The sequence below is a fragment of the Algoriphagus alkaliphilus genome (assembly GCF_900103735.1).
GTDB classification, from domain to species: Bacteria; Bacteroidota; Bacteroidia; order Cytophagales; family Cyclobacteriaceae; genus Algoriphagus; species Algoriphagus alkaliphilus.
Genome location: NZ_FMXE01000012.1, coordinates 55,556 through 113,226, shown reverse-complemented (window position 1 = coordinate 113,226; position 57,671 = coordinate 55,556). Strand labels below are relative to the sequence as shown.

Annotated in this window: 55 protein-coding genes and 1 riboswitch (1 of these 56 cut by a window edge); of the genes, 37 read left to right on the top strand and 18 right to left on the bottom strand. The window is 41.8% G+C overall.

The features are described from left to right. Nucleotides 1–43: 43 nt before the first annotated feature. The 3 genes from BLQ81_RS10320 to BLQ81_RS10310 all read left to right on the top strand — a co-directional run bounded on the left by BLQ81_RS10320 (nucleotide 44) and on the right by BLQ81_RS10310 (nucleotide 1,850). Nucleotides 44–469 (top strand): CHY zinc finger protein, encoded by a 426-nt coding sequence (locus tag BLQ81_RS10320; RefSeq protein WP_092729873.1) that lies wholly within the window; start codon nucleotides 44–46, stop codon nucleotides 467–469. A gap of 102 nt (nucleotides 470–571) precedes the next feature. Further along, nucleotides 572–1,153, top strand: coding sequence for a DUF2911 domain-containing protein (locus tag BLQ81_RS10315; protein WP_092729872.1), 582 nt, complete (start codon nucleotides 572–574; stop codon nucleotides 1,151–1,153). 1 nt (nucleotide 1,154) lies between these two features. Then, nucleotides 1,155–1,850: a PepSY domain-containing protein gene (locus tag BLQ81_RS10310; RefSeq protein WP_092729871.1), complete on the top strand. Its 696-nt coding sequence runs from the start codon at nucleotides 1,155–1,157 to the stop codon at nucleotides 1,848–1,850. Nucleotides 1,851–1,951: 101 nt separating this feature from the next. Here the strand turns inward: BLQ81_RS10310 and arfB are convergent, their stop codons facing one another. Next, nucleotides 1,952–2,368, bottom strand: coding sequence for an alternative ribosome rescue aminoacyl-tRNA hydrolase ArfB (gene arfB / locus BLQ81_RS10305; protein ID WP_092729870.1), 417 nt, complete (start codon nucleotides 2,366–2,368; stop codon nucleotides 1,952–1,954). A gap of 200 nt (nucleotides 2,369–2,568) precedes the next feature. Here arfB and mnmA point away from each other — a divergent pair, with 200 nt between their 5' ends. The 3 genes from mnmA to BLQ81_RS10290 all read left to right on the top strand — a co-directional run bounded on the left by mnmA (nucleotide 2,569) and on the right by BLQ81_RS10290 (nucleotide 6,158). Continuing rightward, nucleotides 2,569–3,780: a tRNA 2-thiouridine(34) synthase MnmA gene (gene mnmA, locus BLQ81_RS10300; RefSeq protein WP_092729869.1), complete on the top strand. Its 1,212-nt coding sequence runs from the start codon at nucleotides 2,569–2,571 to the stop codon at nucleotides 3,778–3,780. 154 nt (nucleotides 3,781–3,934) lie between these two features. Continuing rightward, on the top strand, nucleotides 3,935–4,651 hold the full coding sequence (locus tag BLQ81_RS10295; RefSeq protein ID WP_092729868.1) for a pseudouridine synthase: 717 nt from the start codon (nucleotides 3,935–3,937) through the stop codon (nucleotides 4,649–4,651). A gap of 43 nt (nucleotides 4,652–4,694) precedes the next feature. Beyond that, nucleotides 4,695–6,158 (top strand): M28 family peptidase, encoded by a 1,464-nt coding sequence (locus BLQ81_RS10290; protein ID WP_092729897.1) that lies wholly within the window; start codon nucleotides 4,695–4,697, stop codon nucleotides 6,156–6,158. Nucleotides 6,159–6,287: 129 nt separating this feature from the next. On the opposite strand, the gene BLQ81_RS10285 is transcribed toward BLQ81_RS10290, so the two are convergent. After that, a complete protein-coding gene (locus tag BLQ81_RS10285; protein ID WP_092729867.1) occupies nucleotides 6,288–7,202 on the bottom strand; it encodes a helix-turn-helix transcriptional regulator in 915 nt (304 codons plus the stop codon). Nucleotides 7,203–7,409: 207 nt separating this feature from the next. On the opposite strand from BLQ81_RS10285, the gene hrpB reads away from it, so the two are divergent. After that, a complete protein-coding gene (gene hrpB, locus BLQ81_RS10280; protein WP_092729866.1) occupies nucleotides 7,410–9,896 on the top strand; it encodes an ATP-dependent helicase HrpB in 2,487 nt (828 codons plus the stop codon). A 96-nt stretch (nucleotides 9,897–9,992) separates the two neighbouring features. Here the strand turns inward: hrpB and BLQ81_RS10275 are convergent, their stop codons facing one another. Both BLQ81_RS10275 and BLQ81_RS10270 read right to left on the bottom strand, forming a co-directional pair. Then, the gene (locus BLQ81_RS10275) at nucleotides 9,993–10,616 is read right to left on the bottom strand and encodes a hypothetical protein (protein WP_092729865.1); all 624 of its coding nucleotides are present in this window, start codon (nucleotides 10,614–10,616) and stop codon (nucleotides 9,993–9,995) included. A 39-nt stretch (nucleotides 10,617–10,655) separates the two neighbouring features. Then, nucleotides 10,656–11,177, bottom strand: coding sequence for a HEAT repeat domain-containing protein (locus BLQ81_RS10270; RefSeq protein WP_092729864.1), 522 nt, complete (start codon nucleotides 11,175–11,177; stop codon nucleotides 10,656–10,658). A gap of 48 nt (nucleotides 11,178–11,225) precedes the next feature. Here BLQ81_RS10270 and BLQ81_RS10265 point away from each other — a divergent pair, with 48 nt between their 5' ends. After that, complete coding sequence (locus BLQ81_RS10265; protein ID WP_092729863.1) at nucleotides 11,226–11,933, top strand: hypothetical protein; 708 nt, start codon at nucleotides 11,226–11,228, stop codon at nucleotides 11,931–11,933. A gap of 70 nt (nucleotides 11,934–12,003) precedes the next feature. Here the strand turns inward: BLQ81_RS10265 and BLQ81_RS10260 are convergent, their stop codons facing one another. The 3 genes from BLQ81_RS10260 to BLQ81_RS10250 all read right to left on the bottom strand — a co-directional run bounded on the left by BLQ81_RS10260 (nucleotide 12,004) and on the right by BLQ81_RS10250 (nucleotide 13,870). Beyond that, nucleotides 12,004–12,381: a TM2 domain-containing protein gene (locus BLQ81_RS10260; RefSeq protein WP_092729862.1), complete on the bottom strand. Its 378-nt coding sequence runs from the start codon at nucleotides 12,379–12,381 to the stop codon at nucleotides 12,004–12,006. After that, entirely contained in the window at nucleotides 12,353–12,508 is a 156-nt protein-coding gene (locus BLQ81_RS22710; RefSeq protein ID WP_245693237.1) for a DUF2752 domain-containing protein, read from the bottom strand. The genes BLQ81_RS10260 and BLQ81_RS22710 overlap by 29 nt, the downstream gene beginning before the upstream one ends. 279 nt (nucleotides 12,509–12,787) lie before the next feature. Further along, nucleotides 12,788–13,870 carry an oxygenase MpaB family protein gene (locus BLQ81_RS10250; protein ID WP_175454209.1) on the bottom strand — a complete coding sequence of 361 codons (1,083 nt, stop codon included), beginning with the start codon at nucleotides 13,868–13,870 and terminating at the stop codon, nucleotides 12,788–12,790. 49 nt (nucleotides 13,871–13,919) lie between these two features. On the opposite strand from BLQ81_RS10250, the gene BLQ81_RS10245 reads away from it, so the two are divergent. Both BLQ81_RS10245 and BLQ81_RS10240 read left to right on the top strand, forming a co-directional pair. Beyond that, nucleotides 13,920–14,813 carry a TolB-like translocation protein gene (locus tag BLQ81_RS10245; protein WP_092729859.1) on the top strand — a complete coding sequence of 298 codons (894 nt, stop codon included), beginning with the start codon at nucleotides 13,920–13,922 and terminating at the stop codon, nucleotides 14,811–14,813. 18 nt (nucleotides 14,814–14,831) lie between these two features. Beyond that, the gene (locus BLQ81_RS10240; protein WP_092729858.1) at nucleotides 14,832–15,749 is read left to right on the top strand and encodes an SMP-30/gluconolactonase/LRE family protein; all 918 of its coding nucleotides are present in this window, start codon (nucleotides 14,832–14,834) and stop codon (nucleotides 15,747–15,749) included. A gap of 186 nt (nucleotides 15,750–15,935) precedes the next feature. On the opposite strand, the gene BLQ81_RS10235 is transcribed toward BLQ81_RS10240, so the two are convergent. After that, the gene (locus BLQ81_RS10235) at nucleotides 15,936–16,643 is read right to left on the bottom strand and encodes a DsbA family oxidoreductase (protein ID WP_092729857.1); all 708 of its coding nucleotides are present in this window, start codon (nucleotides 16,641–16,643) and stop codon (nucleotides 15,936–15,938) included. Between the two features lie 392 nt (nucleotides 16,644–17,035). Between BLQ81_RS10235 and BLQ81_RS10225 the strand changes: the two genes are divergently transcribed. From BLQ81_RS10225 to BLQ81_RS10165, 13 genes are all read left to right on the top strand, one after another. Next, nucleotides 17,036–18,283: an aminotransferase class V-fold PLP-dependent enzyme gene (locus BLQ81_RS10225; RefSeq protein ID WP_092729855.1), complete on the top strand. Its 1,248-nt coding sequence runs from the start codon at nucleotides 17,036–17,038 to the stop codon at nucleotides 18,281–18,283. Nucleotides 18,284–18,773: 490 nt separating this feature from the next. Continuing rightward, a complete protein-coding gene (locus BLQ81_RS10220) occupies nucleotides 18,774–19,457 on the top strand; it encodes a GNAT family N-acetyltransferase (protein ID WP_092729896.1) in 684 nt (227 codons plus the stop codon). Between the two features lie 37 nt (nucleotides 19,458–19,494). After that, entirely contained in the window at nucleotides 19,495–20,685 is a 1,191-nt protein-coding gene (locus BLQ81_RS10215) for an argininosuccinate synthase (protein WP_092729854.1), read from the top strand. Then, nucleotides 20,678–21,646 carry an N-acetyl-gamma-glutamyl-phosphate reductase gene (gene argC / locus BLQ81_RS10210; protein ID WP_092729853.1) on the top strand — a complete coding sequence of 323 codons (969 nt, stop codon included), beginning with the start codon at nucleotides 20,678–20,680 and terminating at the stop codon, nucleotides 21,644–21,646. The genes BLQ81_RS10215 and argC overlap by 8 nt, the downstream gene beginning before the upstream one ends. Nucleotides 21,647–21,789: 143 nt before the next feature. Continuing rightward, nucleotides 21,790–22,923, top strand: a complete 1,134-nt coding sequence (locus tag BLQ81_RS10205) for an aspartate aminotransferase family protein (RefSeq protein WP_092729852.1) — start codon at nucleotides 21,790–21,792, stop codon at nucleotides 22,921–22,923. Between the two features lie 28 nt (nucleotides 22,924–22,951). After that, nucleotides 22,952–23,896, top strand: coding sequence for a Rossmann-fold NAD(P)-binding domain-containing protein (locus BLQ81_RS10200; protein ID WP_092729851.1), 945 nt, complete (start codon nucleotides 22,952–22,954; stop codon nucleotides 23,894–23,896). 22 nt (nucleotides 23,897–23,918) lie between these two features. Then, complete coding sequence (argB, locus tag BLQ81_RS10195) at nucleotides 23,919–24,719, top strand: acetylglutamate kinase (protein WP_092729850.1); 801 nt, start codon at nucleotides 23,919–23,921, stop codon at nucleotides 24,717–24,719. After that, entirely contained in the window at nucleotides 24,719–25,789 is a 1,071-nt protein-coding gene (locus tag BLQ81_RS10190; RefSeq protein ID WP_092729849.1) for a M20 family metallo-hydrolase, read from the top strand. The genes argB and BLQ81_RS10190 overlap by 1 nt, the downstream gene beginning before the upstream one ends. A gap of 11 nt (nucleotides 25,790–25,800) precedes the next feature. Then, a complete protein-coding gene (argH, locus tag BLQ81_RS10185) occupies nucleotides 25,801–27,135 on the top strand; it encodes an argininosuccinate lyase (protein WP_092729848.1) in 1,335 nt (444 codons plus the stop codon). 103 nt (nucleotides 27,136–27,238) lie between these two features. Further along, complete coding sequence (locus tag BLQ81_RS10180) at nucleotides 27,239–28,780, top strand: SulP family inorganic anion transporter (RefSeq protein WP_092729847.1); 1,542 nt, start codon at nucleotides 27,239–27,241, stop codon at nucleotides 28,778–28,780. Next, nucleotides 28,777–29,418: a carbonic anhydrase gene (locus BLQ81_RS10175; protein WP_092729846.1), complete on the top strand. Its 642-nt coding sequence runs from the start codon at nucleotides 28,777–28,779 to the stop codon at nucleotides 29,416–29,418. The genes BLQ81_RS10180 and BLQ81_RS10175 overlap by 4 nt, the downstream gene beginning before the upstream one ends. A gap of 88 nt (nucleotides 29,419–29,506) precedes the next feature. Then, a riboswitch (SAM riboswitch) is annotated at nucleotides 29,507–29,620 on the top strand. Nucleotides 29,621–29,797: 177 nt separating this feature from the next. After that, on the top strand, nucleotides 29,798–31,102 hold the full coding sequence (locus tag BLQ81_RS10170; protein ID WP_092729845.1) for an O-acetylhomoserine aminocarboxypropyltransferase/cysteine synthase family protein: 1,305 nt from the start codon (nucleotides 29,798–29,800) through the stop codon (nucleotides 31,100–31,102). An 11-nt stretch (nucleotides 31,103–31,113) separates the two neighbouring features. Beyond that, nucleotides 31,114–32,163 (top strand): homoserine O-acetyltransferase family protein, encoded by a 1,050-nt coding sequence (locus BLQ81_RS10165; protein ID WP_092729844.1) that lies wholly within the window; start codon nucleotides 31,114–31,116, stop codon nucleotides 32,161–32,163. A gap of 29 nt (nucleotides 32,164–32,192) precedes the next feature. On the opposite strand, the gene BLQ81_RS10160 is transcribed toward BLQ81_RS10165, so the two are convergent. After that, nucleotides 32,193–32,633 (bottom strand): DUF2147 domain-containing protein, encoded by a 441-nt coding sequence (locus tag BLQ81_RS10160; RefSeq protein ID WP_092729843.1) that lies wholly within the window; start codon nucleotides 32,631–32,633, stop codon nucleotides 32,193–32,195. A 15-nt stretch (nucleotides 32,634–32,648) separates the two neighbouring features. Here BLQ81_RS10160 and pdeM point away from each other — a divergent pair, with 15 nt between their 5' ends. From pdeM to BLQ81_RS10115, 9 genes are all read left to right on the top strand, one after another. Continuing rightward, a complete protein-coding gene (gene pdeM, locus BLQ81_RS10155; RefSeq protein ID WP_245693232.1) occupies nucleotides 32,649–33,380 on the top strand; it encodes a ligase-associated DNA damage response endonuclease PdeM in 732 nt (243 codons plus the stop codon). 41 nt (nucleotides 33,381–33,421) lie between these two features. Beyond that, nucleotides 33,422–34,312 (top strand): cell division protein FtsX, encoded by an 891-nt coding sequence (locus tag BLQ81_RS10150; RefSeq protein WP_092729842.1) that lies wholly within the window; start codon nucleotides 33,422–33,424, stop codon nucleotides 34,310–34,312. A 2-nt stretch (nucleotides 34,313–34,314) separates the two neighbouring features. Continuing rightward, nucleotides 34,315–34,524 (top strand): DUF3098 domain-containing protein, encoded by a 210-nt coding sequence (locus BLQ81_RS10145; RefSeq protein ID WP_092729841.1) that lies wholly within the window; start codon nucleotides 34,315–34,317, stop codon nucleotides 34,522–34,524. A 48-nt stretch (nucleotides 34,525–34,572) separates the two neighbouring features. Beyond that, nucleotides 34,573–35,256, top strand: a complete 684-nt coding sequence (gene truB, locus BLQ81_RS10140) for a tRNA pseudouridine(55) synthase TruB (protein WP_092729840.1) — start codon at nucleotides 34,573–34,575, stop codon at nucleotides 35,254–35,256. Next, nucleotides 35,243–36,166: a bifunctional riboflavin kinase/FAD synthetase gene (locus BLQ81_RS10135; RefSeq protein WP_092729839.1), complete on the top strand. Its 924-nt coding sequence runs from the start codon at nucleotides 35,243–35,245 to the stop codon at nucleotides 36,164–36,166. The genes truB and BLQ81_RS10135 overlap by 14 nt, the downstream gene beginning before the upstream one ends. 13 nt (nucleotides 36,167–36,179) lie before the next feature. Beyond that, nucleotides 36,180–36,875: a CoA transferase subunit A gene (locus BLQ81_RS10130; RefSeq protein WP_092729838.1), complete on the top strand. Its 696-nt coding sequence runs from the start codon at nucleotides 36,180–36,182 to the stop codon at nucleotides 36,873–36,875. Between the two features lie 3 nt (nucleotides 36,876–36,878). Next, nucleotides 36,879–37,538: a 3-oxoacid CoA-transferase subunit B gene (locus tag BLQ81_RS10125; protein WP_092729837.1), complete on the top strand. Its 660-nt coding sequence runs from the start codon at nucleotides 36,879–36,881 to the stop codon at nucleotides 37,536–37,538. Between the two features lie 57 nt (nucleotides 37,539–37,595). Beyond that, a complete protein-coding gene (gldC, locus tag BLQ81_RS10120) occupies nucleotides 37,596–37,937 on the top strand; it encodes a gliding motility protein GldC (RefSeq protein WP_092729836.1) in 342 nt (113 codons plus the stop codon). A gap of 321 nt (nucleotides 37,938–38,258) precedes the next feature. Continuing rightward, a complete protein-coding gene (locus BLQ81_RS10115; RefSeq protein WP_092729835.1) occupies nucleotides 38,259–41,234 on the top strand; it encodes a carboxypeptidase-like regulatory domain-containing protein in 2,976 nt (991 codons plus the stop codon). Between the two features lie 507 nt (nucleotides 41,235–41,741). On the opposite strand, the gene BLQ81_RS10110 is transcribed toward BLQ81_RS10115, so the two are convergent. Further along, entirely contained in the window at nucleotides 41,742–43,244 is a 1,503-nt protein-coding gene (locus tag BLQ81_RS10110) for a peptide MFS transporter (RefSeq protein ID WP_245693236.1), read from the bottom strand. A 344-nt stretch (nucleotides 43,245–43,588) separates the two neighbouring features. Here BLQ81_RS10110 and pckA point away from each other — a divergent pair, with 344 nt between their 5' ends. Both pckA and BLQ81_RS10100 read left to right on the top strand, forming a co-directional pair. Beyond that, on the top strand, nucleotides 43,589–45,190 hold the full coding sequence (gene pckA / locus BLQ81_RS10105; protein WP_092729833.1) for a phosphoenolpyruvate carboxykinase (ATP): 1,602 nt from the start codon (nucleotides 43,589–43,591) through the stop codon (nucleotides 45,188–45,190). Nucleotides 45,191–45,693: 503 nt separating this feature from the next. Continuing rightward, nucleotides 45,694–46,131 (top strand): peptidylprolyl isomerase, encoded by a 438-nt coding sequence (locus BLQ81_RS10100; protein ID WP_092729832.1) that lies wholly within the window; start codon nucleotides 45,694–45,696, stop codon nucleotides 46,129–46,131. 115 nt (nucleotides 46,132–46,246) lie between these two features. On the opposite strand, the gene BLQ81_RS10095 is transcribed toward BLQ81_RS10100, so the two are convergent. Next, nucleotides 46,247–47,812, bottom strand: a complete 1,566-nt coding sequence (locus BLQ81_RS10095; protein WP_092729831.1) for a hypothetical protein — start codon at nucleotides 47,810–47,812, stop codon at nucleotides 46,247–46,249. A gap of 140 nt (nucleotides 47,813–47,952) precedes the next feature. On the opposite strand from BLQ81_RS10095, the gene BLQ81_RS10090 reads away from it, so the two are divergent. Beyond that, nucleotides 47,953–48,558, top strand: a complete 606-nt coding sequence (locus BLQ81_RS10090) for a hypothetical protein (RefSeq protein ID WP_092729830.1) — start codon at nucleotides 47,953–47,955, stop codon at nucleotides 48,556–48,558. Between the two features lie 3 nt (nucleotides 48,559–48,561). Here the strand turns inward: BLQ81_RS10090 and BLQ81_RS10085 are convergent, their stop codons facing one another. The 4 genes from BLQ81_RS10085 to BLQ81_RS10070 form a co-directional block, all read right to left on the bottom strand. Then, on the bottom strand, nucleotides 48,562–49,062 hold the full coding sequence (locus BLQ81_RS10085) for a TrmH family RNA methyltransferase (RefSeq protein WP_317042027.1): 501 nt from the start codon (nucleotides 49,060–49,062) through the stop codon (nucleotides 48,562–48,564). A 228-nt stretch (nucleotides 49,063–49,290) separates the two neighbouring features. Then, complete coding sequence (locus BLQ81_RS10080; protein WP_092729829.1) at nucleotides 49,291–51,918, bottom strand: DNA gyrase/topoisomerase IV subunit A; 2,628 nt, start codon at nucleotides 51,916–51,918, stop codon at nucleotides 49,291–49,293. An 80-nt stretch (nucleotides 51,919–51,998) separates the two neighbouring features. Further along, a complete protein-coding gene (locus BLQ81_RS10075; protein ID WP_092729828.1) occupies nucleotides 51,999–53,894 on the bottom strand; it encodes a DNA topoisomerase IV subunit B in 1,896 nt (631 codons plus the stop codon). 6 nt (nucleotides 53,895–53,900) lie between these two features. Beyond that, nucleotides 53,901–54,398 (bottom strand): DNA topoisomerase IV, encoded by a 498-nt coding sequence (locus BLQ81_RS10070; RefSeq protein ID WP_092729827.1) that lies wholly within the window; start codon nucleotides 54,396–54,398, stop codon nucleotides 53,901–53,903. A gap of 227 nt (nucleotides 54,399–54,625) precedes the next feature. On the opposite strand from BLQ81_RS10070, the gene BLQ81_RS10065 reads away from it, so the two are divergent. Next, nucleotides 54,626–55,012, top strand: coding sequence for a hypothetical protein (locus BLQ81_RS10065; RefSeq protein WP_092729826.1), 387 nt, complete (start codon nucleotides 54,626–54,628; stop codon nucleotides 55,010–55,012). Here the strand turns inward: BLQ81_RS10065 and BLQ81_RS10060 are convergent. Together BLQ81_RS10060 and BLQ81_RS10055 are read right to left on the bottom strand one after the other, a co-directional pair. After that, nucleotides 54,993–55,925, bottom strand: a complete 933-nt coding sequence (locus tag BLQ81_RS10060) for an ROK family protein (RefSeq protein WP_092729825.1) — start codon at nucleotides 55,923–55,925, stop codon at nucleotides 54,993–54,995. The two genes, BLQ81_RS10065 and BLQ81_RS10060, sit on opposite strands and share 20 nt — an antisense overlap. Nucleotides 55,926–55,969: 44 nt before the next feature. After that, entirely contained in the window at nucleotides 55,970–56,464 is a 495-nt protein-coding gene (locus tag BLQ81_RS10055) for a YkgJ family cysteine cluster protein (protein WP_092729824.1), read from the bottom strand. Between the two features lie 70 nt (nucleotides 56,465–56,534). Here BLQ81_RS10055 and BLQ81_RS10050 point away from each other — a divergent pair, with 70 nt between their 5' ends. Continuing rightward, nucleotides 56,535–56,894: an arsenate reductase family protein gene (locus BLQ81_RS10050; protein WP_092729823.1), complete on the top strand. Its 360-nt coding sequence runs from the start codon at nucleotides 56,535–56,537 to the stop codon at nucleotides 56,892–56,894. Here BLQ81_RS10050 and BLQ81_RS10045 read toward each other — a convergent pair. Continuing rightward, nucleotides 56,891–57,671: the 3' portion of a CvfB family protein gene (locus BLQ81_RS10045; protein ID WP_092729822.1), read on the bottom strand. It continues 53 nt past the right edge of the window; the window shows 781 of its 834 coding nt (coding positions 54–834); its start codon lies off the right edge, out of view; the stop codon is at nucleotides 56,891–56,893. The genes BLQ81_RS10050 and BLQ81_RS10045 overlap by 4 nt on opposite strands.

The following is a 57,671-nucleotide window of genomic DNA, read 5'->3' as shown; positions in this document are numbered from 1 at the left end:
ATTTAGCTGAATTAATGCGGATGAACATATACCGATCAATCCAATGAGAAAAAATGTACTATTTACACTTGGACTTATTCTGCTTTTCACAGCAGGTTCATTTGCTCAAGAGAAAGTATTGGAACCGCTGAAAGTCTCACAAATCCGCGGAGTAAATGTTTTCGGAAAACCCGTGGACAATCAAACCCGCTGTGTGCATTGGCATTCCGAATTGGACATTATCGCCATCAAATTCAAATGCTGTGACAAGTATTACCCCTGCTTTTCTTGCCATGAAGAGGAAGCGGACCATGAGCATAAAGTCTGGCCAAAGGCAGAATTTGACCAAAAAGCAATTCTTTGTGGCGTTTGCGGTACCGAATTAAGTATTAAAGATTACATGGCATCAAACAATTTCTGTCCAAGTTGTAAATCGGGCTTTAACCCCGGATGCAGCAAGCATTACCATTTGTATTTTGAAACGGATTGAATGTACGAAGTACTAAGTACCAGGTACAAAGTAAGAAGGTTAAAATAACCTTTACAAATAACCCAATAACAAATAACCTATCACGCACCATCCCACAGCACTATGAAGTATTCACCCATTATCTCAGCCATTTTCCTTTTAGTTGCACTTTCTTGTTCATCCAAAACGGAATCTGAAAATGTAACAGCAGAAGATCACAGTCAGCACCAAACAGCAGCTGCACCTGCTGCCTCCAAAAGCCCAAAAACCGAAGCGATGGCAGTGATCGGAGGAAATCACATCCACATCGACTACTCCTCCCCAAGTGTCCGGGGAAGGCAAATTTTCGGTGGACTGGTTGGGTTTGGAGAAGTTTGGTCCACCGGAGCGCATAAAGCCACAAGTATAAAGTTTGATAAAAATGTATTGATCGGAGGAAAAGAAATCCCGGCAGGGAAATACGGCTTCTTCACCATTCCCGGAGAAACCGAATGGACACTCATTCTAAATAAAGTTTGGGACATGCACCTTGCAGACGATTACAATTCAGCCGAGGATATCATCCGCATGACGGTAACGCCGGAGATTCTTACAGAAACAGTCGAATCACTTACTTACACTGTCACCGAAAAATCTGCGAATACAGCAGAAATAAGCATGGCTTGGGATAAGACAAAAGTGAGTTTTGAAGTAATCAACAAGTAAGATGCGAAAGAACAATCAATTCTACGCCCGAAGAATCCACCGCTTTTTAGGTGTTTTCATCGGGATACAATTTCTGTTCTGGACGATCTCAGGACTTTATTTTTCTTGGACAGACATCGACGAGATTCACGGGGATCATTTTCACCAGGATCACATGATGCATATGACTGCTGCCAATTTGGTCGATCCCGCAAGTTTGGATTCTACTCTGGAAATTGCCAGCCTGGAACTCCGGTTTGTCAAACACCAACCCTACTATTGGGTAAATGGGCAGCAACTGTTTCATGCCCAAACTGGGGCTTCCAAAGGTGAAATCACCGAAGATGAAGCCAAGGAGATCGCCAAAATCTATATCAAAGGTGACTTTGGAATCAAGTCTGCCGAATACCTGACGGAGACTGGTTCGCACCACGAATATCGGGGCCGTCCCCTACCGGCTTGGGCGGTTAACTTTGAGCATCCCGAGAATCTTACAGCTTACATTGATGCCAAAAGCGGAAATTTTGAACGCGTCAGGCATAGAAACTGGCGCTGGTTTGACACGCTTTGGATGTTTCACACGATGGATTACGCCGGTCGGGACAATTTCAACAACCTCCTGTTGAGGGCATTTTCCCTGTTTGGATTGGCCACGATTGCTTCTGGCTTTACACTGTTCTTTATGACTTGGAAAAAATCCAAATCCTCAAAAAAATAATCTTGGACTTCTGACTTTAACTTTCACACTTTAGCCTCCTAATTTTTATCCTTATTCTGGTTTCAGTCTTGATTCTTGACACCAAATACTAGATACCGTTTTCACTCTTTCCACTTCCGATTTGCCTTCTTTTCCGCCTGAACCTTCTTTGATTTTAAGCGATCTTCAATAGCACCTTTGCTTGGTCTCGTTGCTTTTCGGATTTTCTTTTTGTGAAAAGCTGTTTTTAGCAAATCATAAAATTTCTTGATCACCAGCTCTTTGTTCTGAATTTGAGAGCGCTTTTCCTGACAGGAAAGATTCAAATTCCCTTCCTGATCGATCTTGTTTTTCGCTTTTTGAAGCAAAGTCAGTTTTTCTTCCTCGCTCAGGACCAATGACTTGTTGACATCGAAACTCAACTGAACTTTCGTCTCAACCTTATTGACGTTTTGTCCTCCCGGCCCCCCGCTTCGTGCAGTCTGGAATTGGAGTTCAGTTAAAAAATCTCCATTTGCTATTCGTTTTTCGAGGGACATTTTATTGTAAAATTGGAAGATTGCAAGATTGGAAAATTATTGCCTTTATCCCCTGAAGTGCCAATTTTTCAATATTAAAATTTTTCAATCCGCCACGGCGGACGAGTTATTTCAATTTCTTACCTTCACGAACTTATTGAAATCAAATCGACGTTTCATCTCCGTAACCTAATGGACCTTGAATCCATTAATTCTTACCTATGAAAACAAAACCTAGAGTAGTCGTAGGCCTTTCGGGCGGAGTCGACAGCAGCGTGGCTGCCAAATTATTACTCGATCAGGGCTACGAAGTCATCGGCATGTTTATGAAAAACTGGCACGATGAATCCGTCACCATCTCCAACGAGTGCCCTTGGATGGAAGACTCCACCGATGCGATGCTAGTGGCCGAAAAACTCGGTATCCCCTTCCAAGCCATCGATCTCAGTGAAGAATACCGGGAGCGGATCGTGGATTACATGTTTTCGGAATACGAAGCCGGACGCACACCAAATCCGGACATCCTCTGCAACCGGGAAATCAAATTCGATATTTTCTTAAAAGCTGCCCAAAAGCTCAAAGCGGACTTTGTAGCCACAGGACATTATTGTCAGAAAGGTGAAATCCAAGTAGACGGAAAGCCAGTTTATCAGCTGCTTGCCGGAGCCGATCCAAACAAAGATCAAAGCTATTTTCTTTGCCAACTTTCCCAAGCGCAACTTTCCAAGGCGCTTTTCCCCATCGGCCATTTACAAAAACCCGATGTACGAAAAATCGCCAAAGAAGCAGATTTAATCACTGCTGAAAAGAAAGATTCACAAGGACTTTGCTTCATCGGTAAAGTACGCCTGCCTGAATTCCTTCAGCAGCAACTCAAACCAAAAAAAGGTAAAATCATTCAGATTCCTGAAAATCTGGAGGTCTTTCAAAAGCTGCAAATGCCTGTGGGAATTGCTACTGAAGATTGGGATGATGACATTTTGAATGCGAATTCCTTACCGATACATTTCACAGCTGATCAGGGAAAAATCTTGGGTGAGCACAATGGCGCACACTATTTTACCGTAGGTCAGCGCAAAGGACTCCAAGTAGGCGGCACAGGTAAGCCACTTTTTGTCATTTCCACAGACACGAAAGAGAATGTCATTTTCACAGGTTTAGGTGAGAATCATCCCGGGTTAAACCGATTTGGACTCTTTGTGAAAAATGACGAGATCCATTGGATCAGAGAAGATTTGGCACTTCGGCTAGGAGAATCAGCCGAATATGTGGCACGCATCCGATACCGTCAGCCGCTTTCCAAAGCGACTCTGATTATGCGGGAAAATGGATTGTATGTGATCTTTGAAAATGCCCAAAAAGGAATTGCTTCCGGACAGTTTGTGGCTTGGTACCAAGGAGAAGAATGTATCGGAAGCGGAACGATATTTTAGTTTCCCGCTGATTACCGCAGAAAAAGTCGCAGAGAATCGCAGATCTTAAAAGATTAAAACATTTAAAAATTTAGAGTCTTTGTGCCTTAGTGGCAAAATTCAATCTTTGCGCCCTCTCAATTTTCCTCCGCGTACTCCTTGGTTAAAAATCCTTATGCTAGACATCCTCTTCGAAGACGAACACTTAATCATCATTGACAAACCTGCCGGATTGCTGGTTCACCGGACCCGTCAGGCTTTTGGAGAGGATGAAAATGCCTTAATCCAACTTCGGGATCAGATCGGATCATGGGTGGCACCGGTTCATCGATTGGATCGGGCTACGAGTGGAACCTTGCTTTTTGCAAAAAATGAGGCAATTCTTCCTTTAATGAAAGCACAATTCAGCGATCGAAAAGTGGAAAAAACTTACCTCGCCATAGTCCGCGGCATTCCTGTAGAAAAAGAAAATCTGATCGATCATCCTCTGACAAGTGAGCGATCCGGAAAACTTCAGGAGGCGCAAACTAAATACAAGGTCATCGCTGAATCGGAAATTCCTTTCAATTCCACCGGCCGCTACCCTACCAGCCGATACAGTTTGTTCGAAGTCGATCTGATGACAGGAAGAACTCATCAAATCCGAAGACATTTGGCTCATATTCGACACTACATTGTCGGAGATAAAAAGCACGGGGATAACAAGCAAAACATCTTTTTCGAAAAGCAATTTAGATTGAATAATCTTTTGCTTCATGCATGGAAGTTGTCTGTAAACAATCCCATAACAGGTGAAAAAATTTCAGTCTCCTGCCCTATTCCTGTACATTTCCGAACAATCATGCAAGAATTGGCGTGGAAACCGAATGAAATTCTACAGGCTTCGAATTGAAATCGAGAATTTGCGCTATTTTCCCCCATTATTTAATTACCCTATGAAGAGATTAACCATTACCATGAGCTTACTGCTTGCCATTGGCTCATTTTCTTTTGCCCAAAAGCAAGACATCGAAAAGAAATTTGATTCAAAGGCAGCCATTGAAGAGTTCACCTACTTGGCTTCAGATGAACTGATGGGAAGAGACCCTGCCAGACCTGAGATGAAGTTGGCTTATACCTTTATTGCAGATCTGCTCAAAAAAGCAGGAGCTACTCCCCTTCCAGGTGCGGATGGATTTTACCAAAACATCCCCTTTCGGCTTTCCTCCCCTCCAAAATCAGGATCCCTGAAAATCGGAGATAAGGAATTCACTCAAGGCCAGAACATGCTGGTTTTGGATGGGAAATCCTTCTCAGGCACTTACGAACTGGTAGATGTGGGATTTGGCATGGATGAGGATTTTGCAGGGAAGGATTTGAAAGGAAAAATCGCAATCACCAATGCCGGTGCGCCAAATAAGTTAAGCCCAAACCAACTTTTCTCTGAAGGAAGAACCAAAACCCTACGTGCAAAAGAAGCCGGAGCTGTTGCCCTGATCGAACGATTCAATGTACCCTCAGTTCCATGGCAATTGGTTTCCGGATTCCTTAACCGCCCTCAAATGAGCGTCGATCAAGGTTCCGCAAGTGATTTACCCTACGTTTGGATTGAGGATGCAAAAAACCAAATGACAGGTGATAAACTAAAAAATGCTGTAATTGCGATTCAAGGTAAAGTTAACGTAGACATAGACGGTAAAAATGTCCTGGCTTGGATTGAAGGTACTGATCCGGTTTTGAAAAATGAATTCATCATGCTCTCAGCGCACTACGATCACGTGGGCGTAGGTGCTCCTGATGCCAAAGGAGATTCTATATACAATGGCGCAAGAGACAATGCTGTTGGCACTGTTGCTGTGATTAATGCAGCCAAATACTTCGTACAGAATCCTCCAAAACGATCTGTCATTTTTGCACTTTGGACTGCTGAGGAAAAAGGACTTTTGGGAAGTGGCTACTTTGCCAACAATCCATTGATTCCGTTAAACCAAATAGTTTACAATTTGAATATTGACAATGCCGGTTATAACGATACGTCCATCATCACAGTGATTGGTTTGGGTAGAACCAGCGCAGATTTTATGATTGAGGAAGCTGTTGCTGAGTTTGGCTTGACGGCAAAGGCAGATCCTTCTCCGGAACAGGGGCTATTTGATCGTTCAGACAATGTGAATTTTGCCAGAAAAGGAATTCCTGCGCCAAGCTTCACATTAGGATTCACTGCATTTGATGATGAAATCCAACAATATTATCACAAAGCCGCAGATGAAGTGGACAGCTTTGACATGGATTATGCAAAGATCTATTGGAAATCCTATATCCTCTCTGCACAAAAAGTAGCCAATTGGAACCAGCGACCCAAATGGGCAGTCGGTGACAAATATGAAGAAGTCAGCAAAGAACTCTATGGGGATAAATAGTATTTGGACTTTTGATGCCGGAAACAAGTCATAAGATTCAAGATACAAAAGCCCGGTTTCACGTTGAAATCGGGCTTTTGTATTAATATTCTTGATCTCTTGAGATTTTGGATATCGGACTGTTGCCTGTCAAAACACTCCCTTGCCTATCTGCTCCTTCAAATACGTCTTCATCTCCTCTCCTTCTTCCAGCTTGACTTCTCCCGGCAGTCCCAAAATAAATCGCGCCAAACCGGGAAGTTGAGGTATTTCACCTTCAAAGTAATATTGGTTTCGGTTTTTGATGTACATGAAGGGAAGCGCATTGGGATATTCCTCAAGCATTAATTGATACGCCTTCTTACTAAGCCTCAATTTTACCCTAAACTTACTTTTTCCGGTGTAGCCAAAAAGTGCCTGACCGGGGAGTTCATGCTTATTCTCATTTTTCCAACTATCCAAACTAAGAACAACCTCTCCTATCCGTTCAATTTTAAACACTTTCATGCTCTTGCTTTCAATTTCATACGCATGAATATTTTCATAATCGGTAGAAAAGCCCACAGGTTCGACCAACCTGTCTGAAACAGTATCACCGCTCAGAGAATAATAATCCTTCAACCAAATTTGCTTTTTGCCCCAAATCCCCTCCCCAATGAGATCCACAAACCGGCCGAGGTTTGCCTTAAAAAGTTGCTCTGTCCCCTGCTTTACTTCCGATTTTAGCTGAAGCTTTTGCAGAAGCGAATCACGTAGTAGGTTTGCCTTACCCTGACTTTCAATCAAACCCTTGAGCCAAAGATTTTCCTCCTGAGAAAAACTTCCAAAAGTCGAGGTTGCCGGTAAATATTCCGGTCTTTCGTTGATTTTATATTTGTTGAATTCTTTGATTACAACGAATCCCAAAGCCTCCAGCAATTTGAAATATCGATAAATGGTTCGCTCGTTGGTTTCCAATAGCTCCGCCAAGCGATGAACCGGCTTTCCTATATTTCCTTGTAGCAGATTGATCAATTTGAAAACCCGCAGGATTTTTTGCTGTTCGATTAGTTCTGATTTAGCCATAGTTACTTTGGAATAATCACTAAATATAAGCAGAAGGAAAAAGTATCCAGTCTATTTGACACATATTGTCAATAAAAAATAATCCTGAATCTGGAAGATGATCATTAGAGAAAAATGAAAAGAAAAAATTAAAATTAGGTTGGTTTTTTTGTTGTCTTTTTAAAAGTCAACCAAAAACTAATCTAGGATGGCTTAAATTCGCAACTTATGTCCGAGTTCAATCCTTTTTCCTTTGACCTTCCTGTTGCAGAAATCATACCTCAGGTCAAAAATCACCTTTCCACACAAAATTCCTTAATCATCCAGGCACCTCCGGGAGCAGGAAAGAGTACCCTTTTGCCTTTGGTACTCTTGGATGAACCTTGGTTAAAAGGCAAAAAGATTATCATGCTTGAGCCCCGCCGGTTGGCGACCAAAAGTATCGCGCAGCGGATGTCCGGAATGCTGGGAGAGGATTTGGGAAAAACAGTCGGCTATCGGATTAGATTTGAATCCGCAATCACGGCGCAAACACGGCTTGAAGTCATCACCGAGGGGATTTTGACCCGAATGATGCACAGCGACAATGCTTTGGAAAATGTAGGATTGGTAATATTTGATGAGTTTCATGAGCGAAATCTCCATTCAGAAGTTGCTTTGGCACTGTGTCGTGAGATCCAACAGGTTCTCAGGCCTGATCTTCGGATTTTGCTCATGTCGGCGACGATCGATGCCGAGCAGCTTTCCGGCTTGTTGGGGGCAAAAGTGATTCAAAGTCAAGGCCGGCAGTACCCGGTGAAAGTTAATTACCTTTCTGAAGTGGATGAATATGCTATCGGAGAAGATGCTGCCCGACAAATTATCCCTTTGACCAAAAAGCATGAAGGTGATTTTCTGGTTTTCCTTCCCGGTCAGGGAGAAATCAAAAAAGCAGAAGAAATTCTCCGTCGAGCGATCCCTGATGCAGTGGTTTTACCGCTTTACGGTCAACTTTCACCTTCAGAGCAAAATCAGGCTATTCTCCCACACCCTTCGGGAAAGCGAAAAATTGTTCTTTCCACTGACATTGCCGAAACCTCACTGACGATCGAAGGGATCAAAGTTGTGGTGGATTCAGGTTTTGCAAAGTCCAATCGATTTGATGCCCGCTCGGGACTTTCCAGGTTGGTTTTACACCGTATCTCCAAGGATTCGGCTGACCAGCGAAGTGGTCGTGCAGGGCGTTTGACTGCCGGTCATTCTTACCGGCTTTGGACAAAAAGCACCCAGTCACAACTGTCCGAATATCGGGTTCCGGAATTGATGGAAGCAGATTTGACAGCTTTAGTAATGGATATGAAGGCATGGGGAAAACAGGAAATCCGATCCATGTCTTGGCTTACACCACCTCCTGCCGGAACATTGGCTTTGGCTGAAAAAACCCTGGAGGCTTTGGATGCAATTTTGGATGGAAGCCTAACCGAGCATGGTAAGGAAATCCATCAAGTGCCCTGTCATCCACGGATTGCACACATGCTGATTTTTGCGAAGCGCTTAAATCAACTTGGATTGGCTACTGATATCGCGGCAGTTTTGGAAGAACGAGATCCGCTTCCACAGGATTCCGGGGTGGATTTGAATTTGAGAATTGAAGCACTTCGGAGATTTAGAAGCCGTGGGGTAAATTTGGCTCGAATCAAGAAAATCGAAAAAGTAGCCGGACAATATCGAAGAATGTTTGGTATTCAACCTGAAAATAGTCCCGTAGATCCTTGGCAGACAGGTTTGCTTTTGGCTTACGCATATCCGGAGCGAATTGCTGCTGCACGCCCCGGCAACAATGCTCAATTTCAGCTTTCCAACGGGAAAATTGCTCAAATAGGGCACCGGGATGATTTGGCGCATGAATCTTGGCTGGCAGTTGCCCATGTCGACGCACGTGAAGGAATGGGGAAAATATGGCTTGCTGCACCCTTAAACCCCAAAGATTTGGCACCGATGCTTAAAACAAAAGAAGTGTTGACTTGGGACCGGAAAAAAGGAGGCCTGATCGCTCACTCGGAGGTTCGGATCGGCGCAATTATTTTAGGAACCCGTCCCCTGCAGAAAATTGAAAAGTCATTGGCGAAGGCAGCAATTTTGGAAGCTATCGCAGAAGACGGAGAAATGCTTTTGGATTTTAATGAAGAAGTTGAGCAATTGATTTTTCGAATACAATCTTTAAAAAGCTGGAACCCGGAACAGGAATGGCCTTCTTGGACCTCAGAATACCTGTGCATCAATGCAAAAGATTGGCTAGATCCGTACTTGGATCATGTGACTAAAAACGATGATCTAAAGAAACTTAATATCGGCCAGATCCTACTTCACAGTCTTACTTTTGAACAGCAAAAACATTTAAATCAAATGGCTCCAAGCCGATTAAATGTGCCTTCAGGAAGTCAAATTCCCATAGAATATAAGTCCGATGGAGAAACTCCCCTTCTTTCGGTTCGGCTTCAGGAATTATTTGGGTTAATGGAAACGCCAAAGGTAAATGCAGGAAAAATCTCCGTTTTGATAGAGTTACTATCCCCGGGATATAAACCTGTTCAGGTGACTCAGGATCTAAAGAGCTTTTGGGCAAATGGGTATTTCGAAGTAAAAAAAGAACTCAAAAGGCGGTATCCAAAGCATGAATGGCCTGAAGACCCGATCAGTGCTGAGGCAGTGAGAGGAGTCAAAAAGAAGTGGTAGAATTGAATTATCTGGGTAATTCTATTTAAAAATAAGAAGCAAGAAGCGAAAATTGGAAAAGCTAAGAACTCGGATTTTCTCGGTTTTCCATTTAATTCAGGCATCAAGCTTGTCCAAGTAATCCAAAAGCTGAAGAAAAGAAGCAATGGTAAACGGCGTCATTTCTTTTTGCTTGATATTTTCAAGATAAATTTGCCTTAAAACAGGATAGTTTTCCGGATTGTAGATTTTGGCTAGGGTTACACCTCTAAAGGAATTGTAAACAAAGTTTTGAGTCTTAAAAGCCTTTTCTTTTCGCTCCGCAAAAGCTATTTCCAGATTTTCAGGCTGAATCATCTCGTCAAGCCAATAAAATCCATGCATGACGAAAAACTTTTCCGCAGCCATGATCGCTTCTGCCAATTGACTGTCGTTTTCTATGACAAATCGCTTTGGTATTGTTTTTCCGATTTTGTCGGGAGTTTGAATCAGCGTAATAGATCGATCCGAGTAATCGCTGAGGGTTGGTAAAAATCGATGGATAATTTCCTCAACAGCATGAATTCTAATGCCAAGGTTATATTCCAGATAGCTGACATCAGGGTATTCTGTAAAGTGGACAAAAATAACTTGCTGACCTTGGGGAAAGTTTTTATGGTACAACAAATTACTTGAGTGAAATTCAAACCCAAAATCGTTAAAAAACTGATGATGTAACTCAATTACTTCCAGCTTCCTCATGCTTTATTAAACTGAGGAACAATGGATTTGTTGTATTGATCAGGAAAATAATTCCCTCATTTCCTGCAACATAGGCTCAACTTCTGACTTTTTCACCTCGACACTTCCCTCATCCTCAGGATTATGCAGGTAGTGATTCCAATGCTTTTCAGCTTTGCGGATAGTCCTGGGAGTAATATCGAATTCAATCTCATCGAGGTAAACTTTTGCAAGTGTTGAGGCTTTGTAGTTTCCAAAAAGGAAAACTTTAAAGACGTCGACAAATCGGTCACTCAGATCAAAATCCTCTAAAATCTGAACAAAAGCGCCTTGCACTGATTTGTTCTTTTTGTCAAAAATTGTTTCAAAAATCACATCTAAGGCTTCCTCCTGAAACTTGGTCTTGGATAGCGCTCTACAAGACAGGTAGGCGAGTTCCCAATTATCCCCTTTTACCAATTCTAAAAGTTTATCTTTTGCCTCTTCATCTGCCAAACCCCCAAGTTTATCAGCAAAAAAATAAGCTTCGGATTCTTTGGGATCACACATCCGGTCAAAAACTTTTTGAATATTTTCCTGCATGATTTTCTCTTTATTTGTGCAAATATAGCCAATAGTTTTTCCACAGAAATGAATATTCCACAAGCTCGGATCATCAGCCAAAAAATTGTTAAAGCGCTGATCGCTGAATCTTCAAACCGGAAATTCATTTTTACTTACCTCAAAGAAAAGCACCAAATCTTGATTGAAGAAGGACAGGATTGGTTGGCAAAAATCTATCTGCCTTGGACAGTTGAATGTTCTCAAAATGCTGAAATAGCCGAAAATCCGGACACACATTTTTCATTGGTTTTGATCCGGGCAGGACAGGCCGTCACAGGATATTTTCATCAAGGTCAGCTCATTGACCACAAGGTTTTCAGAGCTTATATGGTCAGACAAAAGCAGGGAAAATCCCAGATTAAACATCTCAAAACCAGAGGTAAATCGCGTGCAGGCTCACGTATCAGATTAGCTGAAACCGAGCGGTTTTTTGAAGAAATAAATGAGCGCTTAACTAGTTATTCATCCCTATACCCCATTGACTTTTGGGGGATTAGCTGCGCAAAAACCATGTGGCCATTTTATTTTTCTTCAGCAATAGCTCCACCATTTTCACCCAAAGCTGAAAATCTGATCGAACTTCCGTTTCATATTACCCAAGCTTCTTTTGAGGAGTTGAAAAGCGCAGGTGAATTGCTCCAAAAATATCATTTGATCCTGTCGGAAAAAGGTAAAGCTGAATTTGAGGAATTTGAAACAACGATTATCCCCTCAGCCAAATCTGAGGATTGGTAAATCGGCTCACTACCTGAAAATAAAAAAGCCCCGGATACCCGAGGCTAATAAAGTTAAGAGTTGAAGGAGATTAGACAGATGAATTACCCATGGTTGGGAAGTGATTGGAAATCATGGCCAAAGTTTCATGAGCCATTTTCACATTGTATTCATAGGCTAAACTTTTATAGTTGACCAAGTCGACAATTGTACCGATAAAACACAAGCCAAGTGTCAGGATGTACAATATACCAAGTCCAATTTGACCTAGGATAAACCGATGCAAGCCGGCAAATCCAAAGAAACCGATCAAGGTCAGAATTAAAATCATCTGCGCGTCTTTTCTTCGTGCCCGGTAGACTTGGGCGAAGAGGGACGCTTGGTCCTCATCCATGTTTTTCATCAAACCCTGGATGTACCCCAGTTCCATTCCTTCCAGTTCAGGAAGGTGTCTCAATACATTTGCCATAATTGTGTGTTGTTTTAAGGTTTTTTACAAGATTCCAAATTCGGTGAAAGATCACCCCGAAGGCAAGTATACCGAGCGGATGCATAGACAAGGATGCCTCAAATTCCCCATGCGCCAAGAGACTCATGGACCTTCCTAATCCACAACCCGGACACCAATCGATTCCGAGCTGACTGAGTGGACAAAGACTCAGGTGACTTCCGGAGTGAGGGTCGAACATCAGAATGGTGATTATGCTTCCGATCCAAAAGACCAACTCCAGCGGGAATCGATTAAGATATGGGATGAATGGCTTCATGGCTCTCAAAGTACGAAAAAGGTGCCAGCATGCAAATGTGGCTCAAAAGTGCCAGCTACCGCCCTAGTTTAAAATGACTGCCTGATTAGCGTACAAAATTGTGTCCGATTACGAACGGGAAATGACAGGAAGTTGGATGGTCATCAGTTTTCCAAACTGCTGGATTTGCTGTTGATCGAGTGCTCTTTTGAGGGTAGTATAGCTTTTTTTCGCTCCGAAATTCTTTAATCCATTCAATTTGAAGAACAATCCGAGTAGATCACCTTGAAAAGATATTTTTGATTTAAGATTAAGTGCTTTTGAGGCTTCTTTACCTAAGAAGAAGGAAACTATTCCTTCGACTTGTGATGCCAAGGCAGCATCAGGAACTGCCTTTCGGTAATAACTGAGCAAGGCACCGATTAATTTTTGACCAGCAGCTGAGGCTCGGATATTTCTTGATCGAATCAATTTATCCAGCTCAAAAGCTTCTTTGGAGGTTTCAGGCCAATAGTTTACATCAATTCCGATCAACTCCCCTATCCATCTCCAATAAGCCAACACTGCTTGATGCTCAGCCTCATCTATCGATATTCCCAACTTAAAGAGTCCTCTGAGGACGATTTGGCTAAAAGCAATATTCGTCCCGATCATATCCTCCTGATTTACAGGCATGCCGTAAGCGGACTGCCAATCTTTTGCATAATGCTTGATAAAATACCTGCTATAAGCATGGATCAGCCGAACCTTGGCGCAAACCAAATAGGCCCTGTTGTCCGATATAAATGCTCCGGGTCGAAATATTTCCATCACAAAATATCCGGTCTCCCCAAGTCGCTCTCCAATGGCATCGATGATTCGCTTGGATCTAACCAAAACCTCTGCCCCATCGGCGAAAGCATAACAATACGGCAAGGAATAAAAACCAAGCAGGGCCGTGTAAAAATCTCCGTTTTCTTCAAAAAATTGTTGGCCTCGTTCTAGAATAGCCCTTACATCAGATGAGTCTTTTCTTCTGTAAAACTCAAAAAAATCAGTGACCTCTTTTGAAAAATCCTGCGATAATTTATCAGGAATTCTTTCCCACGAGTTGATGGTTTTGACCCAATCCGGGTTTTGGATCAAGGCGGAAACTGCTCGGTCAGCAAGTTCATCCTGCTGCTGACGAAGATCGTCAAACAAAGAATTGGTATATAGATGTAATTTACTCACGTCAATCTAACCTGCATTTTGTAATTTGGTTGGCTTAGAACTCACATTCATGATTAAATTTCTCATCACACTTTCACTTTTGCTCGTTTTTCAAACTCAAATCACTCAGGCTCAGGGAGGTTTTGATATTTGGGTAATGGACACTAAGGGAAAGGGACGAAAGTTTAACGTCCTGACCGAAACAGCAAAGCCCCTTACCAACCGACCTGAGTATGACAATCAGCCCAATTTTATCAACGAGTACCAATTGGTTTTTTCGGCTGCCGATGAAAATGGAAATCATGATATCATAGTTTACAATTTTACCTCAGAAAAATTTACCAATCTGAGCAAAACTTCCGATCGAAGCGAATTCTCGCCCACTTTAACAGACTGCGGTTTGTATGTTTCAGCAATAGTCGTGGAGCCGGATGGTAAGCAAAGGCTGTGGCTATACCCTACCAACTTTGGTGAGCCTGAATTATTGTATGATGATATTGCTCCCGTCGGATATTACGACTGGTATGATAACAAGGCGGCAATGTTTATCCTTGGCGAGCCAAACAAGCTTTCCTATGCCAGAGGAAAAGGTGATCTTTTGGAAATTGACAATCATATCGGGCGTGCTGTGAAACGGAGACCTAAAACCTCTCAAATCGGCTATTTATCGATGAAATCCCCAAAAGAAACCGGTGATGGTCTTGCACTCCCCATTCGTACTTATGACATCGCAAATGGAAAATCTGAAGTCTTGGGATTTGGCTTACCTGGGGCTTTGGATTTTATCTGGCTGGACAGTAACTACCTTCTGATGGCTAGTGGAAATAATATTTATCGAAAGAAATCAAATCACTCTGAGTGGGAATTTTTGGGAAAAGTAGAATCTTCAACTCATCAAAATATATCCCGAATGGCCTACAGCCCTGAATTGAAAAAGCTAGTAGTAGTCATGCAACGTAATTAACTCTAATAATCAAAGCGTATGAATTTTAAAAATGCAATAGCCTTATCGACCTTTCTTATAGGTTCTCTCTCAGTTTTTGCCCAAATAGAGGACAAACGTGGTATTGTAGCAAAAGGAGCGGAATTGGTCAAAGTCAAAGATGGATTTAGCTTTACAGAGGGTCCTGCGGTCAACCGAATGGGGGATATCTTTTTCACTGACCAACCAAATGACAAAATTTACAAATGGTCTGCGGGAAGCAATAAAGTGACGCTTTTCAAAGAAGGAACCGGGCGGGCAAACGGTCTATATTTTCAACTTGACGGAACACTCATCGCGGCCGCGGATCTTAAAAATGAATTATGGGCCATTGACCAAAATACCGGGAAAGAAACAGTGATCGTCCCTTCCTTTAAGGGAAAAAAACTGAATGGGCCCAACGATGTTTGGGTACGTCCCAAGGGTGGATTGTATTTCACAGACCCACTTTATGCAAGACCCTATTGGGAAGGGATCAGATCCAAAGAAATGGAGCAGGATGGCCAGCATGTGTATTTTCTTTCTTCCGATAGATCAGAACTTTTCAGAGTAACAGAGGATCTTACCCAGCCAAATGGCATCGTAGGAACTCCCGATGGCAAGCATCTGTACATTGCAGATATCGGGGCAAAAAAGACCTGGAAATACGATGTGATGGAAGATGGCTATTTGACCAACAAGACACTTTTCTGCGAAATGGGTTCTGACGGAATGACCATAGATGAAAAAGGAAATGTCTACCTCACCGGTAAAGGGGTCACTGTTTTTGACCGAAATGGCACTCAGGTAGCCCACATTCCCGTTCCTGCCAATTGGACTGCTAATGTGGCTTTTGGTGCTTTGGATCGCAAAACACTCTTCATCACCGCTATGGATGCGGTCTATACCCTAAAAATGAAAACACGAGGAGTTTGGTGAAATAAGTGGGAAGACCGGAGATCGAAGGAGGAAAATAATTAAATTATCAATTATCAATCTCAATGATCAAATCTCAAGGAGTCCTTCAAGCTCATTGAAAATTGATCATTGTCCATTGGTCATTGAAAATTCACAAATTGGTCATTACATACTTCTTGTTTCTTGGGTCTAGTTTCTTGGTTCTTTTTAGCAATCGCCATCCACATCACAGCTTTCCCCTACTGAATTGCCAGCCATATCAAAGATGGGATTGCTTTTGGCAAATTCCGCCCAGGCTTTTTCCAAAGTCTGATCAAATACTTCGTCAGGCTGAGCACCTGAGATTCCGAATTTTCCGTCAATGACAAAAAATGGAACACCTTTTACTCCGATTTGTCTTGATTCATAAATATCCTGATCTACAGCTTCATCAAACTGATCGGTCTCAAGCATTGCTTTAATTTTTTCTTCCTTCAAGCCAACTTCCTTACCCAAAGAAATCAAAGTTGCGAAGTCATCCACATTTTTACCTTCGGAAAAATATGCGCCCAGCAAACGCTCCTTCATTGCATCACCTTTTCCGGACTCTTTTGCCAAATGAATCAGACGATGAGCATTTCGGGTATTCGCAACTACTGCTTTTTCAAAATCAAACACCAGTCCCTGGGCAGCAGCCATATTGACCACATTGGAAGTGATCTCAAGGGTTTGCTCCATTGACCAACCTTTGGATTCCGATAAATGCTCCAGGGTATTGATCGAAGGATTTGTTTTTTGATCGGGATTGAGCTGAAAACTTTTCCACTCGACCTCAACCTGGTCTTTAAACGAGAATTTTTCAATTGCCTTTTCCAACTTTCTTTTACCGATGTAACAAAAAGGACAAACAACATCAGACCAAATCTCGATTTTCATAGCTTTTTTTATTTACTTAATCTGTAAATCCGCTTTCTTACCAGTAGCCATAGGAAATAAGAATAGAAGTCCGATGAGACGAGCTGTGGACTGTGGACGGTCGTCTGTCGACGATTATCCGCTTTTTGCAATTTCAATTTTAGCAAACTGGTAGAATTGCGGATAATCATATTACTTAAATGTCAAATCTGATTTTGTACCAAAGAGTTCAAGTCCTATCCGTGAAAACCAAAGAATGTCCCTCCTGCGCGATGGAAATTGATTCCAAATCAACTGTCTGTCCCATCTGCCAATTTGAATTTCCAAAACGAGCTCCATGGATTACATGGATGGCTATTTTTTTGGTACTTCTGTTTTTACTTTCCTATGTTTTCTAACCACCTCCCCTTACCATGAACAAGCGTTCCTTCATCAAATCTTTGGCTGCTCTGGGTATTGGCAGCAGTTCAATATTGTCGGTAAAAGCAGCTCCTTTTTCTCTAGGCAAGCTAGACTTCTCTGCATCTGATATTTGGGATCAAATCCGTGCCGGATACCGAATCAAACCGGATTACATCAATTTGGAGAATGGGTATTACTGCTTTTTACCGCAGGAAACGCTGGAGAAATACATTGAGCACATTCGGGAGATCAACTATCAGGCATCCTTTTACATGCGTGGGATCCAGTTTGAAAACAAAGCCAAGTCTGCAGCCATGCTTGCCGAACTGATTGGGGCATCCTCTGAGGAAGTGGTATTGACAAGAAATACGACAGAATCATTAGACTTGATCATCTCAGGATATCCCTGGAAAGCTGGTGATGAAGCGGTTTTTGCCAATCAGGATTATGGGAGCATGCAGACCATGTTTGAGATGGCTTCCAAAAGATGGGGAATCAAAACTGTCAAAGTGGATATTCCCATACATCCTGAAAATGATGAAGAAATCGTTGATGTTTACCGAAGAGCCATAAGTTCAAAAACCAGATTGATCATGGTTCCGCATATTGTGAATATCACAGGACAAATTTTGCCAGTCAGAAAAATTGCCGATATGGCGCATGAACGAGGGGTCGAAATCATGCTGGATGGGGCCCAAGCGGTGGGGCATTTCGCATTTAATATGCATGACTTGGATTGCGACTACTACGGCAGCAGTCTTCACAAATGGCTGAGCGTGCCACTCGGAGCGGGGATGCTATATGTGAAAAAAGACAAAATCAGCAAGATCCAGCCACTTTTGGCTCCATTTGATATGAATCTCAAAACTATTGGATATCTCAACCATATCGGAACCCATCCAGCCGCCACTGACCTCTCCGTGATCAATGCTATAGAATTTCAGAATAAAATTGGTTTTAAGAGAAAAGAAGAACGACTGCGGTTTTTGCAAAAATATTGGTCAGACCAAGTCAGAAATCATCCCGGAATCCAAGTCAATACACCAATAGATCCAGAGCGATCCTGCGGAATAGGTAATGTATGGGTAGAAAAAAATACTCCTGCTGAAATGGGGAAAATCCTGATGGAAAAGTACAAAATCTTCACTGCGCCGATAGATCGATCCGGTGTCAGGGGTGTTCGGGTTTCTCCAAATATTTACACTTCAACAGTTGAACTGGATCAATTGGTTAGGGCATTGAAAGAAATGGCAGGATAGCATTTGGGAGTTATTGGTAAGAATTGGCAGTTTAGCATTAGAAGTCAAAAAGCGATAGTTTGAAGTCTAAAATATTCTGATCCCCTCCTTTGAAACACTTTAGTATTTCCGCCGAATTTTATTTGGGTTAAGGGTTTTGGAGAGTTTTAAAACATGTAGAAGTATTGAATGCAAGATATTATCTCAATTAAATCAATTTTTTATATGATTTTCTTGTAATCCATTATTTGAGGTATAACATTTGCACCTTCAATAGCATGATTAACCAACCTCACATAGCACCTGTTTTCACTACTCCCCCCCAAGTGGAAGTAGTGACTATTGCTATGCCATTTTTTGCTCCATCAAGGAGGAATAGGTTTACCTATAGGGTTTGACCCTGTAATATTTTCTGTTTTCCTACGTGGAAAACATACTCCGCATAATCCTTGACTTCTAATCTTAATCTTCACACTTCATCGTTTGATGGAGTTAACTCATGCAGTCCATTATGGAAGAAATTTCTTTCAAAATCATCGTAGCCGATTCTTCCCACAAGGCTTATTCCGTCACCATAGCAGACGAGATGGAAAATTCCGCCAAAGCCCGTGGAACAGGAATCGCTAAAAGAAGCCCTGCTTACCTCGAAACTAAAATGGAAGAAGGTAAGGCAGTGATTGCCTTGACAGCTGACGGAACTTGGGCGGGATTCTGTTACATCGAGGCTTGGGGTCATGGTAAATTCGTGGCCAACTCCGGTTTGATTGTATCTCCCGAGTTTAGAAAGTATGGCTTGGCAAGAAAGATTAAGCGGGAAATATTCAAGCTCAGTCGTAAAAAATACCCGGAATCTAAAATTTTCGGTTTGACAACCGGTGCCGCTGTGATGAAAATCAATTCCGAATTGGGCTATATTCCTGTATCTTATTCCGATCTAACGGATGATGAGGAATTTTGGAAAGGGTGCAGAAGCTGTGTGAATTATGAAATTTTGATGTCCAAAAATCGTCAAAACTGCCTCTGCACAGCCATGCTGTATGATCCAAATGCCAAACGAAATCACACTGAAGACTTAGCATTGCGAGATGATTTCAAAAAAGAACTCAAACTATTTGACCGTTGGGTCAGACTCAAAAAATATGTCATGCTCAAACTGAATAAGACCAAAGATTCGGCTCTAAGCATTTTCCTTTAATTCATTTCCTAAGTGAACAAATCTATTTAATATTAAAATGAAGAAAGTTGTTTTAGCCTACAGTGGAGGCTTGGATACCACATTTTGCGCACTTCACCTCACCAAGGATTTGGGCTATGAAGTTCATGCCGTCATTGTAAATACAGGTGGCTTTTCCAAAGAAGAGTTAGCAACCATCGAGGCAAGGGCAAAAACGCTAGGTGTAGCATCTTTCCATATTCTGGAAGTATTGGATATCTATTATCATGAAGTGATCAAGTTTTTGGTTTTCGGTAATGTCTTAAAAAATGCCACCTATCCACTTTCTGTTTCCGCAGAGCGAATTCTTCAGGCAAAATCCTTGGCAGAATATGCCAAGTCTATCGGTGCAAAAGCAGTGGCGCATGGTTCTACCGGTGCCGGAAATGATCAGGTGAGATTTGATATGATTTTCCAGACGATTGTTCCGGATATCGAAATCATCACCCCCATTCGTGATCTGAAACTTTCCCGTCAGGAAGAAATCGAATACCTGAAAAAACATGGTGTTTCCATGAATTTTGAAAAGGCTGCATATTCCATTAATAAAGGAATTTGGGGAACATCAGTCGGTGGTAAGGAAACCTTGACTTCTTCTGAGTTTCTTCCGGAAGAGGCTTGGCCTACACAAGTCACTGAAACTTCCCCAAAAGAAATAAAATTGACTTTTGTTAAAGGAGAATTGAAAGGAGTCGACGGAGTGGTCTTCGAAAACCCTGTAGATGCAATTCAAAAAGTGCAGGCCATGGCGGCACCTTATGGGATTGGACGTGACATTCATGTCGGCGATACGATCATCGGGATTAAAGGTCGTGTGGGTTTTGAAGCTGCTGCACCAATTATCATCATCAAGGGACATCAACTTCTGGAAAAGCATACGCTCACCAAATGGCAGATGTTCTGGAAGAACCAGTTGTCTGAATTCTATGGTAATCACCTGCATGAAGGACATTATTTGGATCCGGTGATGCGAAATCTGGAAGCTTTCCTCGAAGACACCCAAAAATATGTTACCGGAGATGTTCGTGTTTTGCTTCAGCCTTACCGATTTACCTTACTGGGAATCGAATCAGATCACGATTTGATGTCGTCCAAGTTTGGAAGCTATGGTGAAATGAACAAGGGGTACACCGGTGAAGATGTAAAAGGCTTTACCCGTATTTTGGGAAACCAAACTTCCATCTTCCACAAAGTAAACAGCCATGACTAAAATCAGAACAGCAGTCATCGGTGCAGCGGGATACACCGGAGGAGAATTACTCCGGATTCTGGTTCACCATCCTGCCTGTGAGCTTGTCTGTGTACATTCCAATAGCCAAAAAGGCAAAAAAGTAGCGGAAGTTCATCCCGATTTAATCGGAGATTGTGATCTGGTTTTCTCAGATCAAGTTCCAAATGAAGGAATAGATGCAGTTTTTTTGGGTTTGCCACATGGCGAAACCAAAGGATTTCTGGAAGCTCATGCTTTTAGTCCTGATACTGTCATTATTGATCTTTCGACAGACTTCAGAAATGAATCTGGGGGTTTTGTCTATGGCCTTCCCGAAGTGAATGCTGTGAAAATCAAATCTGCAAAACGTATCGCTAATCCGGGTTGCTTTGCCACTGGAATTCAATTGGCCTTAGCACCAGCCATTGCAAAAGGCTGGGTGAAGGATGCTATACAGATCACAGGAATCACGGGTAGCACCGGTGCCGGAAAAAAGCTTGGCGAAACTTCACACTTCAGCTACCGAACTGGTAACATGTCCGTGTACAAGCTTTTTACGCATCAGCACCTCAATGAAATTAAGCAGACATTCAGGCAAATTAATCCTGACTTCAGTTCAGATTTACTGTTTGTCCCCTACCGTGGCAATTTCTCCCGTGGAATCTGGGTCACAGCCTATTTTCCTTTTGAAGGAACTGAAGAGGAAGCTGTAAAAGCCTATCAGGAGTTCTATAAAAATGCGGCATTTACTCATGTGTCCACACAGGATATAGATTTGAAGCAAGCAGTGAACACGAATAAATGCATCCTCCACATCCAAAAAGAAGCCGGGCAATTGGTCATTTATTCTGCAATTGACAATCTCTTGAAAGGTGCATCAGGACAGGCTGTTCAGAATTTGAATTTGGCTTTTGGGCTGGATGAAAGGACAGGATTGAATTTGAAGTCTATTGCTTTTTAAATGCAAGACACTAGACATTAGACACAAGACTTTAGATAAAACATTCAACTTCGATTTTTGCAATTCGAAGTTCAACATTTGAAATTGAGGATCGAGGAGCATTTAGACCTCGTAAATCGTATTTCGTAAATCGTACTTTAAAAATGAATTTATTCGACGTATACCCCCTGATTCCAGTTACTTTGGTGAAAGCTGAGGGATCCAAACTTTGGGATGATCAGGGACAGGAATATTTGGATTTGTATGGAGGTCACGCAGTGATTTCTATCGGTCATACCCATCCCCACTATGTGAAGCGCATCAAAGATCAATTGGATCAAATCGCCTTCTATTCCAATTCCATTCAGATTCCTATTCAAAAAGAATTTGCCGATAAGCTGGGCCGCATTTCTTGCCTGCACTCCTATCAGCTATTTCTATGTAATTCTGGTGCCGAAGCCAATGAAAATGCCATCAAAATGGCATCTTTTGAAACCGAAAAATCGGGATTCATTGCATTTACAGGTTCATTTCATGGGAGAACATCCGGAGCAGTTGCTTTGACCGACAATCCCAAAATCATTGCTCCCTGCAATGCACGTGAAGATTTCCACATCTTGCCTTGGGGAGATTTGGAGGCTGTGGAAGAAGCTTTGAAAGGTAATACCATAGCAGGAATCATCATTGAAGGAATTCAGGGAGTCGGTGGTATCCAGGTTCCTTCCGCTGAATTTCTCCTGGGAATTTCGGCATTGGCAAAAAAGTATCAAGCCAAGCTGATCTTGGATGAAGTTCAATCCGGCTATGGAAGAACAGGTCGCTTTTTTGCCCATCAGTGGGTAGAGGGTATTATGCCGGATCTGATCAGTATGGCTAAGGGAATGGGAAATGGCTTTCCCATTGGTGGACTTTTGATTTCTCCGGAGTTTAAGGCAAGCTATGGATTGCTCGGAACCACTTTTGGAGGAAATCATCTCGCTTGTGCAGCTGGATTGGCTGTATTGGAGGTCTTGGAAGCTGAAAAACTTCAGTCCAAAGCTTTAGACCTTGGCGAAAAGTTAATCGAAGAATTAAAGCAAATTCCCGGCATCACCGATGTCAGAGGAAAAGGTCTTATGATCGGAATAGATTTGGACAGAGACGCTGGCCCTGTCCGCACTGAATTGGTTAAGAAATACCACATTTTCACTGGTTCTGCAGCCAAAAAGCAAACGATTCGATTACTTCCTCCTTTGTCTGTAGATTGGAATCAATTAAATTCGTTCTTAGTCGCTTTGAAAGAAATATTGAGTAACTGAGTTTTTTAATACCCTAGCCCCGCATTAAATGAAGCATTTTATAAAGTTTGAGTCCAAGGAATTGGGTCAGGAATTGATTGATCTTGCGCTGGTCTACAAAGCCAATCCGAGATTGGATCTCGCAAAAGGTCAGGGGAAGCGTGTCGGTTGTATTTTTTTAAATCCCTCACTTCGGACGCGAGTTTCCACTCAAATCGCAGCACAAAATCTGGGAATGGAGGCGATCGTCCTGAATATGGACAAAGAAGGTTGGGCCTTGGAGATGAAAGAAGGTGCCATCATGAACAAAGGAACTGTTGAGCACATCAAAGATGCTGCTGGTGTTTTGGGTTCATACTTCGATATTTTGGCGATTCGTGCATTTCCATCTTTGACAAATCGAGAAGAAGACGTGAATGATTTTGTGTTTGGTCAATTCGTAAAATATAGTGGAAAACCTGTAGTCAGCTTAGAGTCTGCTGTTCGTCATCCGCTTCAAAGTTTGGCCGATCAGATCACTATTCAGGAATTTGCAGAAGGAAAAAGAAAGCCAAAGGTGGTCTTAACTTGGGCACCCCATATCAAAGCTATCCCTCACGCGGTTGCAAACAGTTTTTCAGAATGGACATTGGGAATGGGCCATGACTTGACGATTACTTATCCGGAAGGATATGAATTGGATGAAGCTTTTACAAAAGGTGCAAGCCTAGAATACAATCAAAGTAAAGCACTTGAAGACGCTGATTTTGTGTATGTTAAAAACTGGTCATCCTTCAATGATTATGGTAAAATTCTTTCAACGGATCATTCGTGGATGCTTACCGAAAAGCATTTAAAAAAAGCAAAAGAAGCCAAAGTAATGCACTGCCTGCCGGTCAGAAGAAACCTGGAACTTTCGGATGAAATCCTCGATGGGGCACGTTCTTTGGTGCAGAAGCAGGCAGAAAACAGAATTTATGCAGCTCAAGCTGTAATCGGGAAACTCCTAGGATAATCCTGTTTAAGCATCCAAACCTATGAAGATATCAATCATCAAAATCGGCGGAAACGTCATCGACTTCCCTGAGAAGTTGGATGAGTTTTTAGCACTTTTCGCAAAATTTCCGGGACATAAAATTCTCATTCATGGAGGTGGAATCATGGCGTCGCGCTTTGGAGAATCCATGGGAGTCATGCCCGAGATGGTTGATGGTCGTCGGATTACAGATAAGGACACGCTTGACATTGTGACCATGGTCTATGCGGGATTGATCAATAAAAATATGGTGGCTAAACTTCAGTCCCTGAAAATCAATGCCATCGGTATGACCGGCGCTGACGGAAACTTAATCAGATCTATCAAGCGACCTGTAAAGGGAATTGACTATGGCTTTGTCGGTGACATCCAGGAAGTAAATACCGAGTTGATCAAAACCCTGCTTTCCGCTGGTTTACATCCTGTGGTCAATGCGATCACACATGACAAAAAGGGTCAATTACTCAATACTAACGCAGATTCTATCGCTTCTGCTTTAGCAACTAGCTTAGCGGAAGAGCATCAGGTCAACCTGTATTTCTGTTTTAACAAAAGTGGGGTTTTGGTAGATGAAAAAAACGACATGTCCATTATTCCATTGATCAACGAAGATATTTATGCGGAGCTTCGCAAGGAAAATGTAATTCATTCGGGTATGATTCCCAAATTGGACAATGCCTTTGCCGCACTGGAAAAAGGGGTGAATAATGTCTGGATAGGGAAAGCGGAAAACTTACTTCTCGCAGCAAAAGGAAAATTATCCGGTACAACCATAGAACGAAATCGTTACGATCTTTACTGATGGAAAACATTGCTGTACTTTTTGAGGATGCTATCCAATTACTCAAGGACTTGATCGAGACTCCTTCTTTTTCAAAAGAAGAAAATAAAACAGCGGATCGTATTGAGACTTTTTTGAATCAAAAAGGAATTGAAGTCAATCGGCAAGGAAATAACATTTGGGCTTTTGCGAATGATTACAATCCCGTTTTGCCTACGATTTGGTTAAACTCACATCACGATACCGTAAAGCCGAATTCGGGTTATACCAAAGACCCATTCAAGGCGATTGTTGAAGAAGGAAAACTGTTCGGCTTGGGGAGTAATGATGCGGGAGGTCCTTTAGTAAGTTTGATTGCTTGCTTTTGTCATTTTATAGGGAAGTCCTTCCCATTTAACCTGCTGATCATCGCTTCCGCAGAGGAAGAGATTTCGGGCTCAAATGGAATTTCTTCTCTGATCTCCATACTTCCTGAGGCGGAATTGGCCATCGTCGGTGAGCCTACCCAAATGCGACTAGCTGTCGCGGAAAAAGGACTTTTGGTAATCGATGCGAAAATTCAGGGCAAAGCGGGTCATGCAGCAAGAGAAGAAGGCATCAATGCGATCTATCTGGCAATGGAGGATTTGGATGAAATCCGAAACTTTCAATTCTTCAAATCCAGCTCATTTTTGGGCAGGTCCAAAGTAACCGCCACCGTGATCAAAGCAGGACAGCAACATAATGTAATTCCTGACCTATGTGAATTCACTTTAGATGTACGTGTTACAGACGCATATACCCTTGAGGAAGCTTTCGAAGAGTTAAAATCCAAGTTAAAAGCCGAACTTACCCCTCGGTCTATGCGATTGCAGTCTTCGCATCTCCCTGAAGGACACTTGATGTATCGAGTTTCGGACAAACTGGAACTTGAAAATTTTGGTAGTCCTACCCTATCTGATCAGGCCTTAATTCCCTGGCCTTCTGTCAAGATTGGTCCGGGTGATTCGGCACGCTCTCATTCTGCCGACGAATTCATTTTTATCGAAGAAATCAGAAAAGGAATTCAAGGCTACATCTCAATTATCAATAAATACGCTGAACTCAGCTAAAGAACTATCCCATGAAACTCTGGCAAAAAGCCACCGGCAGCAAACAGGAAGTAGAACAATTCACCATCGGCAGAGATCCGGAATTTGACATCATTTTAGCTCCTTTTGATGTCTTGGGTTCTTTGGCTCATGCACACATGCTGACAAAAATCGGACTTTTGACGATTGAGGAAAACGAAATTTTGCAAAAAGGATTGAAGGAAATCTACTTCGAAATCGAGCAGGGTAAATTCAGTATTTCTCCCGGTGTTGAGGACGTACATTCTCAAGTTGAATTTTTGCTTACAGCCCGTTATGGGGAAGTCGGAAAAAAACTTCACAGTGGAAGAAGTCGAAATGACCAGGTATTGGTCGATCTGAAATTGTACTATCGTGCTGCAATCCGTGAAATTGTGGAAGTATCCCAGACCCTTTTTGACTTGCTTGTGGAGCTTTCATCCAAACATAAAAATGACCTCATGCCAGGCTATACGCACACCCAATTGGCGATGCCGTCCTCCTTTGGCTTATGGTTTGGATCTTTTGCCGAAGGATTGACTGAAGATCTAGGCTTGCTGAAGGTTGCCTTTGATTTGAGTAACAAAAACCCCCTGGGGTCCGCTGCAGGATACGGCTCCAGTTTTCCTTTGGACAGAACAATGACCACAGAATTGTTGGGGTTTGCAGATATGCATCACAATGTCATCAATGCACAAAACAGCCGAGGTAAAACCGAACGAACATTGGCTTTTGCAATGGCAGGAATCTCGGCGACACTGAATAGATTGGCGACTGATGTTTGCCTCTTTATGAATCAACACTTCGCGTTTGTATCATTTCCGGATGATTTGACTACCGGCAGTAGTATTATGCCACACAAAAAAAATCCGGATGTATTTGAATTGATCCGCTCTAAAACAAATCAGATTCAGGGTCTATCTACAACAATTGGCTATCTGCTGACCAATATGAGTACAGGATACCATCGTGACCTGCAATTGCTCAAAGAGGAAATTTTCCCGGGGATCGAAAAATTGAAGTCCTGCCTTGCAATGACTACTTTCATGCTAAAATCGATCAAAGTACGTCAGAATATCCTCCAAGACCCTTTTTACAAGCATGTGTTTTCTGTAGAAGTGGTCAATGATTTAGTGCTAAAAGGTGCCCCATTTCGTGATGCCTATATGCAGGTAGGACTGGAAATCGAAGCGGGCCATTTTGCGCCAAACCAGGACCAGCTAAACCACACCCATGAGGGAAGTATTGGAAATCTTTGTTTAGATGAAATTAAATCTAAAATGGATGCTATTCTTGAAAGCTATGATTTCCAATTGATTGACCAAAAATTTTTAAGATTGTTGAGTTAAAATATTTTTTCCGTTCATTGAATTTTCCCAAAGATTCGTTGCATTAATTTTACATTTGAACATAATGTCTTTTCTTGAACGGGATTCATCCGAATAAAAATTTATGAACGAACTTTTTGGCAAAAACTTAAAATATGATCTGAAATCAAGTTTGGTTGTCTTTTTTGTGGCCTTACCGCTTTGTCTGGGAATTGCGATAGCGAGTGGAGCTCCTCCTATGTCCGGATTGATAGCCGGAATCGTTGGTGGTATTATTGTTGGCGCACTTTCAGGATCGCATGTCAGTGTGAGTGGGCCAGCTGCGGGACTTACAGTGATTGTTTTAGATTCAATTAGCTCACTCGGTACATTTCCACTTTTTCTAGCCGCTGTGATTGTAGCGGGCTTATTTCAGGTTGGATTGGGATTTTTAAAAGCCGGCGTATTGTGCTATTATTTCCCCCATTCTGTAATCAAAGGAATGCTTTCAGCTATCGGATTAATCTTGATTCTCAAGCAAATTCCCCATGCTATTGGGTACGACAAAGACCTAATGGGCGCAATGACCTTTCAACAAACTGATAATCAGAACACTTTTTCAGAGATATGGCTTGCTTTCCAATATTACAGTCCGGGCGCAATTCCGATTATTCTTATTGCCTTGATTATTCTCATTGGCTTTGAACATCACAAAATCAAGAAAAATAAGATTCTCAGCGCTTTTCCTCCCGCACTTTGGGCGGTTGTCTCCGGGATTTTGATCAATCAACTTTATTTCGCTTTCAAACCTGAGTGGGTTTTAGATGACGAGCATCTTGTCACTATACCGGTTTTAAATGGTGTCAGTGAATTGGGTTCTCTGTTCACACTACCCGATTTTGGATTAATAGGCACAAGCAGTTTCTGGGTTGTGGCAGCAACTATCGCCATTATTGGAAGTATCGAAAGCTTGCTGAGTCTGGAAGCTGGTGACAAGATGGACCCGCAAAAGCGAATCAGCCCCCCCAGCCGGGAATTGATGGCTCAGGGAATAGGAAATACAGTATCCGGATTGATCGGTGGACTTCCGGTGACTGCGGTTATTGTCAGGACCTCTGCAAATATTACTTCAGGCGCCAAAACAAAATTATCCGCAATTTTTCATGGTATTCTCCTGGCGGTTTTGGTAGTGGCAATCCCTGTGTTGTTAAATAAAATTCCATTAAGCTGCTTGGCCGCTGTGTTGTTCATTGTAGGATACAAACTTGCCAGACCTTCCATTTTTGTCCATGAATGGGAAAAGGGATTGAATCAATTTCTCCCTTTTGTCGCGACTATTATCGCGATTTTATTCACTGACTTATTGACTGGAATAGGAATAGGAATGGTAGTCGGAATATTTTTTGTAATTAAAACCAACTTCAAACAAGCAATTACTGTAACAGAGAGAAACGGTAATTATTTAGTCAAACTCAACAAGGACGTTTCCTTCCTTAACAAGGCTCCTTTAAAAAATAATTTGGCGATGATACCCGAAAATAGTTTTGTTATCATCAATGGAATAAAGGCTAAATTTATTGATCAGGATATCAGAGATGTACTCAACGCATTCATTGAATCGGCTCATGATAAAAATATCAAAATAAAAATAGAGGGATTTGATTATAATCTAAAGGAAAACGCATGAACGATTACGAACGACTTTTACTTCAAAATAAAGCTTGGTCAGAGGAAAAATTTTCATTTGACAAAAAGTACTTCGATCGCTTAGCCAATCAGCAAAAGCCTAAATTTCTTTGGATAGGATGCTCTGACAGCCGAGTACCCGCCAATGAAATAACCGGTACCGATCCGGGAGAAATCTTTGTCCATCGTAATATTGCAAACATGGTGGTGCATACTGATCTAAATATGCTTTCTGTCCTTCAATACGCCGTCGAATACCTTAAAGTCGAACATGTGATCGTCTGCGGACATTATGGCTGTGGAGGAGTAGATGCGGCAGTCAGTAGTAAAAGCTATGGTTTGATAAATAAATGGCTTCGAAATATCAAGGAGGTCTATAAGATTCATCAAGATGAAGTGGATAAAGAGACCACTCATGTTGCGAAAGTGAATAAATTGATCGAATTCAATGTATTGGAGCAGTGTCAGGATTTGATCAAAACCTCAATCATTCAGAAAGCATGGAAACAAAGAAATGCTCCAGAGATTCATGGATGGGTTTATGGACTTTCCAATGGCTTGGTCAATGAACTGATTACAATCAAACCTGATTTCAATGCAATTCATCCGCTTTTCCGTTATGAAGTTTCTGAACTTTAATTAATATTTCCCCCGGAAACTGATTCTATTTTGATTTCTCAGTTTCCGGGTTTTTATTTGCAAATCCTTTCACTTTTTCCAGTGTGAGGATTTATACAGAAGAGGCGAGAGACAGGCTCTGTGACCCTCTGGCAACCATCCCCCGTGAGGGAAAGGTGCCAATTCCTGCCGACTGAACTATTATCTTTCGGAACTATAAATTCTTCGCAATATGAATCAAGTACTTCCTTTTTCCTTTTGCTCTGACTCTAAGTCAAGCTTCCAAATTTATAGCCTAGGACTTTGTAAGCTATTCAGGCAATTTCATGCTTGGTCTCGTTAACCTTGTGCTTAAACAAAATTCAAATCCTTTTTTCTAACCCTTTAACCTATCAATTCAATGTCAGCTAACTATCGATTCGAAACACTTCAGCTCCATGCCGGACAGGCACCTGATTCTGCCACCAATTCCCGAGCGGTTCCCATTTACCAAACTACCTCCTATGTTTTCAACAGTGCGGAACATGGTGCAAATCTGTTTGGGCTAAAAGAATTTGGAAACATCTATACCCGGATTATGAATCCGACTACGGATGTTTTTGAAAAACGAATAGCAGCTTTGGAAGGTGGCGTCGCTGCTGTCGCTACTTCTTCAGGCCAGGCTGCTCAGTTTTTGGCTTTAAACAACATCATGGAAGCAGGAGATAATTTTGTATCTACTTCTTTCCTTTATGGGGGAACCTACAATCAATTCAAAGTTGCTTTTAAGCGAATTGGAATTGACGCTCGCTTCGCTAATGGCGATTCACCTGAAGCTTTCGAAAAGCTAATCGACTCCAAGACCAAGGCTATTTACCTCGAAACAATCGGGAATCCAGAGTTCAACATCCCTGATTTTGAAGCAATAGCAGCTTTGGCAAAAAAGCATGATATCCCACTCGTCGTCGACAACACGTTTGGTGCAGGTGGATACTTGTGCAGACCAATCGATCATGGAGCCAATATTGTGACTTCTTCTGCGACAAAGTGGATTGGAGGACACGGCACTTCCATTGGAGGCATTATCGTGGATGCGGGTAATTTTAATTGGGGAAATGGCAAATATCCGCAGTTTTCCGAACCTTCTGAAGGCTACCACGGACTGAATTTCTGGCAAATATTTGGTGATAATAATCCACTCGGACTTCCTAATATCGCATTTGCTATCCGGGCAAGAGTGGAAGGCTTACGTGACTTTGGTCCGGCAATCAGCCCCTTCAATTCTTTTCTTTTGCTCCAAGGAATTGAAACGCTCTCGCTGAGAGTACAACGAACCGTCGAAAATGCGCTGGAAATCGCCAAATGGCTGGAAGCACATCCTCAAGTCTCGAAAGTAAATTATCCGGGATTGGCCTCTTCCCCATACCATGCTTTAGGAAAAAAATATCTCAAAAATGGTTTTGGAGGAGTATTGAGTTTTGAGATCAAAGGCAACAAGGAACAAACCTCAGCATTCATCAATTCGCTGCAACTGATATCACACCTCGCTAACGTTGGCGATGCGAAGACCTTGATCATTCAACCTGCTGCCACTACGCATCAGCAATTATCCGATGAGGAGCAAAAAGCTGCCGGAGTGACTCCTACCCTACTCAGGATCAGTTTGGGCATTGAACATATCGAGGACATTAAAGCTGATTTGCAGCAAGCATTCGATAAAATCTGATTGAATTCCCAATGAATTTGACAAGTCAATACGCTGATTTTACCATGACCCAAGAAGTTTTCCATTCGATCGAACCATTGCTTCTGGAATCAGGCGAAGTCCTGCCGAACTTCGACCTAACCTACACGACTTATGGTCAGTTGAATAAAAAAAAATCCAATGTAATCTGGGTAATTCATGCCCTAACAGGAGATTCTAAAGCAGCAGAATGGTGGAATGGATTGATTGGAGAGAATAAATTTTTCGATCCGGCTGACCACTTCATTATTTGTGCAAATCTCCTGGGAAGCTGTTATGGATCTACCAATCCATTCAGTGAAAATCCGAATACCAATACTCCCTATTTCTATGATTTCCCACAAGTAACCACTCGGGATTTAGGGGCAAGTTTGGAAAAACTCAGAATTCATCTGGGAATCGAAAAAATCCAAACATTGATTGGAGGATCACTAGGGGGACAGGTAGCCTTGGAGTGGGCTGTGACTTTGGGTCAAAAATTGGAAAACGCAGTGATTTTGGCTTCCACCGCGAAAACATCGCCCTGGGTAATCGGTTTTAACGAAACACAGCGAATGGCTATTGAATCTGATTGCACTTGGGGTGAATGTCACGAGCAGGCTGGTTCAAAAGGGCTGGAAACAGCCCGTGCCATCGCGATGCTTACTTATCGGCATCCGGCTGATCTTCAAATCAAGCAAAGTGAAAAAGAAGAAAAACTGGATGGGTTTAGGGCTGCTTCCTATTTGCGGTATCAAGGTCAAAAACTCGCCAAACGTTTTAATGCGCTATCCTATTGGACACTTTCCAAGGCAATGGACAGCCATGATTTAGGAAGAGGCAGAGGAAGTCTAGTGTCAGTACTCGCCTCGATAGAAGCCAAAGTTTTGACGATAGGTGTGGATTCTGATTTGCTTTTCCTTCCAGGGGAAGCCCAATTTATAAGTCAAAAAGTAAAAAGAGGCACCTACAAAGAAATCCATTCGACAGCTGGACATGATGCCTTTTTGATCGAGTTTGAGCAGCTAACTTACTTCCTCAAATCCTTTTATCTAGAACATTAAATAGTCAGGGCGGGCAAAACCCGCCTCGATTATTTTATTCTAGTCCATTCTACAGTCCTTCCGACAAAGGAAAATCCGATATACCCTTTGACTTCGAGAATTTTATCTGATTTAAGTTTCACTTCACAGGAATAGGTTTTACCATTTTTGGGATCGTAGATTTCTCCACCTTTCCACAAACCTCCCGAATATTTTAAACCATCCAAAATCGCCAAGCCCATCAGTGGTCTGCTTCTTAATTTCGGATCGGAATTTTCTTTATCCAAAGCCTGCTTACCCTCTGGATTTGGATCTTTTAACCAAGTGATTTTGCCGATAAACTGGGAACCGCTTTTCATGATTTCAACTTGAGCCGTTTTTTCAGTGTTGTACCATAACCCTAGAATCGCATTTTCACCTTGGGCTTTGGCATTCCATACCAGTCCCAAGAATACCAAGATGAATACCGAAGCAAACTGTCCTATTTTCATAAATTTTAAGTTTCGATGTCCATAAATACGAATAGATTTGGAATTGTTATGGAAGAGGCAGGAAATTTAACAGATCGGAACAAAGATGTTTCCATTGAATTTGATGAGATTTCTATCCTGTTATTGAAAGAAAAGGCACTTTGGATCAAGCAATTAAATACCCTTTTGATCGCAGATTTACATTTTGGAAAAGCGGCACATTTCAGAAAGTCCGGAATTCCGATTCCCGAACCCATCCACAATGCTGATTTACTCCAATTGAAATATCTCCATGAAAAATTTCAACCCAGTCACACTTATTTTCTGGGAGACCTTTTTCACTCAGAATGGAATGATTCATGGGAAAATTTAAATCAATTTTTGGTACAATTTAAGACGACTGAATTTCACTTGGTAAAAGGAAATCATGATGTACTTACTCCAAAGGCCTATGAGCAGTCCGTTTTAAGGATACACAAGGAACCCTTGATGCTTGGAAGTTTTGCGCTTTCCCACGAACCTATGGAAGTGGTACCGGATGGATCGCTAAATATCTGTGGTCATATTCATCCCGGGATCCGACTGTTGGGCAAGGCTCGGCAATCGGTAAGAATTCCTTGTTTTCTTCTTTCAGATTCCCGTCTTCTTCTTCCTGCGTTTGGAAACTTTACTGGCCTGGCTTTAGTAAGGCCAAAAGGAACCGACAAAGTTTGGGCAATTACGAGTGAAAAAATCATCCCAGTCCTTTCTGGCATATCGATTGGTTAAATCCACTTGGCTTTCCTATTTTTGACCTGAATTAACCAACTATGGCTAACCCTTCACGCAAGAAAAAAACACTCGGTCATTTCAAATTTGGCAGTGTCCTTTTCAGTACTACCCTGTCCCTGTTCATAGTAGGGCTTTTTGGGGTGATCTTGATCCAAGCTAGAACTTTGACCAAAATGATCCGGGAAAACATCGAAATCCAGGTGTTTTTGGATAAAGGTCTTTCTGAAGAACAACTGAAAGAGATTCAAATAAACATATCTGCCAGACCTTTTATCCTTACCACTACTGACACTATTGGTCTGAGATTCGTCTCCGATGAAGAAGCAGCAGCGACATTTGTCGAAAGCACAGGGGAGGATTTTACTAAATTCCTGGAAGACAATCCACTCAGAGACAGCTATGTGATAGCTGTTGCGGAAGAATTTCAAACTTCCGAACAACTTGAAACAATAGCTAAAGATTTGGAAGCGATTCCCGGGGTTTTTGAAGTTTCCTACATGACCGACTTAGTCGAGTCTATCAATAAAAATCTCCTAAAAGTCAGTTTGGTAATGGGGGGATTCATTTTAATTCTAATTATCACTGTGGTCATGCTGATCAACAACACGATAAGATTAGCCCTCTTTTCCCAACGGTTTTTGATACGATCCATGCAATTAGTCGGAGCCACTCGTGGATTTATCAGAAAACCATTCCTGATGCGAGCCTTACTCTTTGGAATGATAGCGGGGGCAGTTGCATCACTTATTCTTTTTGGGTTGGTGCAATATACCAAAGCCAACATCGAAGGCTTTGCAATGCTCCAAAACCAGGCGATGCTGCTGACCTTATTCGGAGTTTTGATAGTTGTGGGTGGAATTCTTTCGGTTTTTAGCACCTTGCGAGCCGTAAACAAATACTTAAACATGTCCTTGGACGAATTATATTGATCATGAGCAACACACCTTTTCCATTTTCCAAGAAAAATTACCAACTCATGCTGATAGGACTTGGACTGATTGTGCTGGGTTTTATCATCATGGGCCTGGATGGGCAGCCACACGGCAATGGTGTTCTTGGCTTGACCATTGGCCCTATTGTGGTCCTTTCAGGCTTTATCTTTGAGTTTTATGCGATTTTCGCAAAATCCGAAAAGAGCTAAAATCACCCTTTTTCATTGCTCTCCTGGAGAGTTGTTTAATTTAAAAACATGCAGCAAGAAGCTTACGGAGAAGTATTTCTGATTGACAAACCATTTGAATGGACATCATTTGACGTGGTAAAAAAAGTAAGAAACGCCCTTCGTATCAAAAAAGTCGGCCATGCCGGCACGCTAGACCCCTTAGCTACTGGATTGTTGATCGTCTGCGCAGGCAGGCAGACCAAGCAGATCGAGACTTACATGGGGCAAGAAAAGGAATATACCGGGTCCTTTGTAATCGGAGCGACAACAGAGTCTTTTGATCTTGAAAAACCCATAATTCCAGTCGCCGATCCAGCACATGTGACTCTGGAAATGGTAAAAGCTGCTGCTGCACAATTAACGGGGGATATTTCACAGATTCCGCCGATGCACTCAGCAATCAAAGTGGATGGAAAGCGTGTCTATGAGTCGGCCCGAAAGGGCATCGAAGTAAAAATGGAGGCCAGACCAGTGCAAGTGCGCGAATTTGAAATTACCAGCTTTCAGGGAGATCGGATCGATTTTCGGATATCTTGTTCCAAAGGCACCTATATCAGGAGCTTGGCGCGGGATCTTGGAGAGATTTTGGGTGTAGGGGCTTATATGAATGCATTGAGACGAACCCGAATCGGTGACTTTTGGGTTACAGATGCACATAATTTGCCAGAGTTGGTAGAAAAAATCAAAACGCGCTCCAATGAAAATCTATGAAGGGCTTGCAGGCTTCACTCCCGTCAGGAATGCCGTTGTAACTTCGGGGACATTTGACGGGGTTCATCTTGGGCATCAGAAAATTTTAATTCGAATCCGGGAAATTGCCAGAACCCTTCAGGGAGAAACGGTACTTATCACTTTTTGGCCTCATCCCCGACTCGTACTTTATCCGGATGAACATAATCTGAGACTTCTCAGCACCTTTGAGGAGAAGACCAAACTTCTTCGTCAATTTGGAATAGATCATTTGATCACCATTCCATTTACCCAGGAGTTTTCGCAGATGAGTTCAGAGGAGTTTATCAAAAAAGTCATTATCGAATCCATTGAAACCAAAAAACTGGTAATCGGATATGATCACCGTTTTGGTAAAAACCGGGAAGGAAGCTTCGAATATTTAAAGGTCAACAGCTCCTCATTTGGATTTGAACTGGAGGAAATCCCTCGTCAGGATGTCGAAGAGATTGGTGTATCAAGTACAAAAATCAGAAAAGCTCTGGAGCTTGGCGATGTAACTACCGCTACAAATTGCCTGGGTCGACCCTATGAATTGAATGGAATTGTAATTAAAGGACAACAAATCGGTCGCTCAATAGGGTTTCCAACTGCCAACATTCATATTCCCAATGATTACAAACTTATCCCCAAAGACGGCGTTTATGCCGTTGAGGCGGCTGTGGACGGATCATATTACAAGGCTATGCTCAATATCGGCAATCGCCCAACGGTGGATGGCACCAAGAAAACAGTGGAAGCCAATTTATTTGATTTTCAGGGAGACCTGTACGATAGGCAGATTACGATTTACTTCCGTGAATTTCTGCGGGAAGAACAAAAATTTGAAAACCTGGAAGCATTAAAAAATCAGCTGGTCTTGGATCAAAAGTTGGCTAGATCTATACTATAAACCCAAATTCGATATGATAAACAAGACTGTGAAAAATGCGACGGAAGCCGTCGCAGATATCCCCGGCAACTGTATGCTGATGATGGGAGGTTTCGGACTCAGCGGAATACCCGAAAATTGCATTCAGGCGCTTTTGGCAAAAGATATATCGGGGCTTACGATTGTTTCCAACAATGCCGGAGTTGATGATTTTGGAATCGGACTTTTGCTAAAAAAGCGAATGGTCAAAAAAATGATTTCCAGCTATGTCGGAGAAAACGCAGAATTTGAACGACAACTGCTAAGTGGAGAATTAGAGGTCGATTTGATACCTCAAGGCACCTTAGCAGAGCGGGTTCGAGCCGGTGGTGCGGGAATCCCTGCGTTTTTTACCCCTGCCGGAGTAGGGACAGAAGTGGCAGAAGGAAAAGAAATTCGTGAGTTTGAAGGGAAACTTTATTTAATGGAGCGTTGGCTGAGGGCTGATTTTTCTATCGTAAAAGCATGGAAGGGTGATACCTCCGGTAATTTGATTTTCAAAGGAACCGCACGGAATTTCAATCCCATGATGGCTGCAGCCGGTAAAATTTGTATTGCCGAAGTTGAAGAATTGGTCCAACCGGGTGAATTGGATCCCAATCAAATTCATACGCCGGGAATTTATGTTCAGCGGATTTTTCAAGGAGAAAACTACGAGAAGCGAATCGAGCAACGAACTGTAACCCAATAAGCCATGCTGACTAAAGAACAAATCGCAAAAAGAATAGCCAAAGAGGTTAAAAATGGGCAATACATCAATTTGGGAATTGGAATACCAACCCTGGTAGCCAATTACATCCCAAAAGATCTGGACGTCGTCCTTCAATCAGAAAATGGACTTTTGGGAATTGGCCCCTTCCCCACTGTCGATAAAGTGGATCCGGATCTGATCAATGCAGGAAAACAGACGATCACCATGGTTCGGGGATCGGCACTCTTCAATTCGGCAGAATCATTTGCAATGATCAGAGGTGGGCATGTCCATTTGACAATTTTGGGTGCTATGGAAGTTTCTGAAAACGGCGATATTGCCAACTGGAAAATACCCGGCAAAATGGTCAAGGGAATGGGTGGGGCAATGGATCTTGTAGCTTCGGCAGAGAATATAATCGTTGCCATGCAACATTGCTCCAAGGATGGGCAGTCCAAGCTCCTACCGGAGTGTTCACTGCCTATCACTGGTATAAGGTGTGTGAAAAAAATTGTCTCCGACCTCGCCGTATTGGAAGTTTCTCCCGAAGGTGGTTTTATTCTAAAGGAAAGAGCACCGGGTGTTTCGGTAAAAGAAATTCAGGCTAGAACTTCCGGAAAACTGATTATTGAAGGAGAAATTCCCGAAATGGCATTCGAATAATTTAAACTCAGGGAACTCCCATTACAATTCGCTGGTTTCCCGTTAAATTTTGACACAATGAAAAAATCTGAAATCAAATTCCAGATCGAACTGGACGAACATAATCTCCCAAAGAACATTCAATGGGATGCCTCGGACAAAGAGGCGGAAGGACTGGAATCTACCAAAAGCATCAGTGTGAATGTTTGGGACAACTTAAATCATGCCACCCTGCGAATTGATTTATGGACAGAAGAGATGTCAGTGGTAGAAATGAAACGATTCTATATTGATATACTCGGAGGAATGGCTCAAACGATATTAAACAGCACCGGGGATGAATATATCTCGGAAGAAATAAAAGAGTTGTGTGATCGATTGGTGCGTCATGTGAATGAGGAGAACAAAAAAAAAGCTTGATCTAGATCAAAAAACTATAAAAGGCCTGATTTTCATCAGGCCTTTTTTTTTGTTAAAAACCAGAATCGAAAAAAATGTTTTTTGGAATTTTTAATAAAATGGGACGATAGCTTCAGTATTTATAATATTACCTCCCAAAAATTTCTAATTCTATTCAAGAACTCACCCAGTTTCCATTTTCGAGTAATTTTTTCGACAAAGAATTACTGGTCTTTTTGAATCACTAAAGATTGAAAATTCGATTTTTACTATAAATTTCGAACAAATAGGGAACTAATAAACCCAATTCTTATTCACCAAAACAATATACAAAAATAGCCTATGAGAAATTTTACAAGAAAGATCTGGGGGGGAGTGTTTACACTCATGCTTCTGGTTTCCTTTGGGACCAGTGTCGCCTTCGCCCAGACGACTATCTCTGGAACGGTGACTGATGCAGACACCAAAGAGACTTTGGTTGGGGTAAATATCCTTGTCAAAGGAAAAGTGATTGGTACGATCACCGACCTTTCAGGGAAGTTTACACTCAACGTCGCGCAACAACCACCATTTACCTTGGTATTTTCAATGGTAGGCTTTACCACGCAGGAAGTAGAGATCACAGGGGGAGTAAGCAACTTAAGCATTGCCCTTGTAGAAACCTCTATTATGGGTCAGGAAGTGGTGATCTCGGCCTCAAGGGTTGAGGAAAGCATTATGCAATCACCTGTTTCTATTGAAAAAATGGACATAATCGCCATTCGAGAAGTCCCTCAGGCAAGTTTCTATGATGCTTTGAATAACCTGAAAGGTGTGGAAATGAGTACTCAATCTCTCACTTTCAAGTCTTTTAACACCAGAGGCTTTAATGCGAATGGTAACGTAAGGACCGTTCAAATGATTGATGGAATGGACAATCAAGCTCCGGGATTAAATTTCTCGGTCGGTAACATTGCCGGTATATCAGAGCTTGATCTGGAAAGTATTGAACTTCTTCCGGGAGCTTCCTCTGCACTGTATGGTCCAAATGCGATAAACGGAATTCTATTGATGAATTCGAAAAATCCATTTCAGTATCAGGGCTTTTCTGCAAATGTAAAAACCGGAATCATGAATGAATCCAGCAGATCTACTGCTTCCACAGGATTCTATGATTTCAGTGCGCGGTATGCTAAAGCGTTTAGTAATAAAGTTGCCTTCAAAGTTAATTTAGCCTATTTAACAGCTGATGATTGGCAGGCAAATGATTTTAGGGATCAATCATTGTTGAACGGGTCAACCATCGAAAATGGCTCACGAACTATTAATCCTGGCTACAATGGCGTAAATATCTATGGAGATGAAAGTTCTCAAAATATGTTTTCAGTAGCACAGTCATTGGTTCAGGCGGGATTATTACCTCAGGCTGCCCTAGGTATAATCCCACAAACTCAAGTGTCTAGAACAGGATATGCCGAAAGAGACCTTGCAGACTATGGCACCAAATCTCTAAAATTAAATGCTGCGCTTCATTGGAGATTAAATGACCGAGTAGAAGCCATTATTCAAGGTAATTATGGCTTTGGTACGACTGTATATACAGGAGCTGATCGATATTCAATTGCAAACTTTAATATTGGGCAGTACAAAGCAGAATTGAGAGGTTCAAATTGGTATGTTCGTGCTTACACCACCCAGGAACGTTCTGGAGATGCATTTGCAGTAGGCATTGCAGCAAATGCAATTAATGAAGCTTGGAAGCCATCAGAAGTTTGGTTTGGCCAGTACGTAGGAGCATTTGCGCAGCAAAAATTGACAGGTGCAACGGATCAAGTCGCACATGGTTTTGCACGTGGTGCAGCAGATCAAGGGCGTTTTACCCCAGGTTCACCTGAGTTTAATCAGGCTAGAAATAACACCACTTCTACTCCTATTCCTGGTCAATTCTTGACTCCACCAAGAAGAATTGGATCTCAGTTCGTAGATAAAACAAACCTTTACCACTTAGAAGGTTCCTATCAGTTTAAAGATATAAAATTTGCGGATTTTGTGATCGGAGCAAACTATAGAAGCTATCAACTGAACTCCGAAGGAACACTCTTTGCTCTTGATGAAACTGGTTCTGAGTTTACTATTGCTGAATATGGCGGATATGCACAGGGATCTAAAAAGCTATTCAATGATAAGTTTAAATTGACAGCTTCGGTTCGTTACGATAAAAATGAAAATTTTGATGGACAGTGGTCCCCGAGAGTTTCCGGGGTATATACCGCAGGCAATCATAATTTCAGAGCTTCCTACCAAACAGGCTTTAGAATACCTACCACGCAAGACCAATACATCGATTTGTTAACGCCTCAGGCAAGATTGATCGGCGGGCTTCCATTATTCAGAGACCGTTATAACTTTAGCCAAAACCCAGTTTACTCTTTGGCCACGGTTACAAATTTTGGTGCAGCAGTTTTAAGGGATGCAGGCACTCAACCGGTAAGAGATGCAGCAGTACAACGTGCTATTCAGATCTTACAGAGTCAGGGAATAACTCCTACACCAGAAAGAATCACACCGTTGGCAGCCCAACTCGTACCGGTAATTGCAGCAACAAACAATCAGGGTTTATTAGTTGAAGAGAAATTGACTAGTTTCCAGCCTGAAAGAGTTAAATCTCTCGAAATTGGATATAAAGGACTGTGGGGTAATCGATTGTTAATCGATACTTATGCTTATTTCAACAGGTTTGAAAACTTCATTGGTGGTCAAGTCTTAATACAGAATAGAAATCCACAGGCGGGAAATCCCGCAAGTGATCTGGGTTTAAATCTCCTGAGTGCAAATACCCGAAATGTGTATTCAATGCCAGTTAATAGAAAGGAAATTATCCAGTCGTGGGGATGGGCTTTAGGAGCGGATTATAAGCTTCCCAAAAATTACTCAGTTGGTGGAAACGTATCTTTTAACACGCTTTCAAATCTGGATGAATTGACAGAAACCGGATTCCAGCCTTCTTTCAATACTCCTGAATACCGCTATGTTCTAAATTTTGCCAACAGAGAGGTAGTGAAAAACCTGGGTTTTTCATTCTCTTACAGATGGCAGGGTGAATTTGTGTGGCAATCTTCTTTTGTTGCGCCTGCAGTTTCTACACAACAGTTATCTGTTATGCCAGCATTTGCGACATTCGATGCCCAGTTTAGCTATAAGCTGAAAAGCCTGAAGTCCATTCTAAAAGTGGGAGGCAGCAACCTGTTTAATTCAAATGGGTATCGCCAGGCTTGGGGTAACCCAACAGTCGGGACGATGTATTACATCAGCTTGACTTTTGACGAATTTCTGAATTAAAAATTGCCCAATTTTAAATGCCTAAAAAGCCATCTGGAAAACTTCAGATGGCTTTTTTCATATATCCCTGATCTGTTTTTGGCCACTACCAACCCAGCATCATTTCCAGATAAAAACTTAGCCCAAAATTACGCCACCTGAAAGGACTTGAATTTTTTGAAAAAGGATAGGGTGTCTGGCTTTATGCTTGCCCCCTATCCAAAAACCAGTTTGGCAACTTCAAAACGAAGTCTCCGAAATCATATCAAATGAGTTTAGAGAGAATACATTGAGTTCAGGTATTTCGGGCTTCAGCGCCTAGAATGATAGAACATTAATCACTTTAGTTAATTCGCCCAATCCAACCAAAGAAAAACAGTAAGAAGGTCACAAAATGAATCTGTGAGAATCTCCCTTTTGGGAGGTCAACCTGAGTCTTTTTTTGAGTAAGTTTTCGGAAAAAATGAACGGAATTCATAAAAAAAACCTGCCATAGACAGGTTTTTTGTTGTTCCTAGGCAGTGGTCATCAATGCACCTTTCCCATCATTTTCCTCAGCATAGGAGTCAATAGAAATAGAGCCAATGCTGAACCCATGACAGTGTATACAATCATCATAAATTGATCCGGCATAGCTGCAAGTCCTTCTTCAGAACCACCGCTCGCCTCTCCGGCAATCAGTCCTGCAAATAGATTCCCCAAAGCAACAGAAAGGAACCAAATTCCCATCATCTGTCCGCCATATCCTCTTGGTGCCAGTTTTGTCACCAATGAAAGTCCTACAGGTGATAAACTCAATTCACCAAACGTGTGTAACAGGTAAGTAATGATCAGCCAACTCGGTGCTGCCAGGTCTCCTGAGGCCGCTATCTTAGTAGCGAAGTACATTACAAAAAAACCTATCCCTAAAAGAAGTAATCCAAAGGTGAATTTTAGCGGTGAACTGGGTTCCAGGTTTTTTCTTCCCAGCCAAACCCACAAGGCTGCGAAAAACGGCGCGAAAATGATTATAAACAAGGAATTGATCGACTGGAAGTAACCTGTAGGAATATCCCAACCCAAAATAGTGCGATCTGTAAACCGCTCCGCAAAGAGGTTTAAGGTAGATCCTGCCTGCTCAAACCCGGACCAGAACATCGCCGAAAAAAGAAACAATATGGCAATAACCCCTACCTTATTTTTATCTGATTTCTCCAGACCCCCAAAGAAAATCACATAACCCAAGTATCCAAATGCCACAATTGCAATAACAGTCCCGGAGGCACCGGCAATGGATGGGGCATCTATGGGAATCACACCTGTAAACAATACGGCAATAAGCACCGCACCTACCAATCCAATAACTGATGTAATGGTCCTAAGTTTTTTCTGAGCCGAAACTTCCTCGGTTGACTTTACTATTGGGGCTTCACCATACCCATCCAAAGAACTTCCGGTCAGTTTATACTGAATCAATCCGAATACCATCCCCAATCCTGCCAATCCAAAGCCCATATGCATGTCGTATTCAGCCACGGTACTGCAAGCAATCGGAGCGATAAATCCCCCAAGATTAATACCCATGTAAAAAATCGAGAATCCAGCATCCCGCTTCGAGCTTCCCACCGGATAGAGTTGCCCTACAATCGAACTGATATTTGGCTTCAATAATCCCGTACCCAACACGATTAGAATCAATCCTAAAAAGAAGGAAGTGGTGTCCAAGGTACTCAAGGAGTCTTTTGGTCCCACGACAGCACCATTAATCCAAGATTCTACTCCGGGAAGTGCCATCATAAAATGTCCTATGGCAATGATGATACCACCATACCAAACGGATTTTTTCAAACCAAAAAGTCGATCAGCCAACCATCCCCCCGGCAAAGCTAACAGGTAAACACCCATAGTATAAAGTCCATACACTGCTCCGGCAGTTTTATCATCAAATCCCAAGCCTCCATCTATGATGGCTTTGGTCATAAACAAGATGAGTAGAGCCCGCATCCCGTAATAACTAAAGCGCTCCCACATCTCAGTGAAGAACAAAGTCATGAGTCCCTTTGGATGCCCAAAAGCAGTAGGACCCGAAAATTCGGAAGTAAGTTGTTTTTCCAAGAATGATTTTTTTTAGATGGATATCAGAACTACAATGATAAACTTTTTTGCTTCTTGTTTACAAAGTTTTAAACTTCCTGTATTCAGAAACTCCATTTTTCCTTGGAATTAAACCCTTTCATATTTGGATATAAAAAAGAAAGGAGATTTTGGTCAACTAATCTTCTGATTTTTCTTCGTAATCGATTGAAATGCGAAATTTTGACGTTTTTTTGATTTTAATTTGAATTTACTTACCTAATTTTGGGGAGACAATTTTCAGTTTGTAAACCCAAATATTTATGCAGGACTTGGTTCTGACTTCCTCAATTTCTTCCTATCCCCAGCCCGACGTGGACACTAGGGGAAAAGTTTTCACCAATCTTACTCCGGCTGAACTAGTGGAGCATGCATTGAGCCGAAGGGAAGCCTTTCTTACTTCTACCGGTGCATTGATGGCTGACACCGGAAAGTTCACCGGTCGCTCTCCTTTAGACAGGTTTATTGTTTTGGATGAAAAAACAAAAGATTCAGTTTGGTGGGGCGAAATCAATATTCCCTTTGAGGAAGAGAAGTTTGATAATTTGCTGGAGAAGGTTAAGAATCACCTTTCCACCAAAGATCTCTTCGTCAGGTACGCCCGCGCAGGAGCTGATCCCGAGTACCAGTTGAACCTAAAGGTGATCAATACCCTGGCATGGCATAACCTGTTTTGCTACAACATGTTCCTTCGACCTGAAAAAGAGGATCTCAAGACTTTCAAATCGGATTTTACTGTCATTTGTGCGCCGGATTTCCAGGCTGACCCAGGGCAAGATGGTACCAAAAACCCAAATTTCGCCATTCTGAATCTATCCAAAAGAATGATATTAATCGGAGGGACAGCTTATGCAGGTGAAATGAAAAAGGGAATCTTTTCTGTCTTGAATTTTATTTTACCTCATGAAAAAAATGTACTCTCCATGCATTGCTCCGCAAATTTGGGCAAGGATGGGGACACCGCAATCTTTTTTGGTCTTTCCGGAACAGGTAAAACCACACTTTCTGCCGATCCAAAAAGACAACTCATCGGTGATGATGAACATGGCTGGACAGAGGATACGGTTTTTAATTTTGAAGGAGGATGTTATGCAAAGGTTATTGATCTAACTCGTAAAAAGGAGCCTGAAATCTTTGATGCAATCAAATTTGGAGCAATCGTTGAAAATACACGCTTCATACCAGGAACTCGCGAGGTGGATTACACCAATAAATCAATTACAGAAAACACCCGCACAGCTTATCCGATTCATTTTATACCAAATTCTTTGAATCCTTCAATTGCCGGAATTCCCAGGAATATCTTCTTCCTGACAGCCGATGCTTTTGGAGTGATCCCTCCCATTTCAAAATTGAATAGTAGTCAGGCGATGTACCATTTTATTTCAGGGTACACGGCGAAGGTAGCAGGGACAGAAATGGGTGTAACAGAGCCAAAATTAACCTTTTCGGCTTGTTTTGGAGCAGCATTCCTTCCCTTACATCCTACCGAATACGCAAAGTTATTTGGGGCAAAGATGGAAAAACATGAAGTAAATGTCTGGCTAATCAACACCGGATGGACCGGAGGGCCTTATGGAATTGGCTCTCGAATGAAGCTTTCACACACCCGCGCGATGATCACCGCTGCCTTGGAAGGAAGCCTAGAATTTGCGCCTTTCAAAAAAGACCCCATTTTTGGATTCATGGTTCCGGAGTTGTGCCCGAATGTCCCTTTTGAAGTTCTCAATCCAAGAAATACTTGGGAAAACCCTGAGGAATATGATAAGACTGCCCAAAACCTTGCAAAAGCATTCATCAAAAATTTTGAGAAATTCAAAGATTTTGCGGAGGATGATATTTTAAAAGGTGCCCCAGTGGTCTAAAACAAATAAAAAGGAGTGAATTTCACTCCTTTTCTTTTTTAATTGATAATAAACAGAGTCAAAATCCTATTTTTGCGACTCTAAAATCTTTTCACCTTTTAATCCTTAAAACAGAATTTTAATTTAATGAAATCGAGCATTTCGCAAGCGACACAGAATGAGATGCTTATCGACCACCTAGCTGCGAGCAGGTCTGAGCTTTAAAAAAACAATTTATTACCATATGAAATCGAGCATGATCCCGTATTTACGGGATCACACAGTGGAAAGATTATCCCTGATGCGAAGATTCCATGTGGCCTTTTAAAAAACAAAATATAAACAGATGAAATACCCATGTCGAAAGAGCGACACACAGGAGCATGATTATCTGGGGGTATTCCATGTGGCAATTAAAAACCAAATTATAAACACATGAAATACCCATTTCGAAAGAGCGACACACAGGAGCATGATTATCTGGGGGTATTCCATGTGGCAATTAAAAACCAAATTATAAACACATGAAAACAGCAGAAATTATTACAGAAAAGGGAACAATGAAAGTTGAGTTTTATGAAAAAGACGCTCCCATCGCTGTACAAAACTTTATTGACCTTTCTAATAAAGGCTTCTATGATGGACTAACTTTTCACCGTGTAATCCCGAATTTTGTAATTCAGGGAGGTTGCCCTATCGGAAATGGAGCAGGTGGACCGGGTTACAAAATCAAATGCGAACTGGATGGAGAAAATCAATACCATGACCGTGGCGTACTTTCCATGGCACATGCGGGAAGAAACACCGGCGGTTCGCAGTTTTTTATCTGCCACAGTCGTTCCAACACTGCCCACCTTGATCGAAACCATACCTGCTTCGGCAAAGTAATTGAAGGACTTGATGTAATCGATGCCATCAAACCTGGCGATAAAATTGAAAAAATCGTTGTCTCTGAAGCTTAATACAAACGCTTTGTAGAGCTGTATTTATAATGTGATAAGCCTATCATTTTGGATGTAGGCTCTAACTATTTACTTGAAATTTAGAGGCTGTTCTTACTATAGAATCAGCCTCTTTTCATTTTTGGACACTCAACTCTGAGAGAATTTTTAAAACTGCTGCATGAATTTTCGGAGCTGTCTCGGGTCCTAAAGAGTTGATTTCACCATAAGGTCTATTGGTATAATCATACGTATAGGGAGGAGCTACGTCCCATTGACTTTTAGGCACAATATATCCGATCATATCATTTGAGAGACCTCCAAAAAACTTGAATCGTCCGGGGATTTGAGTTTGGATAGCGGGGATTTCTACAGGATCTATTCCAAAATCAGCCCCTTTGGGAGATTCAATTCCCCCGTGAAGAATCTCGGGATATAATTCTCCAGGTACATGGACAAATGTCGCTGATCCAATACTCCATGCTGAAACCTCAGAACGAATATGTTTCCAGGAAGTGAATCCTCGGTCAAAAAGACCAATAAAAGCTGCTAAATGAAATAATTGATTGTCCATTTTCAAATCAATTGATTTGGCCCTCAGGGAAATATTTAGCTTGGACTCGGGTTTCCATATCGTATCTCTCAATGTTTCCAATGTAATCTTAGCCAAGGCTCTTCCTTGAGCTCTCATTTTCTCAGGACTCTGTTTTTCAAACGAATCACCTGAATAAGGATCTACTACTGACATAGCCGGATGTGTGGTCATAAGACCTCCCACTGCTCCATTTAGAAAAATCGCCACACCCCCTACTCCTTCCATTAAAACCGAATCTCCCACTGAAATCCCGCTTTCCACCATATTCCGCCATGGATCGGGGAAGTCCGAGCTGATTTGAATATTATCTGACCAGAGGGTTTCCGGATGATTTCCCCAATTCATCAGCGTACCTAATGTTTCTCCGCTTACTGCATCCATGACTTGCATCAGCTTCAGTGAAGCATCGAAAACCAACGGAACTCTTGTATCTCCTACCAATGGATTAAGCTTTTCATTTTCTTCCGCAAAGCGAAAAACAGCCGGACGAAGTGATTTTGAAGCTTCACCTACTGCATCACGAATTCCGACTTGAACTTGATTCAAGTACACCGGGTTCACACCTCTTTTGTAGTCAGATGGACCCCATTGTCCTAGCAGATCCGGAGATGAGTGCACATGTGTGCTGGCAATTATGACATAATCCAACCAAGGATTGGTTTCGGCTATCAGTTTTCTTGTGGCTATCACTTCATCATTACCGAAGCCAATCATATCAATGACGCAAAGGGCTATTTTCACATCACCTCCATCCAGTACCATTGCCCTTGCCCAGAGAGGGTCCAGAATACCTTGAGCAGGTCTGGAATTGTGAAAACCAGCTAACCAGACTGCATCAAAAACTCCATTTCCATTGGCATCTTCAAATGAATCTCCATCCTCCGGATTGTATCTGGAGTCCCCATTTGCATCTATCCATGTTTCAAAATTTTTGGGAGATATATCCACTTTGGCAAACCCTGCCAGTATTTCATTTTGTGAGGATTTTAATTGAATATCTACGGAATAGCCCGGATGCCTATCCCTAAATTGGTGCAAATAATAAAGCCAAATTCCCAAAATCACAAGGCCTATAAAAATCAGGAGTCCTAAAAGAAATTTCTTCATGCATCAACTCATTTTGGTGGTTTTTAATAGGAGTTTAAAATCCGTCTTTTTCATTAAAAAAGCTATTTATTCAATTCATTTTGACTAAACCCAAATTTGGAATAGATATTGAAAAGGTAGTTTGCTCTATCCAATTGTGTATGATTCAATCCTACAAGGTATTATCCGCTCTGATTCTCTTTTTTGCACTAGCCGCATCACCACTGTTGGCCCAACGGTATGGAACTGCTGCGGGAGTTCGCCTAGGCAACTCTCAACTTAGCAGGACGGTGGGACTTTCTGTGCAGCAGCGAATCGTGGAACGGGTGACGGTCGAAGGTATCTTACAGTCGGATTTCAGCAGGAATACGACCCTTTCGGTTTTGGCAAAAAAACACAGCCCAATTATTTCCAAGCGCTTTAACTACTACTACGGAGGTGGAATTGCATTTGGCAGAGAGGAAAGCTTCATCAAAAATGATGAAACAATGCAAGTCGACCATACTTTTGGCAACGCTACTGTCGGAGTGGATCTGATTGGAGGGATAGAATTAACCGTAGCCAATGCAGTCCTTTCATTGGATTACAAGCCGAATATCAACCTAGCGGGAAGGTCTGAGTTTTATCGCGGTCAGATCGGAATCTCAGCGCGAACTGTCCTTGTGAAAAGCAAGGAGCAAAAGAAGAAGCAAAAGCAACGTCAAAAAGCAAAAAAAGCAGCTCAAAATCAGCCTAGAAAGCCTTTTTCAGAGCTTTTTAAAAAGTAATAATCATAAATTATCCTGAAGATTTTTACGAAAAACCTTTTCATGAATTTCAGAATTTTTCACAATGGATCGGTACCATTTCATTCTAAGCATATTTTTTTCCTCCTCTGAAAGATAGAAATCCGGGATATTAAGGGAGTCTGCTTTTTTTACCAAATCATATAAAAAAATGGAAGCCGCTACTGAAATATTGTAACTGTCCGTAAATCCCAGCATCGGGATATGTACAAGCCCATCAGCTTTGGCCTTTACATCTTCTGAAATTCCCTCGTGTTCATTTCCGAATACCAAGGCCAGTTTTTCTGTTGGTTGCAGGTCATAAATCGAAATAGACGTGGATGCAGGACTAGTGCCATAAATCTTGTATCCATTTTTCCGAAGGGTATCAAAACAAGTCTCAACAGAGTTTTTGCCCGCCTGAAAGTACTTGTGTAAATCCACCCATTGCGAGGCACCACGAGTCACGAATGGGTTGACCTTATATTGATTGGTCTTTTCGATCACATGGATGTCCTAGAGGCCAAAACAGTCGCAGGTACGAATCACGGCACTGGCATTATGAGGTTTGAAAATATCCTCTAACACGACTGTAAGGTATTTTGTCCTTTTGGACAAAACTTGTTCTATCGCCCCCTTTTTGTGCTCGGTAATGAATCGGCCCAAATAATCCAAAAGGCCCTGGTCAAATGTTATTTCTTCGGTTGTTTTGCTCATTGCAAAAAAATGGAGCCATCAAAACAGCCCCAATTGTTCGTCTTCGTCTTTTTTTGGTGTAAGGTCAATTTTACTTCCGATCTCCAACTCTTGACTAGTATCTTCAATTTCCTCGGCAAATTCCTCACTTTCTTCCACATTTTCGGCAGTTGCCTTTTCTGAGTGAATGAGCGAAATCTCCTTTACAGGATAGGTGCTCAGCTTGTTTCCTATCGCCTTCCAGCCTTTCACATCGATCAACATGTCCAAATCATATTCCATTACTTCGTCCTCTTTTCCTTTGGATAAAGTGACCGAAATTTGCGGTTGACTTGCCGTAGAAACGACTTTCAGATAGGATTGCTTGTGATCGGTAATGAAGTTGAATCGCTTGTTGATCGTAGTCGTTTCGATCAAAAAACGCTTCACGAAATAGGTTTTGATGCCACCATCATAGTAAATGGCCGAAATAACTTTTTTAATGTCAAACTTTTCAATCAACACGACATCTTTGGGTTCGTAGCGATTGGTCAGCTCAAAACTAGTCAGCTCATATTCCCCATTTTTGTAAAAGACAATGATCTTATCATCGCCAAGGAAATTACCGATCAGTTTGCCTCTTTGGTCCGTATTCAATCGGCCAACAACTGTATCATAGAACACATTGATTCCACCCAAAGTGGACTTTCCTTCCATTTTAAGCTGAATTTTGCGAACAGGGTAACGTGTCAGAATATTTCCACCCGCTCCCCTTCCTTTGATTTCTATTTCAGCAAAATCAAAATCAAACACTTTCACTCTGGCTTTGGCACCTTGAGTGAGGTATACGGTAACCAGTTCGGCCTCTCCATTTGGATTGGCGGTGAGATAGAGGACTTTTGTTCCCTTTGTCCCTTTGGTCAGATCATATTCTTTGTCACGGGTGATCCCGCCGATCTGAAATCTTTTGATCATCGCACGACCCGACCCTCCATCGAGGTAAATGAGGTTATAGGTCATCCGGTCGTCATTCTTGCGAAAGACACCGACGTACAGAATGTCCTTTCCCATAAATCCTTTTTCCTGAATTTTGGAAACCATGAATTTACCATCGCGACGAAGAACGATCACATCATCCAGATCTGAGCAATCACAAATGAATTCGTCTTTTTTCAATCCATAACCTACAAATCCATCCACCCTATTTACATAGAGTTTAGCATTGTTGGCAGCAACGACTGTGGCTTCGATCGTATCCAAAGCTCGGATTTCAGTCTTTCGCTCCCGACCTTTACCGTACTTGTCCAGCAGGTTTTGATAATATTTGATGGAGTATTCTGTCAGATGCCTCAGGTGATGATTGACCTCTTTCAGTTCTTCCTGTAAGCGCTTCATCAACTCATCAGCCTTGAACGCATCGAATTTGGAGATTCGCTTGATTTTGATTTCCGTCAATCTGATCAGGTCGTCCTGTGAGATTTCTCTGTAAAAATCAGGTTTATAAGGATCCAATCCTCGATCGATAGCTTCCAAAACAGCATCCCAAGTGGTACACTCCTCAATATCTCGATAGATTCTGTTTTCAATGAAGATTTTTTCCAGGGAGGAAAAAAGCAATCGCTCCAACAATTCCCCTCTTCGGATTTCCAATTCCCGCTTAAGAAGCTCTTTGGTTTGCTGCGTATTGTATTCCAAAATTCTGTTTACAGTAAGGAAAACAGGTTTATCCTCAATAATGACGCAGGCATTTGGTGAAATAGAAATCTCACAATCCGTAAAAGCATAGAGTGCATCAATGGTCACATCCGGCGATACTCCGGGTGCCAATTGAATCTGTATCTCTACATCTTTTGCAGTGTTGTCGACAACTTTTTTGATTTTGATTTTGCCTTTGTCATTGGCTTTGAGTATTGAATCAATCAATGAGTCGGTCGTAGTTCCATAGGGAATCTCTTTGATTGCCAGGGTTTTACTATCCTCTTCTTCAATCCGGGCTCTAACCTTCACCTTTCCTCCTCGATGCCCTTCGTTGTATTCGGAAAAGTCCGCCAGACCTCCCGTGATGAAGTCAGGGAGAACGTTTGATTTGTTTCCTTTTAAGATTTCAATGGAAGCTTCAATCAGTTCAATGAAGTTGTGAGGCAGGATTTTGGTAGAAAGGCCTACCGCAATTCCTTCAACTCCCTGCGCTAGAAGCAGCGGGAATTTTACAGGTAAAGTGACTGGCTCCCGCTTCCTCCCATCATAGGAAAGTTGCCATTCGGTGGTCTGAGGATTAAACACCACATCGAGTGCAAACTTCGAAAGTCTCGCTTCGATATAACGAGCAGCGGCGGCCCCATCCCCTGTCCTGATGTCACCCCAGTTACCTTGAGTCTCAATGAGAAGCTCCTTTTGACCAAGATTAACCATCGCGTCTCCGATAGACTGATCTCCATGCGGGTGATACTGCATGGATTGACCGATGATATTGGCAACCTTATTAAATCGCCCATCATCCATCTCCTTCATGGCATGCAAGATCCTTCGTTGAACAGGCTTCAGGCCATCTTCAATGGCAGGAACTGCGCGCTCAAGAATTACATAAGAGGCGTAATCCAAAAACCACTCCTTATACATGCCTGTAATCGGCACGGATGTATGCAGACTGTCGTCAGCCCCATCTATTGTATTTTTTTCGTCACTCATTTTCTAAATGATTTAGGAAGCCAAAATTAAGTTTTGACCTCTAAGATCTTTTTTAATCCAAAAAATCAGAATGTATTCTGTCACGCTACCTCAATTTCCTCTTCCTCTGCTTTTCTTGGGTCATCCAAAGCCAGATCTTTTTCAATTTTCAGATTTTCGATGATGAAAATCTGTCGGTCGGGCGTGTTTTTACCCATATAGAAGGTCAGTAAGTCAGAAATCTTGGTCTCTTTATTCAAAATAATCGGATCGAGACGGATATTTTCCCCGATGAACGTTCCAAATTCTTCAGGAGAAATTTCTCCCAAACCCTTAAATCGAGTGATTTCAGGCTTGCTTCCCAATTTATGGATTGCTCGCTGCCGCTCTTCATCGGAATAGCAATAGATCGTTTCCTTCTTGTTTCTCACTCTGAACAGTGGGGTATCGAGAATAAATAAGTGACCGTTTTTCACCAAATCCGGAAAAAACTGCAAGAAATAAGTCATGATGAGCAAGCGAATGTGCATCCCGTCCACGTCTGCATCAGTTGCGATCACAATTTTTCGGTATCTGAGATTCTCGATCCCATCTTCAATATTCAGCGCATGCTGCAAAAGGTTGAATTCTTCGTTTTCGTAGACCACTTTCTTGGTCATCCCAAAGCAATTGAGTGGCTTGCCACGAAGGGAAAAAACCGCTTGAGTCTGAACATCTCTGGATTTTGTTATCGAACCGGAGGCCGAATCCCCTTCAGTAATGAAGAGCATCGAGTTGTTTTTCACGTCCTCGCTTGCTTTGGGATCGTCATAATGTACCCGACAGTCGCGTAGCTTTTTGTTATGAAGATTTGCTTTTTTAGCCCGCTCGTTTGCCAATTTTTTAATTCCGGAAATTTCCTTTCGCTCTCTTTCGGACTGCAAAATGCGCTTCAATAGCGCATCTGCTACGCCCGGGTTTTTGTGCAGGTAGTTGTCCAGCTCTGTTTTCATGAAATCATTGACAAAAGTCCGAAGGGTAGGACCATCCGGACCAATACTCTGCGAACCGAGCTTTGTTTTGGTTTGGGATTCAAAAACAGGCTCCTGAACACGGACGGCAATAGCTGCTACTACGGATTGACGAATATCAGAGGAGTCATAATCCTTCTTATAAAATTCACGAATGGTCTTGACTATCGCCTCTCGAAATGCAGCAAGGTGAGTCCCTCCCTGCGTCGTATATTGCCCATTGACAAATGAATAATACTCTTCCCCATAGGATCCTGAGTGCGTAATCGCCACTTCGATATCAGTTCCTTTAAGATGAATGATAGGATACCGAATACTTTCCTCATCTATTTTATTGGAAAGTAGATCATAAAGTCCCCTATCAGAGAAAAACTTTTTCCCGTTAAAATTAATAGTCAAACCGGCATTCAGATAGGCGTAATTCCAGATCTGATTTTCGAGATATTCGGGTATAAAGTGATAGTTTTTGAAAATTGAAGCATCCGGAGAAAAAATGACTCTAGTACCGTTTCTTTCTGATGAGAGTCCAATCGGAGGATCATTGACCAATATTCCTTTCTCAAATTCAGCCATCTTGGATTGTCCGTCGCGGAAGGACTGAACACGGAAAAAATCCGAGAGCGCATTTACAGCTTTGGTACCTACTCCATTCAGACCAACTGATTTTTGAAAGGCCCCGGAATCATATTTTCCTCCCGTATTGATTTTGGATACACAGTCGATCACTTTTCCCAAAGGAATACCCCGGCCGTAATCCCTGATCTCCACTTTGTGTTCTGAAATTTTGACGTCAATATTCCTTCCATTCCCCATCATGTGTTCATCGATGGAGTTATCCAGGATTTCTTTCACCAATACGTAAATACCATCATCCTGAGCACTTCCGTCTCCCAATTTTCCGATATACATTCCCGGACGAAGGCGGATATGCTCCCGCCAGTCCAGAGATTTAATACTGTCTTCTGTATAGTTTACTGGTTCTGCCATATTGCTTTATAAAACTCCTTTTTGAACCTGCTTAAATTTCCCGATCAGCAGGACAAATAATCCAATGACCCAAACTACCAAGAATGCGGGCATCATGTAGAAAAAAAAAGAAAATTTACTGGTCGAAATTTCATTCTGATTGTTAATTGAATGAACAAAAAACACCAAAAGTGCCAAGCTGAAATTGAGTACTCCCCCAAAAGAATAAAACCAAGTCAGGAAATAATCCCGGTATGGATCTCCGATCGGGAATATCCGATGAAGCTTTTTATTTGATTTCGTTTCAAGGGATTTGGGTGGGTAAAGAACGATTCCGTTGAAAATCACAAATGCAGCAATCATGGCGTAGAAAAACGTTCCTTTTTCCCAAGTTTTGCTAATCTGACCATTTTCATCGATACTCAGTCCAATGGTCTCAGAAAGTGCAGAGTAGAAATACAAGAGAATAAAGATGAAAAGCAAAATACTAAGAAAGTAAAATGCTTTTCCAAATCTGTAATACATATGTTTAAGTGATTTATGGTGCTAATATAACCGATTTGGATAAACAGAATGGGCTTACCGAGTGTTCAGTGAAGTGATAATTCAGACAGTTACATGCTGATATTTTTTAATCTCGTGAAATTCAGCCCGCTGTCAAAAAATCATTTGGTTTGATAAATTAATCCCTTGCCTGATTTTGCGAAAGCCTCGGTTTTTGCTCCCATCTTTACAGACAAATTCTTAGCCTTATGCAAAAATTCAATTTCCTTGTCGGAATTACCCTAGTACTTTCCATTTTTTCCTGCAGTGGACCTGTTGATGCAGGAAAAATCAATCTTGAAAACTGGAAATCTGACCGGTATGGGTGTAAAGGTATTCGCATGCAGGAACTAGAGGAGTTTCAAGCAATAAAAAACAATTTTTTGGGAGCGGACAACCAGGCCTTGATCAAAACATTTGGAAGACCCGATAGAGTGGAGTTGGTTGATAAAAGCCAAAGCTTTTTCTTTTACTTTCTTGAGCCTAGCGGTGATTGTGAAGGAGTGGAAATTGAAAAAGAACCCTTACGGGTTCTTTTTCGAATGAATGCAATCAGCAAAGTGTCTGAGGTGACGGTCACAACCCTGAACCCATAAAACAAAGAGCTGCAGCACCTAGTGTACCTGCATTATTTTCCAGCGTGGCTTTTTTGAGTTTTAAGTCCTTGACGTAATAGGGTGTCAAAAACTTTCGCGTGTTATACTCAATCGTAGGCATCATAAACTCCAGTCCGGCGGATATTCCTCCTCCAAAATAGACATCCGTTACATCCAAAATTCGGACTGTAGAGACGATTGACTCACTGAGAATTTGAGCTACTTCCTTAAATACCATCAGGGAAACCTCATTTCCGGTTTTGGCCGTGTCCACCAATAGATGTGTTCCGAGTTCTTTACCTATCAATTCTCCGGCCTTTTCAGGGTATGCTGAAATGAGATTATCCATAATGCGAAGAATTCCGTTTCTTCCAACCAAGGTTTCCAATCCGGCATTTCCTCGGGAAAGCATGTGACCCATTTCGAGGGCATTCCCTCTTGAGCCTTTAAAAACTTGTCCTTCCAAAATCAAAGCACTTCCGATACCGGTACCCATCGTGATGAAAAGAAAATTTTCAGCAACATCACCCTTACCGTAGTAGAATTCACCGATGGCCGCAGCGGCAGCATCATTTTCCATATAAAATTCATGCTTTGGATATTTTTTCAGCAATCCTGACTTCAATGGAAACCCATTTAGATTCGGAATTGCGGGGATTTCAAGAGGTGTAGTTCTATCTTTTGAGATCATGCCGGGTAAGCCAATTCCAACTTTCTCGACCTCTGGATATTTTTTTAAATACTTCCCTAATCCTTCAATAAAACACTTTCCAAAGCCATCTGGATGATCTCTGTATGGAGTCGTGTCTTCTTTTTGGAAGTCAAGCATATTGCCTTCTCGATCTACCAGTCCAATTTTCAGGTGCGTGCCTCCGACATCTACTCCCAAAAAAAGAGAATCCTGCTTGCTCATAGTTTAATTATAGGTTTGATTGTTAAAAAAGCAAAAGAAACAGTTTACTTCCTATAATCTTTGCCGATCTCGTAAAAAATTTTGAAAACAGCAGGACATATCAAGGTATTTTTCAAGGATAGGTCCAAAACACCGAGCATGTTTTTCCTATTTGTATGTGGGTATTCACGGCAGGCCTTGGGACGATCTTCATAGACAAGACACTTATTATCAAGACCTAAAAAAGCACAAGGGGAAGAATTTAACACATAATCACTTTCCTCATCCCGATGCAGGTATTCGTCAATAAATTGGCTGCTTTTCATCCTGAAAACTTTGGCAAGCCGATCTATATCAGTCTGAATAAATATCGGACTTGTGGTTTTACAACAGTTTGCGCAGTCTAGACAATTGATTTCGCTGAAGGCATCCTCATGATGTTGAAGGAAGATTGAATCAAGATTTTTTGGTTTGGTGCTTTTGAGCTTTTCTTTAAGCTTTTTGTTGCCTAAAAAATCAGATTTACTCGCTCTGGAAAATTTTTCAAGGTCTACTTTCAATTTTACAAATATTTGATTTTCAATTTATTGTAATATTCACTAACTTAAAAAGAAACTAATCCCGAAAGCTATGAGAGTCCATCCATCAGAACTGTATTTCTACCATAGTCCTTCTCAAATCATTGATAAGCAAACTAAGGCTTACGCAAAAACCTTGACAAAATTTGTCAATGAAATTGACGTAATGAAAGAAAAAATCACAGCCACGCAGTGGGATCAGATTCTCACCATGCTGAATTTACGACCTAAGGACCTTCTAAACCGTGCCCACCCAGACTACCAGCTTCATATTGCCGGCAAAAATTGGGACGATGAAGGTTGGTTGACCATTCTTTCAAAGTTTCCTCATTTGATCAAATCTCCGATTGCCATTTTCAAAAACAAGGCAATCTTATGCAGAACACCCAGCGACATTCTCAAATTGGATTAGTCCCTGCTCACTGAAATTCCATCTGGGCCAATCACTATTTGCCGAGCTTTAAATAATTGTCCTATGCATTGCTTGAAATGCTTTTTTGACATGCCCAGGATGGCTTGAATTTCGGCAGGATCAGATTTATCATGCAGGGGCAAAAAGCCCTTTTCTTCTAAAATAGAGAGGATTTTTTCAGATCCTTCCTCATACTTAACCCTTCCTACAGGCAAAACCTGAAGATCCAACCTACCATCATCACGACGCTTTTTTATCCAAAGCTTACGAGTGGAACCTATCTCAAGAGGCTGAAATACTTCATTTGAGAAAATAAGCCCTTCGTATTGGTCATCAATGAGCACCTTGTATCCAAGATCGGTTTTTTCAAATATCAATCCTTCTGCCTCATTTCCAGGTTCGAAATCCTGAGGAGCTGGATTTATAAAATCCCGGTATTTACTTACCCCAATCAAACGGGTGCTTTTAAAATCTACACAAACCCGAATCAAATATTTTTGACCGACCTCCATATTTTTGGCCATCTCTCCATTGGGCACAAAAAGATCCTTTGGCAAACCCCAATCCATAAAAGCCCCAAACTTTGTCACCTCCTTGGCCTCCAAAACTGCAAAATCATCCAACAGTGCCAATGGCTTTTGTGTAACGGCAACGGGTCGATCTTCACTGTCTGTATAAACAAAAACTTCAACTACATCCCCTTCCTTTTCCTCTCCGGTAAGGTATCCTTTTGGCAAAAGTACCTCTCCTCCATCACTGAGCGCCAAATACGCACCG

Bases quoted from the DNA above. Each gene is read 5' to 3' on its own strand.
- BLQ81_RS10320 (WP_092729873.1), top strand. From the start codon at position 44: ATGAGAAAAAATGTACTATTTACACTTGGACTTATTCTGCTTTTCACA.
- BLQ81_RS10315 (WP_092729872.1), top strand. From the start codon at position 572: ATGAAGTATTCACCCATTATCTCAGCCATTTTCCTTTTAGTTGCACTT.
- BLQ81_RS10310 (WP_092729871.1), top strand. From the start codon at position 1,155: ATGCGAAAGAACAATCAATTCTACGCCCGAAGAATCCACCGCTTTTTA.
- arfB (WP_092729870.1), bottom strand. From the start codon at position 2,368: ATGTCCCTCGAAAAACGAATAGCAAATGGAGATTTTTTAACTGAACTC.
- mnmA (WP_092729869.1), top strand. From the start codon at position 2,569: ATGAAAACAAAACCTAGAGTAGTCGTAGGCCTTTCGGGCGGAGTCGAC.
- BLQ81_RS10295 (WP_092729868.1), top strand. From the start codon at position 3,935: ATGCTAGACATCCTCTTCGAAGACGAACACTTAATCATCATTGACAAA.
- BLQ81_RS10290 (WP_092729897.1), top strand. From the start codon at position 4,695: ATGAAGAGATTAACCATTACCATGAGCTTACTGCTTGCCATTGGCTCA.
- BLQ81_RS10285 (WP_092729867.1), bottom strand. From the start codon at position 7,202: ATGGCTAAATCAGAACTAATCGAACAGCAAAAAATCCTGCGGGTTTTC.
- hrpB (WP_092729866.1), top strand. From the start codon at position 7,410: ATGTCCGAGTTCAATCCTTTTTCCTTTGACCTTCCTGTTGCAGAAATC.
- BLQ81_RS10275 (WP_092729865.1), bottom strand. From the start codon at position 10,616: ATGAGGAAGCTGGAAGTAATTGAGTTACATCATCAGTTTTTTAACGAT.
- BLQ81_RS10270 (WP_092729864.1), bottom strand. From the start codon at position 11,177: ATGCAGGAAAATATTCAAAAAGTTTTTGACCGGATGTGTGATCCCAAA.
- BLQ81_RS10265 (WP_092729863.1), top strand. From the start codon at position 11,226: ATGAATATTCCACAAGCTCGGATCATCAGCCAAAAAATTGTTAAAGCG.
- BLQ81_RS10260 (WP_092729862.1), bottom strand. From the start codon at position 12,381: ATGGCAAATGTATTGAGACACCTTCCTGAACTGGAAGGAATGGAACTG.
- BLQ81_RS22710 (WP_245693237.1), bottom strand. From the start codon at position 12,508: ATGAGTCTCTTGGCGCATGGGGAATTTGAGGCATCCTTGTCTATGCAT.
- BLQ81_RS10245 (WP_092729859.1), top strand. From the start codon at position 13,920: ATGATTAAATTTCTCATCACACTTTCACTTTTGCTCGTTTTTCAAACT.
- BLQ81_RS10240 (WP_092729858.1), top strand. From the start codon at position 14,832: ATGAATTTTAAAAATGCAATAGCCTTATCGACCTTTCTTATAGGTTCT.
- BLQ81_RS10235 (WP_092729857.1), bottom strand. From the start codon at position 16,643: ATGAAAATCGAGATTTGGTCTGATGTTGTTTGTCCTTTTTGTTACATC.
- BLQ81_RS10225 (WP_092729855.1), top strand. From the start codon at position 17,036: ATGAACAAGCGTTCCTTCATCAAATCTTTGGCTGCTCTGGGTATTGGC.
- BLQ81_RS10220 (WP_092729896.1), top strand. From the start codon at position 18,774: ATGGAAGAAATTTCTTTCAAAATCATCGTAGCCGATTCTTCCCACAAG.
- BLQ81_RS10215 (WP_092729854.1), top strand. From the start codon at position 19,495: ATGAAGAAAGTTGTTTTAGCCTACAGTGGAGGCTTGGATACCACATTT.
- argC (WP_092729853.1), top strand. From the start codon at position 20,678: ATGACTAAAATCAGAACAGCAGTCATCGGTGCAGCGGGATACACCGGA.
- BLQ81_RS10205 (WP_092729852.1), top strand. From the start codon at position 21,790: ATGAATTTATTCGACGTATACCCCCTGATTCCAGTTACTTTGGTGAAA.
- BLQ81_RS10200 (WP_092729851.1), top strand. From the start codon at position 22,952: ATGAAGCATTTTATAAAGTTTGAGTCCAAGGAATTGGGTCAGGAATTG.
- argB (WP_092729850.1), top strand. From the start codon at position 23,919: ATGAAGATATCAATCATCAAAATCGGCGGAAACGTCATCGACTTCCCT.
- BLQ81_RS10190 (WP_092729849.1), top strand. From the start codon at position 24,719: ATGGAAAACATTGCTGTACTTTTTGAGGATGCTATCCAATTACTCAAG.
- argH (WP_092729848.1), top strand. From the start codon at position 25,801: ATGAAACTCTGGCAAAAAGCCACCGGCAGCAAACAGGAAGTAGAACAA.
- BLQ81_RS10180 (WP_092729847.1), top strand. From the start codon at position 27,239: ATGAACGAACTTTTTGGCAAAAACTTAAAATATGATCTGAAATCAAGT.
- BLQ81_RS10175 (WP_092729846.1), top strand. From the start codon at position 28,777: ATGAACGATTACGAACGACTTTTACTTCAAAATAAAGCTTGGTCAGAG.
- BLQ81_RS10170 (WP_092729845.1), top strand. From the start codon at position 29,798: ATGTCAGCTAACTATCGATTCGAAACACTTCAGCTCCATGCCGGACAG.
- BLQ81_RS10165 (WP_092729844.1), top strand. From the start codon at position 31,114: ATGAATTTGACAAGTCAATACGCTGATTTTACCATGACCCAAGAAGTT.
- BLQ81_RS10160 (WP_092729843.1), bottom strand. From the start codon at position 32,633: ATGAAAATAGGACAGTTTGCTTCGGTATTCATCTTGGTATTCTTGGGA.
- pdeM (WP_245693232.1), top strand. From the start codon at position 32,649: ATGTCCATAAATACGAATAGATTTGGAATTGTTATGGAAGAGGCAGGA.
- BLQ81_RS10150 (WP_092729842.1), top strand. From the start codon at position 33,422: ATGGCTAACCCTTCACGCAAGAAAAAAACACTCGGTCATTTCAAATTT.
- BLQ81_RS10145 (WP_092729841.1), top strand. From the start codon at position 34,315: ATGAGCAACACACCTTTTCCATTTTCCAAGAAAAATTACCAACTCATG.
- truB (WP_092729840.1), top strand. From the start codon at position 34,573: ATGCAGCAAGAAGCTTACGGAGAAGTATTTCTGATTGACAAACCATTT.
- BLQ81_RS10135 (WP_092729839.1), top strand. From the start codon at position 35,243: ATGAAAATCTATGAAGGGCTTGCAGGCTTCACTCCCGTCAGGAATGCC.
- BLQ81_RS10130 (WP_092729838.1), top strand. From the start codon at position 36,180: ATGATAAACAAGACTGTGAAAAATGCGACGGAAGCCGTCGCAGATATC.
- BLQ81_RS10125 (WP_092729837.1), top strand. From the start codon at position 36,879: ATGCTGACTAAAGAACAAATCGCAAAAAGAATAGCCAAAGAGGTTAAA.
- gldC (WP_092729836.1), top strand. From the start codon at position 37,596: ATGAAAAAATCTGAAATCAAATTCCAGATCGAACTGGACGAACATAAT.
- BLQ81_RS10115 (WP_092729835.1), top strand. From the start codon at position 38,259: ATGAGAAATTTTACAAGAAAGATCTGGGGGGGAGTGTTTACACTCATG.
- BLQ81_RS10110 (WP_245693236.1), bottom strand. From the start codon at position 43,244: ATGACTTTGTTCTTCACTGAGATGTGGGAGCGCTTTAGTTATTACGGG.
- pckA (WP_092729833.1), top strand. From the start codon at position 43,589: ATGCAGGACTTGGTTCTGACTTCCTCAATTTCTTCCTATCCCCAGCCC.
- BLQ81_RS10100 (WP_092729832.1), top strand. From the start codon at position 45,694: ATGAAAACAGCAGAAATTATTACAGAAAAGGGAACAATGAAAGTTGAG.
- BLQ81_RS10095 (WP_092729831.1), bottom strand. From the start codon at position 47,812: ATGAAGAAATTTCTTTTAGGACTCCTGATTTTTATAGGCCTTGTGATT.
- BLQ81_RS10090 (WP_092729830.1), top strand. From the start codon at position 47,953: ATGATTCAATCCTACAAGGTATTATCCGCTCTGATTCTCTTTTTTGCA.
- BLQ81_RS10080 (WP_092729829.1), bottom strand. From the start codon at position 51,918: ATGAGTGACGAAAAAAATACAATAGATGGGGCTGACGACAGTCTGCAT.
- BLQ81_RS10075 (WP_092729828.1), bottom strand. From the start codon at position 53,894: ATGGCAGAACCAGTAAACTATACAGAAGACAGTATTAAATCTCTGGAC.
- BLQ81_RS10070 (WP_092729827.1), bottom strand. From the start codon at position 54,398: ATGTATTACAGATTTGGAAAAGCATTTTACTTTCTTAGTATTTTGCTT.
- BLQ81_RS10065 (WP_092729826.1), top strand. From the start codon at position 54,626: ATGCAAAAATTCAATTTCCTTGTCGGAATTACCCTAGTACTTTCCATT.
- BLQ81_RS10060 (WP_092729825.1), bottom strand. From the start codon at position 55,925: ATGAGCAAGCAGGATTCTCTTTTTTTGGGAGTAGATGTCGGAGGCACG.
- BLQ81_RS10050 (WP_092729823.1), top strand. From the start codon at position 56,535: ATGAGAGTCCATCCATCAGAACTGTATTTCTACCATAGTCCTTCTCAA.